Genomic DNA, 42,873 nt, shown 5'->3' on the forward strand with positions numbered 1-42,873 from the left:
CTCGAGGGCCATCGCCGGCGTCGTCGTCCTGGAGGTCGTGCATGGTCATGGTCACCGAAGGTAGTACCTGTTCTCGCCCTGCTCTACCAGCTTGGGGTGTTCATCCTGTTTGTCTCAGTAGAGCCTGACACAGAGGGCCCATCGCCGAACGGGCCGCATCCATCGCCAGCGAGATCATCAGAACCAAAACTCCCGGCATCGTCACCGGCAAGGGCGACCGCGACATGGCCACCGAGGTGGACTACGCCGTGGAGCACGCCGTACGCGAATTCCTAACTCGAGAAACACCCGAGATAGGATTCCTCGGCGAAAAGGAAGGCGTCAGCCGCACCGGTGACGGCCTGGGGTGCTCGACCCGGTAGACGGGACGGCCAACTTCAGCCCTGGACCACCGAGCACCGTAGTGGCAGCAGCTATCTCCTACGGGCCTCGTTCCAGACCCTTGCCAGAACAAGTGGCGACCCGAGGCGCCTACAGCGTCGCTACGCGATGGCGCAAGCGCCACCCTTGACCCGAATCACGGGCACGAGTCGCCGATCCTTTGCAGCTATCGGGAGCGGGGAGAGGCCTGGGCGAGGCGGTCGTTAACCAAGCGCTGCCGTTCCGCCGAAAGACCGCGAGCAGTCATAGCCCTATCCAGAAGATCAGCATCGAACCCCTGCGCCGCCATGTGGTCGAGGAGAGGTTCGTATCGATCGGGCCGATCACGCAAGAGTTCTGTGGCCAACCGCAGTTCCAGACGCACCACAGGAACACGATGCGCGCCACACTTGATCAAGACGTAGTGCTGCCACGGGCCACGGCCAACGCACTCCATCCCATCGGAGTCGGTCTCCTGCTCAACCGTGCTGATCTCTACATGGACCCCGCTCACCTCGTACCTAGCGAAATACTGCGAACTCTCGGGGAGCCAAGATGCCGCATACAGGCACGGGAAGGACGAGAGAGCGGCAGCGAACACGTCCACGTCCTCCCGCCGAGCCACCAAGACGTCAACATCCCCGACAGGAAGATGAACACCTTGCAGCAGAGCGGCACCTGTGCCACCCACGCGGTACATCAGGTCGGCCCCCACAGCCTCCAGGGCAGTGAGAGTCGCCTCTAACGCCGACGTTACGTCCACCAGCCGCAGAGATGCCTCACCAGCTCCCATGACGATCAGCCTACCAATCATGAGCCTCCAAGGTCACGACTCTGGTTGTCGGGCCATTAGCGAGCCATTAACCCCGGTGACGAGGGGTCAATCACGGTCACTCGGGACCGGTCTCCCGCCCAGCTCAGAGCCGCGACGACGGGTGATCGTGGCAGTTCCCAAGCTGACAGCGCGGGTTCGATTCCCGTCACCCGCTCTCAGACTGAAAAGCCAGGTCGTCCGCGCTTCATGTCCGCTGAAGAGGTCATCGTGTGCGGACTAGACAAAACACGTTGGCTTGCGCCTCTGAGTGTTCGCTGCTCCAGTGGCTAACCATGACCTCATTCTGGGCGCATCGACTGTTGTCCGGCGACTCGGAATCCAACTCTGCACGGGTTGCGACGGCCTTCTTAGTGATCTTCCATGCAGCAGTTGCGTCAGCACACGGGACCACCTTGTAGTCCGTGTAGGTGCCGCCGGTAACGCAGTCGTTGACCTTAGCGGTTTGGTAGAAGTCGACTACTGGGGAACTAACGTCGTCGGCTTCCGCATTGGCGTGCTGACTTGCTGCCGCGGTAGCGGCCCATGCTAGGCAGTAGACGGTCGCCTTGGCATTGTCATCCTCTTCTGAGTAGGCGGTAGTCCTCTCGCCCTCGGGGCAGATGTCGCCGCCGTTGGCCATTCTGGCGTTAAAGGCGGCCATGGTCATGTCGGTGAAGACATGTGTGATCCTCTGGATCGCATCTGGGTCTGTACAGGCGACAATCTCGTGCTCTGTGTTCTTGCCAGCCTTTAGGCAGTCGCCGAGTTTGGCGTTCTTGGGTATGCCGGACCGGTCCGGCATCTCAGCCGAGACAACGGTGCGCGTGACTTGGCGAATCACGGCGCTGACGGCGAGCAGAGATCCTGCGACCAGAACGGCAATCCCAACTACGATGAGCATGATCCCTGGAGGGCGAAGCCGTCTACGACGGACGGGATATGTCGTAGGCGCTGTCCAGGTCCCAGGAAATTGCTCGCTGTCACCTCCGCGCAGTACGGGCTCTTCCGGCTGCGACGACTGATCTCCGGGGGGTGTCGACACGCCGGGGCTCCTCTCACGATCACTTATTGCTCAGTCAAACGTTCCGATGACCAACTGAGGTTCCAGCTATACCAGAGGCAATTTCAGGACCGACGATGGGACTGGCGTTGAAGATGCATCGCTGTGCTCCTCGGCGTGTCGGCCGCGTGTCTCTAACAGGAGCGATCTACGCGATCTCACAGGGTCTCGCAATGGAATTTCACACTCTGTCATTTCAGATAAGCCATCAGTCACTTCCGGCGGATGTCGGCCAGTTCTCGAACCGGCAGCGCGCCGTGTAGATCAATCCAGATTCAGCCAGTGTTTTCCCTGGTCAACAAGATAGGCGAACGGTTCAACTCGCCCCTCGTACAGTGGCGCCTTCCTCGGCGACCTCGTGCCCGTTGCGTGCCCGTTCGCAGAGCGATCAGCGGGAACTCAGGGCACTCACGGTCACTCGACCGGCATACGCGCAGGTCAGCGTTTTCCCAGCTCAAGCCGTGTGATCTTGAAAGAGTTCCCAAGCTGACAGCGCGGGTTCGATTCCCGTCACCCGCTCTCAGTGTGAAAGTTTAGGTAGACCGATGGACTCGATACCCGGGCTTTGATCTTGTCGGGGCTTGATTTCACTCGCGTGCCAGATTCGTGCCAGACCAGTTGATCTTACAGGCCATTACGGGCCATTAGCCCACGGGTACGAGCACCTCGGCCGCGCCGTCGTCCCCCTCGTCGTCCTTGGGTTTGATGATCAACCGCCATGATTCCCGGGCATCACCAGCCCGAGTACGCCCAACCACGATCAGCCAGACCCTTGACTTGCGGTTTCAGATTGAAACGAGCCCCATGGCGGTACGAATCTCCTCTGTCTTGCCTGGAGTGGAACTGCCTTTGTGGCAGTTACCGGCCTGGCTATGACGATCATGGCGTCTTCGTTTAGATGTGGTTCTTGACCGCGAAGGGCGGAGCGGGATTCTCGTCCTCAAGCAACTGCCCAGCTTCCTCAGGGGTGCTGAGCCCGGCCTCCAGCAGCAGGTCGAGTGACTGCCGCCAGTGCAGCCGAGCCTCGGTCCGCCGCCCCAGGTCGTGCAGGGTGCGGCCGAGCCACCAGTGCGACAGCGCCGTACCGAAGTCGAGTTCGGCCTCGCCCTGAAGCTCGATGGCCGTCCGGTAGGCGCTTTCCGCCTCGGCGAGCCGGCCTGCGGCCCGGTAGGCGTCGGCGAGCGTGTCGTGGGACGTCGCCGCGCCCGGGCCGGTGGGATCGGGGCACATGTCCAGTGCTGTGCGGGCCTCCTCGATCGCCTCCTCGAAGCGGCCCTGCCGGTAGTAGACATGCACCCGGTTGTTGAGCACGACGGCCTCCTTCTCCCGGAGACCGGTCTGCTGGGAGATGGACTGGCTGGCGGCAAGCGCCGACAGGGCTTCGTCGTAGCGGCCCATCATCGTGTAGGTGATGCCGAGGTCGTTGTACGTCCCCGCCTTCTTCAGCGGCAGGCCGGCCTTGTCCCAGCAGTTGAGCGCACGCTCCAGGTGCTCAACGGACTCGGTGTGGCGGCCCTGCTCCGCGAGGATGTAGCCCAGGTCGGTGAGGAGCCGTGCTTGGCCGGGCAGGTCTCCACGGCGCACGGCGAGCTCCAGCGCGCTCTCGCAGACCTCGGCGAGCTCGCCGAACCAGCCTCTGCGCCAGAACAGCGCGGTAAGGCAGCCGTTGAGGGCCAGCGCGACCTCGGGGTGTTGCGAGTTCACGGCCTGCCGGGCCAGCTGCAGCAAGTTGTCGCGCTCCGCGGAGAGCCAGTCGTTGGCCTCCCTCAGCGTCGCTATAGCTACCTCCGGAAGGTCCATCGACTCCCGGAGCGAGTGCAGGCTCGAGTCGATCAGCAAGCACGCGGCATCCGCGGCGGCCACATAGTGGAGGAGCGCGCGGCGAATGGCCCCGGTTTGCACCGCCTGGTCGATCTGCTCCGCCTGCTCGCGGGCATGGAGGCGGAGCAGATCGTGCATGCGGTGGCGGCCGAGCCCGGCGGGTTCCAGCAGCCGAGCTGCCAGCAGCGCCTCCAGCGCGGTCTCGGCGCGCGGCTCGAACCATCCGGCCAGGGCGCCAGCGCTCGCGGCCGTGTGAATGCTGCTGTCGAGCAGGCCGAGCAGCGGAAAGAGCGCAGCGGGATCGGCAGCCAGGTGGGCCTGTCCGACCGTGATGCTCGCTCGGACCGCCAGGTCGTCGTGTTCGAGCGCGTCGAGGCGGCGGGTGGCGTCGGCGAGCTGGCCGGCCAAGTGCGTGAGCGTCCAATCGGGCCGCGCGGCCAGGCGGGCCGCTGCGATGCGCAGCGCCAGCGGTAAGGCGTCGCACAGCCGTACGATCTGGGCCGCTGCCTCGGGCTCGGCCGCTACCCGGTCGGCGCCCGCGACGCGGCTTAGCAGCTCCATGCCCTCCTGGTGGCGGAGCCCGGTTAGGTGCAGGTGGCTGGCGACGTCCAGCGAGGTCATGGCCTGCCGACTGGTCGTGATCACCACGCAGCCAGGACCCGCGGGTAGCAAGGGTCGCACCTGGCGGGCGTCGAGGGCGTTGTCGAGCACGATGAGCAGGTTGCGGGCCGCGGTGAGCGAGCGGTAGCGGGCAGCCGCCTCCTGAGGATCGGTGGGCACGGCGGTGCCCGCAAGGCCGAGCGAGCGCAGCATCCGCCCGAGCGCCTCTGCCGGCGCCATCGGCTGCCGCCCGGCGGTGGAGCCGAGCAGGTCGACGTAGAGCACCCCGTCGGCGAAGCGACCGGCGACGGCGTGCGCAGCCCGTACGGCGAGCGCGGACTTGCCGATCCCGCCCGGCCCATCGATCGCGGCGACCACCGGCGCACCGCCCTGCCCAGTGAGCAGCCGGTGCAGCCATGCCAGCTCAGCAGTTCTGCCCGTGAAGGCGCGGGTGTCGGCGGGCAACTCGGCCGGGACGACGGCCTGGCCGAGCACCGCACGCCCGACGGGCTCCCCGAGATCAAGGGCCGGGTCATGGGCCAACACAGCCCGATGCAGGCGCTGCAGGGCAGGCCCGGGCTCGATGCCGAGCTCCTCGACCAGGACGCGGCGGGTGTCCTGGTAGACAGCCAGTGCCTCCGGCACCCGGCCGGAGCGATACAGCGCCAGCATCAGCTGGGCACGCGGGCGTTCTCGCAGCGGCGCCGCCGCAATGTGCGCGATGAGCTCCGGTACCGCCATGTGGTGGTCGCCTCCGGCTAGCCGCAGGCCGACGTGGTCCTCCACGGCGCTCAGCCGCTCCTCCTCCAGTCGCGCGGACTCCGACCGGACCCACGCCCCGGCCACGTCAGCCAGGGCCTGGCCCCGCCACAGCGACAGCGCCCGGCGGAAGAAGGCGTCGGCGGCGGCGAGCTCATTCTGGGCCTGCGCGGCCCGCGCACGCTTGACCAGGCTCGCGAACAGGTGCGTATCGACTTGCTCACCAGGCAGCTCCAGGCGGTAGCCGCGGGAGGCGGTGACGATGAGCTCGCTCCCGTGATACGGCGCGAGCAGCTCGCGCAGCTTGGACACTACGATGTGGAGCTGCTTGCCCGCTGTGGCCGTCACGCTGTCACCCCAGACGTCGGCCACCAATTGATCGGCCGTGACCACTAAGCCCGGCTCCATCGCCAGCCGCGCCAGCAAGCTGACGCGCCGCGCCCCGATCACCGGGATGGCTTCGCCGCCGACAGCGATCTCGAACGGGCCAAGACATCTGATTGACAGGACCATCTGGCCGCTCCCATCCGTAATTCGGTGAGATGCGGCAGTGTAGAAGGGCAACCTTAGGGTTCGCATCCGGTTGATCGCCCAACACCGAGTCCGCGTACCAGCTCGGCATTCATCCTCGCCTACTGCACACCATGCCGACGGATGCCGCCACGAGCGATCGGCTGTCGAACGCCCCGGAGCCACCGGGGGCGCTCGATGCAACGTGCCTCACATGCCAGAAAAGATCATTCCCCTCTGACCTGCGAGAAGAGGCCAGCAACCCAAGATAGGTCTGGCCGCACTGACTGATCTCGCCGCGCTCGCCCAACGAGGGAGATAGACGAAGGTCGCGCGCCTTGACGGCTCGGCTAACGATCGTCATTCGCCGGACTGGCAGGCACCTGACTTGTTACGTTCCGGTTCGAGCACCTCGTGAGAATGCGCCAGGTCTTCAGGGCGGCGAAGCCGTGCTCGACGAGTCGCTCGACCTGCTTCGCGAGGCCCGCCTCCTGACCCCCGTCGAGGTGGCGGCCTACCTCGCACGGCCCGTCCCGGACACGCCGGAACCCATCAAGAACCAGCTGTGAGCGCTACTTCCCGCCCAGTGTGACAGCGGCGTAAAACTCCCACGCCACGACCTTGCAGGCGGCTTTCTTCACCGTGAAGAGACCGTCGCACGATCTGAGCATGTCGCTGGAGAACGCCTTGTCGACAGTCCTCTTGTATTGGCTCTTCCACTGCTCGGAGCTCGCGAGCTTCCTGACGTTGTAATAGGCGAAGTCGTGCCGGGCGCAGGGCACGCGGAGACGCTTGATCTCTCCAGACAGCGCGGTGCTCAGTCGGTGATCGCTGGGAAGTACGAGTCGGGCTCCCAGCCGTCCTCGACACCCGAATCCTCAGGGTCACTCCAGTCGTCCCAATCGTCGAGTTCCTGGCGGTCGTTGGTGTTGACTTCGACCCCGGCATCGGCGAACTGGGTGCGGACCCGTTCGGTCATCTCCTCCGACATGTAATGGTGGTGCAGGTCGAGCCGATCCAGGTTGCGGAAGATCGGGGTGTCCAGAAGGACGCGGGCGCCCTTGTCGGTGAGGGTGCCCAAGGACAGGTCGAGGGCGGCCAGCCGGCGCGTGATGGGGGCGTCGGCCAGCGCGGTGACCAGCTCGTCGGTGTCCTGGCCATTGCGCAGACCGAGGTGCTTCAGCGCGGGGAAGACCGAGCCCGACAGCACTGGTGCCAGATCGGCGGGTCTGGCGCCGTCGTTGTCCGCCGAGCCGAGGAAGAGCTCCAGGTGCCCCAGTGCAGGGAGCTCGGAGGCCAGAACGCTGCGTACCACGACCGGATCCAGCCGGTGGGATTGAAACGTCAGGCGGCGCAATCCTTCGTGACGCGGTACGTTCCACGCGAGCCGGAAGGTCTGGATCCCTTGGAACACCATATGGTCGGCCCCCCGGACGGCGAATTCGGTCAACCTGGGGAAGGTCGCCAACAGCGGTGAAACATCGGTCTGTGCGACCCAGGAGATCTTCCTGGTCTCCGTCACGATAACCTCGCCGAAGAACAGCGCGCTCAGCGCGGGAAACTCCGCGAAACGCTCGATCAACAGGTCGCGCACCTCGTCGGGCCTGTCGTTGGCCAGCCCGGGATTCCAGCAGTCGCCGATGATCAGTGAGGTGATGCCCGTGGTGTCGATCTCGCGGACAAAGCGCTCAAGGTAATCCCGGAAGCATTCCTCGTCCCCGCCGCTCTCCAACCGCAACCGCCACGCGTACGCGCTTGGATCGGCTTTCGCCGCGGCGAACCGTTCATCGGGAGGCAGCGAGTCGGGTTTGGGGCGGCCCTCCTTCTCCGCCTCGAACCCAGCATGCAGCAACTTGACGGCAAGCGCCTGCGTGGACGGGAAGTCGATGGTCTCCAGCTCTGCGAATTCAGGCATGTACCCAAGGTTTGGCATGTGCAGCCTTCCGGTCGTTTCGGGGTCAGAAACGACAGAGATGGAAAAGATCAGGGTCTATTGCGGCCCTTGGCGGCAGCCAGGCCGGCATGGGCATTGCCGGTCAACCCTAGGGAGCGGCGGTATGTGTGGGGTATACCGATGATCGATCCACCTTGAAAGCCGGGCGAGGGATGACCGCCCTGGTGGCCCGCTCCCTGGCCCGCTTCCGCTTCGGGCGGGTTGACGGCAGACGCGAGGGTCAGGCGGATGAGGATGCGCGCGGAGCGCGAGAAACCTGAGCTCGTGGGGCCTGATCGTCGTGCAATTAACGTGCAATTAGACAGGGTGACGCGCGGTCAACTACGGTCACCCACGTCCAGCCGTACGCCCAGCTCAGGGTCCCCCACAAGCCTTGATCCTTGCAGTTCCCAAGCCGACAGTGCGGGTTCGATTCCCGTCACCCGCTCTCAATGCGAAAGCCCAGGTAGACCGATGGATTCGGGCCCTGGGATTGATCTTTCCCAGGGCTATTGATCTCTGCGTGCCATTAGGGTCAGTCTGACAAAACGATCAACTGCTCGGTTTCGCCTGGCAGGGAGCTCCGGGGTGGGCAGGAACCCAGGGCGATAACATCACAATCGTGGCGGATTGGGAGCTTCGGCTGGCTTCGGTGGCGGACGTCGAGGCGGTGGCCGAGTTGCGGGCCGTGGTGCTGAGGCCGGATCTCGTGCGGCTCGGGCGGTACGACAAGCAGCGGGTGCGGCAGCGGCTGCGGGACGGGTTCACGCCTGCGCACACCTGGATGATCGAGGTGGGTGGTGCCTTGGTCGGCTGCGTGGCGCTGCGGCCGGCGAAGGACGCCTACTGGCTGGAGCACTTCTACCTGGACCCGGATTTGCAGGGCAGGGGCATCGGTTCTGCCGTGCTGAGCAGGTTGCTGGAACGGTGCGATCGCGAAGACGCCGCGGTCCGGCTGAACGTGCTGCAGGGCAGTTCGGCCCGCCGACTGTACGAGCGGCACGGGTTCACGATCGAGACCGAGGACGACGTGGACGTATTCATGGTGCGCCACCCGTCTTCGCCTGGCGATCGGGATCACTCGGTGGGATCCAGTCCGGGTGGGTCGTCCTCGTCATCGTCGCCTGCCCGCTCTGGCTTGCACCCTCGGCTCCGTTTCGCACCGTGACAGGTCCGGCTTCGGCTTCCTCCGTCTTCCGACACCGGGAAGTCGGGCATTACGGGCAAGGTGCTCAACTGCCCCACAAGGTGAGGTTCGCGTCCAGGCCGAGATAGCGGACAAGCGCGTACTCGACCTGTCCCATGGCTACGGAGTCGAGGTGGTCGTACAGCCCGCCGAGGACATACTGGGTGTCGATGGTGCGGATTTGGTCGGTCAGCGCGCACGTCTCGCGCCCCTGAATGGTCAGCCTGGGCCGGAAGCTGGCCGGTCGGGCACTGGTCGACGTGGGCACGATCGTCACGGTGGACCAGTGGTCCTGCGAGATGCTGACGACGATGCCGAGGCGTCTGCCGCGCTGCTCGTGGCCGCGCTTGGCGTCGCCGAGATCAACTGGATAGACGCCGCCGCGGATCACCGTCCGGCCTCACGGCGAGCGGGCACCACGATGCCGGTGTCGACGATCCGGATGTCGCCGTCCTCGGTGTATTCCCACTCGTCGGGGAGCTGCGACAGGTCCTCGCCCTCATCGGCCAGGCGTGCCATGTCGGCGCGGGCCTGCCGCTCCCACTCCACGTGCTCCAGGGCGCGCAGCCCCCGGCGCAGCACGTCGGAGTTGGACTCGCCTTCGCGGCGAAGTGAGTCGATGATCCGGCTGTCGTCGTCGGTGGGTCGGAAGCCCACCGTGCTTGGAGTGCCCATGACACCAGGGTACAACAAATGTTGAACAAGGTGGGAAGGGTGGTGACTCGCCCTTCAGCAATCGCTACACGCCCCGATCAACCGGATCGACTATCAACACCACCCGATCAGCCTCTACATCGAACCCAAGGTCCTGATGATCAGAGGATCCCTCCGGAGTCATCAGCACGGACTTCCCGAGACGCCGCCCGAACAACCAGAAGAAGTCCAGAGGCGAACGTCCATCCGCTCCTGGCTCTGCAACTCTCTCAGATCAACGTCGAAGTCAACGGGAGGTATCCGCGTCCAGGCTCTCCCTCTGCGCTGAAGCCAGCATGATCCACGTGCCAGATCCGTGCCAGAACGGACGGGCAGCCGAGGTCGTTCACGGATACTCACGGTCACTCGACCCGGCATAACCTGCACCTCCGTTTTCCCAGGCCCGAGGAGCAAGATCAGTAGCAGGTTCCCAAGCTGACAGCGCGGGTTCGATTCCCGTCACCCGCTCCACTCTCATACTGTGGCAGGCCCAGCTCTCATGTGCGCGTGAGGGATGTCACCCTTCCTCTGTAGTCTCTAGAGGACAAGGAAGGGAGCGGGCATGACCGGCCATAGGTGCGTGCCCGCTGCGTGCCCGTTCGCACAGCGATCAGCGGGGCATCACGGGGACTCACGGTCACTCGACCTAATCTGACCTGCGCCCCCGTTTTCCGACCGATGGGCTCAGGGCACGATGAGCGCCTGCCAGGAGGGCGGCATGTTGCGCGCCACCTCGATCCCCGAGAACACCGACGGCTCCTGCGGCCCGTGCTTCTTCGCCCAGGCGGCCATCTGGGCGAGCCCGTCGGTGAGCGGCACCGTGCCCGACTCGACGCCGAGGATCTCGCGAGCCTTCTGATGGGAGGAGTAGGCGTGCACCACCTCGTGGCGTGCCGGTAGGTGTTGAACGCGCAAGGGCGCCCCCATGGCCGTGGCCACCGCTTCCGCCAACTCGTTGACCGTGTACGGCGTGTCGCCGCCGATGTTGAAGGTCTGCCCGTAGGCCTGCGGGTTTCCGATCGATCGGGCGATCGGGAGGGCGACGTCGTCGATGTGGCTGAAGGCCCTGGTCTGCTCGCCGTCGCCGAAAACGGTGCACGGCTCACCGCGCAGGATCTGGTTCATGAAGATGCCGATGACGTTGCGGTAGCGGTCGCCGATGTTCTGCCGCTCGCCGTACACATTGTGCGGGCGGAAGATGATGTACGGCAGGCCGAACATCTCGTGCGTGACCTTCAACTCCTGCTCGACCGCGTGCTTGGCGATGCCGTACGGGTCCACGGGCGCGGGCACGAGATCTTCGGTCATAGGCGGCTCGGCATGGCCGTACACGGCGATGGACGAGGTGAAGACGAAGCACCGCACCGTCTCCGCGTTGACCGCCGCGTTGATGAGGTTGATGCTGCCGATCACGTTGTTGGTGTAGTTGTAGCGTTTGATGAAGTGGCTCAGTCCTTCGGCAGCGTACGCGGCCAGGTGGAACACATAGTCGAACCTCCACTCTTCGAACAGCGCGTCCACCACCTCGGCGTCGCAGATGCTGCCGTGGTGGAAGTGCGCGCCTTCGGGGACGTTGGCCGCGACGCCTCCGGACAGGTCGTCGAGCACCACGACGCGATGGCCGGCCCGGAGCAGGTCGGCAGCCACGTGTGAGCCGATGAAGCCCGCGCCCCCGGAGACCAGCGAGGTATAGGTCATGACACAGATTCCTTTCCATCAGCCATGACGGCTGGGTGCGTTGATGCTGACGGAGGGGACATCAGGCGCTGCGGCCGCAGCCAGCGCAGGACGGCCGCCGCATGGACGAGTTGGCCGACGGCCAGAAGGATCACCGCGCCGAGCGCTCCCGCCCAGGGGACGACGAGGAAGGCCAGCGCACCGACCGTCACCAGCGCCATCGCCGAACCCACCGCGGTGGCGCGCAGCGCCTGGGGTGTGGCGTTCTCCATCACGTAGCTCGCGCTGCCCATCGCGAAGATGATCGGCACGCAGGTCATGTAGAGGATGACGACGCCGATACCGCCGAGCGGACGCAGCAACGGCTGCGCCGTGATGAGGGCGACCGCCACGTAGGGCGTTCCCACGAGCAGCAGCAGGCGCAGGACACGGGACAGCCGGTTGTACGCGGCGGTCAGGTCGCGCTGATGCAGCGCTCGGGAGACCCCGGGTTGCAGGACGCGCAGCAGATAGGCGAACGCGTTGAGGAGCGTTCCCGAGGCTACGGAGGCCATGTAGAGCCCTGTGCTCTCCGCCGGCGCGGCGGTCACCGAGAGCGTCCAGAACAGCAGGCTCATCGACAGGCCGCCGACCACGTCGGGGATCGCCATCAGCACGGACGTCCCAACAGCGACGCGCACCAGGGTACGGCGGCGCAGACCGGCGAAGCCCGGCCGCAACCCGGCCAGCAATAGCACGTTGAGCACGGCCACGGTGGCCAGGCACAGGGCCAGGAAGACCACCGGTGCGGCGTGTGCCGTCGGGGCCGCTTCCGTCCAGCAGGCCAGTCCCGTCCAGCAGGCCAGTCCCGTGGCCAGCACGAGATGGTTGGCCACATCCCAGCCCGGCCGGCCGATCGCCCGGTTCAGACCGACCAGAACCTGGTTGCCGCCCAGGCAGATCGCGTAGAGACCCGCCAGCCCTGCCAGGAGCGCAGGGGCGTGGTGCACGAAGATCAGCACGCCTCCCAGGGCGGCCAGAGCCACCAGCAGCAGCAGCCCGGCGAGCGCCACGAAGATGCCGATCAGCAGCGCGACGGTGTGCTGCACCCGCGGGATCACCTTCAGCGCGCATTTCTCGATGCCGATCGAGGCGAGCGGGGTGAGGAACGCCGCGCCACCCATCGCGAGGGCATATCCGGTGTAGTCCCCGGAATCCCAGGCCGCCAGCAGCGCGAGGTTGGCCAGCAACGTGGTCGCACGGAAGGCCGCGCGCCCGCCAACCAGCGCCGCCAGCTGTCTCGGTGCCGTGAGACCGATTCTCATACCGACGGCGCGGCATAGTCGGAGCTGACGAATTTCCCTTTGCCGCCCGGGGTGATCTGGACGGCCTCGGCGGACACCACCTCCAGCGGGAACTCCCCGCCGGCCAGCGCGAAGAGCTTGGCACGTATGGTCGAGAACACCTCGGCCTCCCCGTGACCGCTGGGGACTACGTGCACACGCACCAGGCCGTCGGCATCCTGGTGCACGAAGCATTCGCTGATGCCCGGGTGCGTGGCGGCCAGGTGCAGGAAGGCGTCGGGGTAGAGCCGTTCGCCCGAAGGCAGCATCACGTAGTCGTTGCTGCGTCCCGTGGTGAGCCGCAGGGTACGGAACCGGCGCCCGCATCGGCAGCGGCCGGGTTCGATGAGGCCGATGTCGCCCAGGCTGTAGCGCAGCAGCGGCATGGCCTGCTCCAGGAAGGCGGTGACGACCACCTGCCCGGGCTCCCCGTCCCGGACCGGATTGCCCTGATCGTCGACGATCTCGCAGTAGACGCGGTCCTCGCCCAGATGGGCGCGGCCGTACCGGCAGTCGTAGGTGACGTTGAGCACCTCGAACGCCGAGTACTCGTCGAAGACGGGGGCTCCGAACCGCTCGGCGAACATCGCCCGGTGTTCGGGAAGCAGCAGCTCCGATTCGGTCATCACGATCTGGAGCGTCTGCTTCAGCCGTCCCAGCTCGGCCTCTGTGAGCTCGCGTAGCAGGGCCCGCAGGTGCACGGGATAGCCGATCAGGACCTTGGGCCGGTTGGCCAGCAGGTCCGCCTTGATCTCGCGCATCGGACGGTGCGAGAGGATCACGTGCCGACGGAAGAGGCCGAAGCGCTCAAACATCCGGGCGGGAGGCGCGAACGGGCGGATGTGGCTGAGCCGATCGGTCGGCAGATACCTGCCGGTCGCCAGGAACCGGCGCACGCAGGCCGCCATGTGGTAGTCGTGGCTGTCGCGGTCGTGCAGGATGCGGACCCGTCGCCCTGTGCTTCCGCTCGTCTGGAAGGACAGGCAGCGCTCCTGGTCGACGCCGTCGGCGAGCAGCCGCTCGAGCGGCTGCTCGCGCAGCACCCGTTTGTCCATGACCGGCAGGTCGGCGAGCTCGGCGAGGTCGCGAAGGGGGCCACGGGCGTAGCGCGGGTCGTCGCGGTAGTACGGCACGCGGGTGCGGGCCAGCTCCAGGACCCGGTTGAGCCCGCGGAGCTGGCGACGGCGCAGCCCCGCCGTACTGCCGTATTGCCGCGCGATGCTGAGCGGGACGTAGGCCGCCTCGCGGATGAGCACCGCTACACCCGCTCCGCCTGGACCGAGCCGGACTGAGGCGCGGCGGACGCCTTCGGCCGGACCTTACGGCCCAGAGCGTCCCACCAGCGCTGCGGGCTCGCGAAGACGCCGAGCGCCAGCAGCACGTGAACGATGATGAACGCGTACGCCTCGTATTTGGTGGGAGGGTGGCCGAGGAAGACCGTCATGTGCGAGGCCCAGTCCCACACCTCGGGGATCGTGGCGTATGCCGGATCGACGTGGTCGTTGACGGTGAGGAACGCCAGATCCTCCAGGCCCGACAGCATCAGCAGCAGCATGCCGTAGCCGAGCCGGCGCACCGTCGCCCCCGAGCCGCCGCCGAGCCGGTATGCCATGGCCAGCGAGACGATGATCAAGGGCGTCAGCGTGAGGATGTGGTAGTAGAGGTTGTAGTAGGCCTCCTTGGTACCGCTGACCTCCGCTCCAAAGAAGAAGATCTTGGGCACGAAGTAGAGGAAGAACAGCAGGAAGGCCGCCGGCATCACCACGACGGGAAGCCTGATCCGCTTGGCCCAGACCACGTCGAGCCGGGCTATGGCCTCGGTCGCGAAGATGAAGGGCAGCAGCTTCACCAGGAAGATCCACAGCGACTTCACCTGGCGGTCGTGCGGCAGGCCGAACCAGATGAGCGCCGCGGTGCCGGTGGCCAGCGCCGCGAAAATCAGGAAGCCGAGGTGCCTTCGGGGGATCATTCTGCACCTTTCACGTCGGGCTCGACCACGAAACGGAGGGTTCGCAGCGCTTCGTCGAGAGCGGTTTCCAGCTGTTCGTGGGTATCGGCGACCATGATCAGATAGCCGAGCTTGTGTCCTGCTTGGGTGTAGGCACGCACGCGCTCACCAACGGTCTTGAAGACCTGGACGTCGACGACCTCGGGCATCCGCTCAAGCGCTTCCAGGCCTTCGATGGCGGTGAGCACACCGTCGACGTCGACGGCCAGGATCCGCAGCGCGGCTGTCCTCCGGCACGAGGTGCTGATGTGCAGCGGCTCGTCCAGGGCGAGCCGGATGGCTGCCTCGACGGTGTTCAACCCGAACGCGTGCTGGACCAGCAGAGGCATGCCGTTGCCGCCCAGCCTGGCGCCCATCTCGATGAAGCAGATGTCGCCGCCGGGGGTGAGCACGAAGTCGAAGTTGACCGGCCCATGCTGATGGCCGACCGCCGCGCAGATCGCGGTGACCGCCTCGCGCAGCCGCGCCTGGACGGAGTCGCCGAGGTCGGCCGGGACGATGTGGGAGAGGCTGATCATCGCCGGTGGACCGGTGATGACGCGGTCGGTGACCGCCATGAAGGCGAGACGGCCGTCGGCGAAGAAGGACTCCACCGCGCAGTGCCGCCCGGCCACCAGCTCTTCGACGATCACCTGCCGGGAGAAGGAGTACTTCCAGGCGTGCTCGATGGCGTCCAGCAGACCGGTGGGACCGTCGAGGACGGTGATCCCCTTACTGCCCGAGGAGTCGGCGGGCTTGACGATCAGTGGATAGCCCATGCTCGTCGCCGCCTTGGTGAGCTCGTCGACGTTGTCGTGCTGGGCATAGCGGTAGGTGGGCAGGCCAAGCCGGCCGACCACGGCACGGAAGAACCCCTTGTCCACCGAGCATCGCAGCGCGTCAGGGGCGGGCTGGTGCGCCGTCCGGTAGATACAGCTCAGCTCGGCGACCGCCTCCTGCGCTGCGTCGCTGGCCGGGGATATGACGGCCGCGACATCGATCGGGCCCAGGGCGAGGGCGATGCCTTCTGGATCCCTGGTGGTCATACAGAGGAAGTGGTCGGCCTCGGCGGCGCCGAGAGCATCCGGGCGCTGATCAACGCCGATCACCCGGTAACCGAGCCTGCGCCCCTCGCGGTAGGCGGGGATCTGGTCCTCGCCGCCGCCCAGCACGATAATGTTCCTCACCTGACGCCCTCCCAGACCTCGGCGATGACATAGGGCGTCTCGTAGCCGTACAGGGCCTCATCCGCGCGAACAGGGATGTTGGCTTCTCGAATCTGGTAGTGGGGCACGCCGATCGCCTGGACGCGCATCATCCGCACCAGATAGCGCGCGACCACCGTGAGCAGGATGAGCGTGACCAGGGCGGTGACCAGGCTGGCCGCGGCCAGCTCGGTCGGGCCGAACCGTCCCGCCAACGCCAGCGACAGGATGGCCGCCCCGGCCGCCACCACGGCGGCGGCGAGTGCGCTCATCCAGGCCAGAGGCCGGAAGGAGAATCCGACGAAGAGTTCGACGGCGTGCGAGACCAGCTTGCGCATGTTCCATTTGCCGCGGCCGCCCACGCGCGGGCGATGCGAGGTGAGCAGGGTCGTGTAGCGGGCGCCGAGGAGGGGCGCGGTGGCGATGAAGTACGGCGTGGAAAGCCGGCTGTCCACCACCTTGCGCGCCACGCTGGTCCTGACGATCCGGAACACCGACGCGCCCTGCGGCAGCTCGATGCCCAGCCAGCGACGGGCGATCGTCTGGTGGCCGCGGGTGCCGAGCCGCCGGTACCAGGGATCCTGCCGGTTCTCGCGGACCGCGAAGACCACGTCGTACCCTTCGAGCGCCTTGTCCACCAGGCGGTGCATCTCCTGCGGAGGAGACTGCAGATCGGCGTCGAACTGCACAGTCCACGGCTTCGACGCGTACTTGAACCCGGCCGAGAAGGCCGCCTCCAGCCCGAAGTTGCGGGCGAAGGAGATGTACTTCACCAGGGGATCCTCGGCCGCGAAGCCTTTGATCGCATCGAGGGTGCCATCCGTGCTCCCGTCGTCGATGAAGAGCAGTTCGACGTCGTCGTAGGCCACGAGCTCGCACTGGATCTCCCGGTACGCCCGCTCGATGCAGGCGATCTCGTTGTAGCACGGGATCATCGCGGTTATGCCGGCCCGCGGCCTGTGGACGTCCTCGACGCGCGAAGGCGCGCCCGTCGTGTTCGTGGACGACATGATCAGTTGAGCGCCGGCAGCGCCGCGAGCGGGGACAGAGCACGTGCCTGTGGAGGGGAATCAGACATCTGCCGCTTTTCCTTCTTCTGTCGGTGCGGGATCCCTGGAGGGATCGAGCACTTTAACGATCTTGATCTTGCCGTTGGGCTCTGGCGCGATCTGCGGCACCTGCAGGACGGTGACCTCCTGGTCCGGCACCCTGCGCAGAACCGCGTCCCGGATGTCGGCCGTCACGTCGGGACGGGCACCATGAACCAGCACCACCCGGATCTCGAGCGTTCCCGGTCGATGCTGGATCACCTGCATCCGGTTCACCTCGGGAAAGCTCTGCACGGGGAAGGTGATGAAGTCGCCGTAGAAGCGCCTGCCGTCGGCGCCGGCGATCCGGTCCTCGCTTCGGCCGATCACCTCTCGCACGATCGGCGTCCGAGCCACCCCGCATGAGCAGTCGTTGGGGCCGATCCGAACCCGGTCGCCGAGCCGATAGCGGATCAGCGGCATCGCCTCGCTGTGCAAGCGGGTGACGAGAATCTCGCCTTCGCCGTCCTCGACCGAGACAGTCCCGTCATCGTGCTCGACCTCCACCACCACATCGGCCGACCGCAGGTGCATCTTGCCCTCCGGGCAGGTGCGGGCGATGGTGAAGACCTCGACAGAGGCGTACACCTCCCGGTGGGTCGCTCTGAAGTAGTCAAGGATGTGGGCCCGTGCCGTCGGAGTCAGCCTTTCCCCGCCGAACAGCACCGTCCGGACGCTGGGATACTCGATGCCGCGCCGCTGCAGTTCGTCGACGACGCTGCGGATGACATTGGGGAACCCGATCAGGAAGGTGGGCCGGGCCGCAAGGAACGCCGCCACCTGCTCATCCAGCGACTGGCCGGTCGGGACGTGGAAGTTGCGCAGCACCCCGAGCCGCTCCAGCGGGTGGCGTAGGAACGGATTCACCCGGAAGTAGGCGATCCGGTCGGTGGGGCGGAGCCCGTTGGCGAGCATGTCCTGGAGGTAGCTCGCGCGAAGGTAACCCAGATCCCGTTCCGAGTTGCGGATGGTGATCGGGATGCCCGAGGAACCGCTGGTCGTGCCCGCACGGGTGTTCTCCGAGGTGAAAGCGGTCGCCAGCAACTCGCCGCCGGCCGCCGCCTCGTGCAGATCCATACGGTCCAGCACGGGCATGCCGGCCAGGTCCCGGGCACTGCGTAACCGCTCCACCAGGGCCGGGTCCAAGAGCCGCCGGTAGTAGGGCACGTTCTCGTAGGCGTGCCGTACCAGTGCGCGTAGCAACCGGGCCTGGACCTGTAGCTGCTCGGCGTGGCCGAGGTGCTCCCGCCGCCGGATCCTGGCCAGATGGTAGGCCACCGGCGCGAGGTTGATCGTGGATCGCAGCCTGTTCAGAGAGCCACCTCCGCCGCGGTCAGGACCGGGGTCTCACGCAGCGGGCCACTTGCCCGGCCTTGAGCGCTCCACACCTGCGGGTGCCGCTGGAACCAGGCGATGGTGTGCCGCAGCCCGTCCTCGATCGACGTCCGCGGCTCCCAGCCCAGCCGGGTCCTGGCCAGGGTGATGTCGGGGCAGCGCACACTGGGGTCGTCCTGGGGCCGCGGCACGAACTCCATCTCCGACGAGGAGCCGGTGAGCCGCTTGATCCACTCGGCCAGCGCGAGAACGGAGAGCTCATATGGATTGCCGATGTTGATCGGGCCCTCCAGGTCTGAGTTGCACAGCCGGACGATGCCCTCGATCAGATCGTCCACGTAGCAGATGGACCTGGTCTGGCTGCCGTCTCCGGCCACCGTGATCGGCTCCCCGACCAGCGCCTGGCGGACGAACGTCGGTATCGCGCGCCCATCGAAAGGCCGCATCCGAGGGCCGAACGTATTGAAGATCCGCAGAATCGCCGTATCGACGCCGTGGGCGCGGCGGTAGGCCATGGTCATGGCTTCGGCGAACCGTTTGGCCTCGTCGTAGACGCCGCGAGGCCCGACCGGGTTGACGTTGCCCCAGTAGCTCTCAGGCTGGGGGTGGACCAGCGGATCGCCGTAGGTCTCCGAGGTCGAGGCGAGGACGAACCGGGCCCGCTTTTCCCTGGCCAGTTCGAGCGCGTTGAACGTGCCACTGGAACCTACACGCAGGGTGTCGATCGGCAGCCGGAGGTAGTCCGTCGGCGACGCCGGAGAGGCGAAATGCAGGACGGCATCCAAGGCGCCGGGAACGACGAGGTGCTGCGAAACGTCGGCACGGATCAGCCGGAAACGGTCCTCGGCCATAAGATGTTCGACGTTGGCAAGCGATCCGGTAAGGAAATTGTCCACGCAGATGACGTGATAACCCTCGGCCAGAAACCGTTCGCAGAGATGTGAGCCGAGAAAACCGGCGCCCCCGGTAATGGCCACCGCGGGTCGACTCATGCGCGCTGCTCGCGAAAATGCGCGGCCAGGCAGCCTGCACAAGACAAGGGAATTCCTCCAGTTCAATCACTCGATGAGCAGACCACCACGCATTGCGGGTCGAGATGGTGTTATATCGAGTCTTCAATGTCAAGTCATCGTTTACGTTTAGGGCCGATACGCCAGATGTGATGCCTTGACCTGGCCACGTAGCTGTGGCGCGGCCACGCCGACCCTCTGCCGCAGCGGACCGCATGGCAAATCCGGGCGTGGCCAGTGTTCTTGGAAGATGTCGTCTCAGGCGCAGTTCCTTTCAAGCTGGTGCCGCGTGCGCCGGCGCGGCGGTGAACGAGGTCAGAGCCGACACGGGGGTACCGTAATTGCGGTCAGTGATCTTTGTCAATCGTTGCGGATTGGCCTTGCTGTACACCGCATGACCTCTTGCGTGACTTGACGGGTGCCGAGAGTTTCCGCCTGTTTTCTGGGTGACCGTCGCCCCAGGTCAGAGGCGCGGCACGATGTCCTCGAAGATCCGGCAGAAAGTTGCCAAGACTGGCAGCTTCCTGACGCCGGAAGCGCTCCGTGAACCACCGTGTGCACAGCGCCTTCAGTCCCAGGGTGTTGGGCCGTCTCCCGGCCACCGTCCATGACGAGGAGGTGCCCAGCGTCATCGAGGTCCCGAGGACGGCGCCGCCCCCTGGTGGCGTGGCGTCCGACCGCCGCGTTCCATGCTCCGGCGGGGCCTGGGGCCGCGGACACAGAGCCCGCGGTCTTCGTCGAAGATAAACTCGGGTCTCGTCGATACTGACGTAGGGGCGTTCATGAAAAAGGCGCTGCCTCCGGGATTGTTTATCGCCTGGCAACCGCACGAAGCCGCATGTCAGTCCGTGGGGAGCTGGTCGGCGGAACATCCAGAGGAGAACGTCCATGAGCCTCAGCAGCATCGGGCTGACCGAATTCGAGGGATACACCTGCCGGCCCCTTCTGAATGACCCCGACGGAGAGGTCCACGGAGATCCGGACGTCGTGGAAGTGGCGCTCGCGCGACTGATGCAGCTGGAACTCATCCATCGCGACGAGGACGGCCGGGTGGTGACTGTCGACCCTGAAGTGGGCATCGCCCGGCTGATCAGGCGGCGCTTTTCCGAGGCCAACGCCGAGTTACGCCGTATCTCCAGGGCTTGGGAGGCGCTGCACACGTTGACCGATGGCGGCGGAGCCGGCTCCGCCGACGGCGTGGAGAGGATCGACGGCGGCGGGCGGGTCAACGAACGGATCTAGTCGCTCGCACTCGACGCGCGCGAGGTGCTCGCGATGCACCCCCATCGGCGGCACACCCGTCCGCAGATGGTGCCGCAATACCTCAAACGGCTCGGGAGGGGGTGGAGTGGCGCACCATCATCCCGCGCAGCCTGAAGAACCCTGAGCTGGTCGAGTGGTATCTCAATCTGAGCCGGGCGGGAGGCAGGCACCGCGTCACCGACGACCGCGTCCAGCAGATGATCATCCTTGACCGCACTACGGGCTTCGTGCCCGCCGTACCGAACAGGCCCGGCTCCGGGGCCCTGGTGATACACCAGCCCGGCGCGGTGGTCACCCTGGAGGACCGGCGAGTGCAGACTCCGCGGAACATGCAGCCGCGCAAGGCGTACTCGCCAGGGCGCTCGGGTGAGCTGACCGGGACCGCGGTCGGGCAAGACGCAGCCGACCGAGATGTCGGGCGGCACGATCACGATCATCAACCGGGGCGAGCCGGCGATCCTGGCGCTCGTCCAGATCAAGGACTTGCCGTGGGTCGTCGACGGCCGGCTCGCCGTACGGAAGGTGACCACGCTGGCGTTTCGTTCGATCATCGGATCATCCACAGCGAGCGCGGTTCGCTGTTCCTCCGCCATGTGGGCGCGATGCTCGCGGATCCGCTGCGCATGCTCGTTTGGAGCTGAGAAGACCCCGGAGGGCCCGCATCGCGTTGATCCGGGCCCTCCGTCGTTCGGTGTCGCGTGTCAGCCAGTGACCGGGATGTCGGTCTTCACCGGCGTCGGGGTGGGGGCGGGCTTGGGCTCGTCCTGCGTCTGCGGGACGTTCTCGTCCCACTCGATCCAGTCGTGGGTCACCGTCCCGTGATCACCATGATCGGGGTGGGTGGGGGTCGGCGTGTTGCTCGGCGTCGGCGTCGAGGTGGGCGTCCGCGTGGGAGTGGGGGTCACCGTGGGCGTCGCAGTGGGTGTGGAAGTCGGAGTCACCGTCACCGTCGGCGTCGGCGTCGGCGTCGGCGTCGGCGTCGGCGTCGGCGTCGGCGTCTGGGAAGGCGTCACCGTCGGCGTGGGCGTCGGGGTGGACGTGGGCCCACACTTGACCCAGAACACCTTGTCCTTGGGCGCGCCATGCTTCCCCGCGAAGGTCCAGAACAGCTTGTAGTGCCCGTTCGGCAGGGTCATGTCGACGGTACGACCATGCCCGAACTTGTCGAGCACGAGGGTGCCGCTCTTCACCGTGGTCTTGTTGCCCGTGGGCGGCCAGGACTTGATCTCCCAGCTCACCTGCTCGGCCTTGTCGAAGTTGAACCCGACCAGATAGAACACGCAGACGCGCGGCTCGTTGCGCTGGTCGTTCTCCGGCGTCGTCCACTTGTGGATCTTGACGTCGCCGTTGTCGCCGGGCGGCGTCCCCTGGACCGCTCCAGCTGAGGCCGTATTGGAGATGGCGAACACCGCGAGCGTTGCCACTGCGAGCATGAGTGCCGCTGTGATCCAGCGACGGACTAAAGAGAGTCTGGGGGCTGTCACGACCGCACCTCGGGTGTATGAGAGAGCTGGAGCCTCACAGGGCTCATCTGTGCAAAACTGTCACATCCACTGGCCTAGCATCTTCAAACGTTCCAAACCGTTATCTAGCAGGCCAGATGGTTACGCGTTCGTGTCGTATGTGCCATAGAACCTCAGGAGCCGATCGTGCCGCTCGATGCCCCCTGCCGACTCATCGGCGCCGCGCTCGTCGCCATGAGCCTCGTCGCCTCGACCCCCGCCAGCGTCGCCGCGTCGCCCGTCACCCTCGCCGCCGGCGCCTCGGTCATGGCGACCGCACTCCCCCAGGCCACCACGTTCACGGAGTTGAGCGGCCTGCCGCAGGACACCGACATGTACGGCAAGCTGAGCGGCTTCGTGGTTCACCCCGCACGCACGGTGGCCGTCTACGCCCTGCCCGGCGGCAAGCCCGCGGCCACCCTCCCGGCCAAGCAGCTCGGCAGCCAGACCTGGGTGCCGGTGGTGGAGGCGCGCAAGGGCTGGTACCGCGTGCTCCTGCCCAGCAAGCCCAACCACGTGACCGGCTGGATCAAGGCCAAGGGCCTGAAGAAGGCGCGCAGCCGCTACCGCGCCATCGTGAAGCTGGGCACCAGGCAGCTGACCGTGATGAACGCGAGCAAGAAGCTCGGCACCTGGACGGTGGCCATCGGCGGCCCTGAGACGCCCACCCCGGTGGGCAGGACCTTCCTGCTGGCCCTGATGTCGCCGAAGAAGAAGACCTACAGCCCGCTGATCCTGCCGCTCGGCACGCACTCGCCGACGCTCGACACCTTCGGCGGCGGTCCCGGCACGGTCGCCTTCCACGGCTGGCCGGACCGGAAGGTGTTCGGCAAGGCGGTCACGCACGGCTGCATCAGGGTGCCTGCTCGCGCGCTCAAGGTGCTGGCAGGACTGCCTCTGGGGACTCCGGTTCTGATCGCTCCCTGAGGATGTTGAAGTGGGGCTTCCATGGACCGGCCGGCGGCAGGGCAGGCCGGTGGCGACGGCGGAGGCGGGAAGCTGAAGGAGTCGGCGGAGGAGGAGCTGGCGCGGCTGCGGAGGGAGAAGGCCGGTGCCCCCTGATCGCCTCGGTGGTGGACGAAGAGATGCCGAGGATCATCGCTTTCGTCAGTCGTCCACGCCGGACACGTCCTGGCGGACGAACAAGTTCAGGTGCCGTTCCGCCCACAGCTCCTCCTCCAGATGGTGGTCTCGCCATTGCTCTGGGGGGTCGGCCAGCCAGTCGTGGCCGAAGATCGCGTACGGATGGTCCGCGCGCACGCGCTCCAACTCGTACTGGCCCAGATAATCCATCAACGGCCGCCACAACTGCCCGTTCGCCGCGACCAGGTACGAGGCCACCAACCCCGGTTCGTGCAGCCAGCCGCGCATCATCCACGCCTGGAACACGTCCGTGATGGGAGACGGCTTGGCTTCGAAGTCGGGGCAGATCAGATGCCGCGTGATCGCGATGTGCGCCCCGGGGGGCACAGTCATGCGCCGGCTCACGTCGTGCCAGATCTCCCCCACGACAGGGTCGGCCTCCAGTTCTTCCCTCTCCGGCGTCCGCAGGGTCAGCCAGCTCATGAAAGCACGCAAACGGTTGCTCTTGCGGCACCGGAGCAGGGAGAACGCCTCCGGCTGACGGCCCAGCCAGAACCGGACGGACGCGGCCGTGAACTCGCCGTGGCTCTCGCGCGCCATAGTGACGAGTTCATCGTGGTCGGCAGGGGTCGCCCCAGACGCCCGCACATCCTCCTCACCCACCCTCGAGACGTACCGGCACACGACCCCGCCGCGCCGGCGCAGACAACTGATGGTCCGCATGACCGCCACGCACGCGTGCGGGTCGCGGGCGTCGCGCAGCAGCTCGTCCATGACGTAATGGCGAATCCGCCGGTGCATCCGCTCATAGCCGACGGGGTCCCGCCACCGCAGGTGATAGTCGAGGGCTTCGCGCAGCACACCGTTGACGTCCAGGCCGTGGGCGGCGGTTTCGACATACGGTTGCGCTCGGAGCCAGTCGAACAGTTCCACCGCCTGTCCGCCCGGCACCACAGCGCTGAGGAGATCTTCGGTGGTGTGGCGAGCGTGCGCGCACACGTACAGCGCCCATCTGTGCATATCCGTCGGCACGCTACCGGCTAGGAGCTCGAGCACGTTGTCGACCACGTACCGTACGGCGTCACGGCGCGACGGCTGTCCCGTGGCCGACATGTTCCTGCCGACCTCTGCGGCGAGCGACAGGGCAAAGGGGTTGCCTGCGGCGAAGTCCATGATGGACTTCCGGAGGCCGGGGTCGACGCCGCGGGCTTCGACCAGCGCGGTGGACTCCTGGACGGTGAGGGCTTCGAGGTGCCGGATCACGATCGTCCCGGCCCAGGCCGGATCGGTGAGCCAGGCGGCACTCGGCCCGGTCCGGCCCGCCACCACGATGATCGTGTTGCCGGGCAGCTTGCGGAGGTATTCGTCGCGCAGCCACGGTTCGAGGTCTCCCAGCTCCTCGAAGGAGTCGATGAGGAGAACCGGGCCGGAGACACCGGAGAGCTCTTCCGCGAATCGCTCGAGGCATTCGCGCGCTTCCGCTGTCGCCGAGCCGTGGAGGTGCCATACCTGCCGGCCCGCGGCGGTCGCGTCGTCGGCGAGTTTACGCAGCAGCGTCGACTTGCCGATGCCGGCGGGTCCGCGGACGAAGAGAAGACCCAGACGTTCGCCACCGCACTTCTTCAGCAGGTCCTGGAAGGCGGCGCGTTCCGTGCCCCTGCCGACGAACTGCCCACCGGGAGGCCGCTCCGGCTTCGTGCCCACTGGCAAAACGGACTCCCGTGGGGAGCATGCGGCGGGCCGCTCGGTCCATGGGGCGGGGGCGAATTCGTCGTCGTGGTCTGCGTCGGTCCGGAGGATCTTGTCGTGGATCGCCCGTAGCCGCGGTCCCGGGCCGACGCCCAGTTCCTTGCCCAGCAGGTCGTAGACCGTCCGGTAGATCTCGAGCGCCTCTGCCCGCCTGCCGCTGCGGCACAGGGCGAGGAGATAGATCTCGTACAACGGCTCTTCGAGTCGGTTCTGCTCGATGAGGAGCGGGACCTCGGCCACCACCTCGGTGTGCTCGCCCAGTTCCAGGCGGAGCTGCAGCAACTCCTGGGTGGCGATCAGCTTCAGTCGTTCCAGCCGGAACCGCTCACGTTCGGCGGCCTCGCCCGGGACCCCTGCCAGCGCCGTGCCCGTCCAGAGACCGAGCGCCTGCTCGATACGATTCGCGGCCACCGAGATCTGCCCACTCGCGCGCTCCTGCCTGGCGGTTTCGAGCAGATCGGCGAACTCCGTGGCGTCCAGCGCGAACAGCGACGGGTCGAGCATGTAGCCCCCGGACTGGGAGCTGATCGCCGAGCCCAGTCCGTGCTCGGCCAGCAGCCGCCGGATACGGGAGATGTAGGTCCGTATGACGGCTTCTCCGGTGGCCGGTGCCCGCTCGCCCCACAGGCCGTCGACCAGCTCACCGATCCGCACCAAGCTGCCGCTGTTGGCCAGTAGCAACATCAGGACGGCCTGTTGTTGCGGTGCGCCGAGATCCAGTCGGGTCTCACCGCAATGGAGACCGGGCGGTCCTAGAACGGTGAACCTGCAGGGGGCCGAGACGACGTTCGGCTGTCCAATCACGATCGGGGGCGCTTTCCTTGCGGGAGTGCACGGCGGCCGACCCTCGTACGGGCCTGCGGTAGGACATCCCTAGAAGGTAGGTTCGCCTGGACCGCCTTCGCGAGCGTCACGTGACGCTGTGCGTGTACGTCATTCCGGGCGAGCATGGCCGGCGTCCCAGGACAGACATGCCGGAAAACGCACAGACCACCGATAAGCCCGACAATGCGTCAACAGTCCCGACGCAGCGTCAGTAGGGTCGGTCAGAGACACCCGGGCACTGCTTCGGGGGCATCGGTGACGGTTCGCGGCGCAACGCGAGAGGGTGGGGAACCTCGATGGCCGGGGTGAGCTTTGGGTTGTTGGGTCCGATCAGGGTCTGGAGCGGTGGGGAAGATCTGGAGGTCGGGTCTCCGCAACAGCGGGGAGTGCTGGCCCTGCTGCTCCTGAGCGAGGGGCGTCAGGTCACGCTCGACGAGATCGTGAGCGCGTTGTGGGGCCGGGAGGCGCCGCGCAGCGCCGTCGTGAGCACTCGCACCTACGTCTCCCGTCTGCGCCGGGTGCTGACCGTCAGCGGTGCCGCCGGACTGGGCACCGAGGCGGAGATCAGGTCGGCGGGCGGCGGCTACCAGCTGGTCGTGGACCCCGGCGCGGTCGACGTGACGGTGTTCCGGCAGACCACCGCCGCCGCGCGGGAGGCCCGCGAGCGGGGGGAGGTCGCAGAGGCCTCCCAGCTGCTGCGCGGCGCGCTGGCGCTGTGGCGCGGACCGGCGTTCGAGGGGCTGAGCGGAGCCTTCTTCACGGCCCGCCGCGCCTGGCTGGAGCAGCTGCGCGCGTCAGCCATGGAGGAGCGCTGGGCGCTCGACGTCGCGCAGGGCGACTGTGGCGAGGCGATCGCCGAACTCATGCTTGCGACGGCGGCGGAGCCTTATCGCGAGCGGTTGTGGGAGTTGCTGATGTGGGCCCTCGACCGCGACGGCCGCCGCGTGGAGGCCCTGTCGGCCTATCACCGGATCGCCCGGTTGCTGGACGATGATCTGGGACTGGAGCCCGGTCCTGGCCTGCGGAGGATGTACGCCCGGATCAGGACGGCGGCCGACGCCTCAGTCGTCTGAGCCACTCCACGGGCCCCACCCGTCCGCCAAGGACACCGCTAGGCAGGATCAGGACCTCGGTCTGGCGGCGTGATCGCCAACAGACAGCCCTTATCGGGACGACCTTTCTTCGAGGGTCTTGAGCATCCGGGCGAGATCGGCCCGAGAGCTCACCCCGAGTTTGGGGAAGACCCGGTGCAGGTGAGTGCTGACGGTCCGGGGAGAAAGGTACAGCCGTTGTCCGATCTCCCGGTTCGTCAGCCCCTCGGCGGCCAACTGCGCGATGTTCAGCTCTTGCGGGGTGAGCTTCTCGCGCGCGTCGGGGTCCCGGTTCGGGCTCGACTCCCCCGCGCTGCGCAGCTCCCGTCGTGCGCGCTCGCCCCATGCGGCCATGCCGAGCGCGTCGAAGGTCTCCCTGGCCGTGCGCAGGTGCGTCCGGGATTCCGCGGCCCGGCGCCGCCGCCGCAACCATTCGCCGAACGCCAGATGGAGGCGTCCGCGTTCGGCGGGCCACCCGGTCAGGTCCGCCCGCAGCGCGGCCGTGAACAGCTCCTCCGCCTCCCCGTTCGGGGCGAGCACGGCGCGCGCGTAGCGCAACCCGATGTGCAACGCCGGTGACGGCGTCGATGCGGCCAGCGGCTCGACGTCGCGCAGAATGTCCCGCATGGTGTCGATCCGCCCGGCACGCACGGCGGCCTCGGTGAGCTCTGCGAGGCAGTAAGCGTGCAGGGCCAGGTGGTAGGCGGGGTCCGAGGGATCGAGCATCCGGCTCAGGGCGGCGAACGCGTCGCCGAAGCGCTCCTCGCTCAAGGCCGCGAGCCCGCGCGTGAGCTGGACGGTGGCCAGAACGGGCCGGGCACCGGCGGGAAGTGCGACGCGTTCGGCCTCATCGGCGAGTGTTCTGGCCAGCCCGTGGTCGCCCCTCAGCGCGGCGATCTCGGCCTGGACGGCCGTGGCCAGCCCGTACATGAACGGCTGCCCGGTCTCCTGGGCGAGCTTGGCGGCCTCCGCCGCAACCGGCACGGCCGTGGCCAGGTCGCCGAGCCGGACCCGGCTCCACGCCTGAACGGCCAGCGCCCGGGGCAGCAGCCCGAGCCGGCCCTGGGCGCGCAGACCGGGCGCGGCCGCCGCGGAGAAGCGGGCAGCCAGGTCGAACGCCCCGACCTGCAGGGCCGCGCTGCCCAGGTAGCGATCGATCTCCGGGGCGGCGCCGGCCGTGCCGGCCCGTTTGCGCAGCAGGTCGAGCGCGATGCCGCCCCGCTCGAACGGCGCGACGTACGCGGCGACCGCGATCATGCGCGGGTCGTCAGCAGGAACGGGCAGCCGGTCGGCCACGCCCAGCAGCGAGCGGCGCGCGGCCGGACCCGGTTCGGACCAGAAGCAGCGCATGGCGGCGCCCCACAGGATCCGGGCAGCCGGCTCCACCTCCCCGTCGGCGGCCACCGACGCGGCCAGCTCGGCCAGCTCTGACACGCGGGAGACGTCCTCGCGCACCCCGTCCTCGAAGCCGCTGAGCAGCCAGGCGGCAGTGGCGCGCCGGCGCGGCGAGAGTTCGAGGGCCTGTGCGTCGCGCACCAGACGCTCGGCCTTGGCGCGCCTGCCGGATTCGACCGCGAGCTCGGCCGCTCTCAGCAACCTGAGCGCCTTCCGGGCCTGCCCCTCACTCAGCCGGGCCGCCTGCTCCAGCGCCGCGATCGCGGCGGCGACCCCGCCCCGGTGCCGGGCCCGGTCGGCCGCGCAGTCCAGCTCGGCCGCCACACCCTCGTCGGCTCCGGCCGTCGCGGCGGCCCGGTGCCAGGCCCGCCGGTCCGGCTGTTCGTGCAGCGTCTCTGCGAGAGCCAGGTGGGCCTGCCGACGCTCGGCGAGCGTCGAAGCCGCCGCGATGGCCGACCGCATCACGGGGTGTCGGAACGTCACCGTGCCGATGGCGAGCTCGATCAACCGGACCTCGGCGGCCGGTGCGAGGATTTCCGGCTCGGCCGTCGATCCCAGGATCAGGCCCGTGGCCGCGAGCGTTTCGGAGACCGAATCGCTCTGGTTGAGCGCCGCGACCAGCAGGGCGGTGCGGGCCGGAGTCGGCAGGGCCGCTACCCGGGCCGTGAACGCGCGCTCAAGACGCTCGCTCAGCGGCAGCACCGGACCCAGCCCGCCCAGGCGATCGCTCAGCGACAGCACCGGGCCTGGGCCGCCGTGGTGTCCCATGGCCGCCGACAGCTCGGTCAGCGCCAACGGGTTCCCGGCGGACTCCTCCAGCAGCCGCACCCGGACCGCTGGGGTGAGGCCGGGGGCGATCGAGTCCAGGAGCTCAGCGGCGGCCTCGTCGGAGAGCCGGTCAACGGGCATCGGGGACAGGCCGGCGTCCTGCACGTGCGAGCGATCGCCATCCCGGAGCGTCGCGACCATGGCGATGGGCTCGGACTCGATCCGGCGCGCCACGAAGGCGAGGACGTCGGCGCTGGCGCGATCGAGCCAGTGCACGTCCTCGGCGACGACCAGCAACGGCCGGACGGCGGCCGCCTCGGCCAGCAGGGTCAGCGTGGCCAGGCCGACGAGGTAGACGCTGGGTTCGGCCGCTTCGGCGAGGCCCAACGCGCTGCGCAGGGTGTCACGCTGCGGGGCCGGCAGCGCGTCCACGCCTGCCCGGACCGGGTACAGCAGTTGGTGCAACCCGGCGTAAACGAGGTTCTGCTCGGCCTCCACGCCGGTCGTCGTCAGCACGCGCAGGCCCGCGGCCGACGCCGCGGAGACGGCCTCCGCCACGAGCGCCGACTTCCCGATGCCGGCCTCCCCCCGAATGAGAACGCCGCTGCGGTCTCCGGGGTCGTCGACGAGCTCGGCCAGGGCCTTCAGCTCGGCTTCCCGTCCGAAAAGCGGCATGGTGCGGCACTCCTACCTCGGTGTCCTTGGCTGTCTCCCCCAGCCGCGCGCGATTCCAGCCGCGACCCTACCGAAAGTGCCCCGGATACGACGTTTCACCAGCGTGTGCGGGACTCATATCAGGGCTCGTCAATGCGATCGTGCGACGCCGTCGGGCAAGCGGACGTATACGTTGGAGATAGACGCCTGCCTCGGACGCCAACCGTTCGTCAACGAAACCTCCTCCCGCTGGTCCTACGCTCCCCGGCATGTCGACCAACACTGAGGCCGTGGCCCTCACTGAGACCCGCCTCATTCACGCATTCCACCGGCGCGCCACGACGTTGTTGTCCGAGGCCGCCCTCCGGCCTTCCGTCCCTCTCTCGGCCCTGGCCGAGCTGCGCGATTTCCTCGTCAAGAACCTGCGCCACCATCACGAGACCGAGGACCACCAGCTGTGGCCGATGATCGCGGCGGTGGCGCCGGAGGTGGCGGCACAGCTGGCCGTCCTGAGTCAGGAGCACGACCAGCTCGACGCCGCACTCGACGGCCTCGAGGCCGCGCCGAGCCGCGAGGACGGTGACCGCCCGGGGCTGCAGCGGGCAGCCGAAGCGGTCCGGGCCCTGGTTCACCGGCATCTCCAGCATGAAGAGCCGCTGCTGCTCCCGGCGTTGCGCGAGCACATCTCGCCGGACGAGTGGACCGCGTTCTCTCGCGAGGTTGTCGAGAGTTCGCCGACCGAGGCGGCACACCTGATCGTGGGCTTCCTCGACCAGGTCGGCACGCCGGAGGAGGTCGAGCTCGTCCTGTCCGGCCTGCCGGAGCCCGCGCAGCAGTTCGTGCCCGCGATGCGCGCCCAGGCGCACGCCGCGCTCGCGGTCCTGTCCGGCGGCACGGAAGGCTGAGCGCACGTGACACTCGGACTCGCTGTGCCCTTCGTCGATCCTGCCGCGCTGGTCTCGTGGGCGCGGCGCGCGGACGCCGGTCCGTACGCCAGGATCGGCGTGCCGGACCGGATCGTGTACGACAATCCCGAGACCATGGTCATGCTGGGCGCGATGACGGCGGTGACCGAGCGGATCCGGGTGCAGTCGGAGGTAGTGCTCGCGCCCCTGCGCGATCCGGTGCTGCTGGCCAAGCAGAGCGCGACACTCGACCGGTTGTCCGGTGGCCGGTTCACCCTGGGTCTCGGGGTCGGCGCGCGGGAGGACGACTTCCAGGCCGTGAGCGCCGATCACGCCTCTCGAGGGCGGCGGATGGACGAGCAGCTGGCGACCATGCGCCGGGTCTGGGCCGGCGAACCGGTCGCCCCGAGCCTCGGACCAGTCGGTCCGTCCCCGGTGAAGGCGGGCGGTCCCGAGCTCCTCTTCGGCGGCTTCGCGCCGCCGGCGCTGGCCCGGGTCGCTCGCTGGGGCGCCGGTTACATATGCCCGGCTCCGCCGGGATACGCGGGGGCGTTGTTCGAGCTCGTCAGACGGCAGTGGAAGGACGCGGGCCGGCCGGGTGAGCCGCTGCTCGTCGCCCAGATCAACGTCGCGCTGGGCCCTGAGTCCACCGTGGCGGAGGCGCGGGCGTCACTGCTGCGCTATTACGCGTTCGCACCGGAGCTCGCCGCGCAGTCCCTGCAGGAGATGGCGACGACCGCCACGGAGATCCGGGAAACCGTCGCCGCCCATCGGGACATCGGAGCGCACGAGGTGATGCTCAGCTGCTGGTCCGACGACATCGAGCAGATCGACCGGCTGGCGGACCTACTGGCGTGACCTTCTCAGTCAGGGGGCGGCTGCTCCTGTTCGCCGCTCGCCGATGAGCGCCCCGCTTGATGCGCACTCCAGTTAGCATGGACTGGCAGGTCCAGTCTGGAGGTGGGAATGCGCTCGCTGACCCGCAAGGGGGCCGCGACACGGCAGCGCATTCTTGAGGGCGCGGCGACGCACATCCGCGAGCACGGCGTGGCCGACATGACGCTCGACGACGTGCTGGCCAGGACGGCGACGAGCAAGAGCCAGCTCTTCCACTACTTCCCGGACGGACGGGAGGAGCTGCTGCTGGCCGTGGCCCGCTTCGAGGCCGACCGGGTGCTGGAGGACCAGCGGCCCCAGCTGGATGACCTCACCTCTTGGCCCGCCTGGCAATCGTGGCGCGACAAGGTCGTCGACCGTTACCGGCGGCAGGGCCGCCTATGCCCGCTCAACTCCGTCACGTCACAGTTGGGCAGCCGCACGCCCGGCGCCCAGGCCGTGATCACCGAGCTGATGCACCGCTGGCAGGCCGAGATCGCCACCGGCGTGCGGCACATGCAGGACACCGGTGAGATCGACCCGGGCCTGGACCCCGACCGGGCGGCGGCCGCCCTGCTCGCCGGCATCCAGGGCGGCGTACTGATCCAGATGTCCACAGGCCAGACCGACCATCTGGAAGCCGCCCTCGACATGGGTATCGCCCATCTGCGCGCCAGCAAGCTTGTGTCACCTTGACGGAGAGCTCACCCTCCGGGAGCGGCGCACACCCAGCTTCCTAAGGTCATTTTTGGACTTGACAGTCCATTTTTGGATGCGCAAGCTGACGAGTGTTCGTCTCAACCTCCTCGAATCTGCTTGCGAACGGAGTGACACCCTCATGTCCCTGGACCACTACTACCTGCTCGGACGTTCCGGGCTGCGCGTCAGCCGGCTGGCACTGGGCACGATGAATTTCGGCACCGGCGGTTTCCATGCCGCGTACGGCAAGACCGAGGAGGAGGCCCGCCCGATCTTCCGCCGCTATCTCGAAGCGGGCGGGAACTTCATCGACACCGCGGATTTCTACACCGCCGGCGAGAGCGAGACCATCCTCGGCAACCTCATCGCGGAAGCCAAGGTGCGCGACAGGGTGGTGCTCACCACCAAGTTCACCAACAGCGTCGCCCCCGGAGATCCGAACGCGGGGGGCAACGGCCGCAAGCACATGATCAGAGCGGTCGAGGCGTCACTGCGCCGCCTGCGCACCGACTACATCGACCTGTTCCTGCTGCACACCTGGGACCGGATCACTCCCGTCGAGGAGGTCATGCGGACCTTCGACGACCTCACCAGGGCCGGAAAGATCCGCTACGCGGGCCTGTCCGACGTGCCCAGCTGGTACGCGGCGCGGGCCCAGACCCTCGCCGAGGCCCACTCCCTCGTACCGGTGGTCAGCCTGCAACTGCCCTACTCCCTCATCGACCGGGCCATCGAACTGGAGCATGTCGCCATGGGGCAGAGCCTGGGGCTCGGCATCACCGCATGGAGCCCGCTCGGCGGCGGCTTCCTCACCGGCAAGTACCGGAGTGCCGACCAGGGCTTGGCCGGAGACGGCCGGCTCAGCGGCGCAGGCTCCTCCGGGCGCTCGTGGACGGAGCGGGACTGGCGGCTGCTGGCGGCGGTCGAGAGCGTCGCCGACAAGCTCGGCGTGACGATGGCCCAGGTCGCGCTCAACTGGGTCGCCACCCAGCCCGGTGTCGCCTCGGCGATCGTCGGGGCGAGCAGCGCCGACCAGCTCGACGCCAACATGGCGGCCCTCGACTTCGAGCTGCCTGCCGAGCTGCGCGCCGAGCTCGACGAGGCGAGTTCCGTGCCGCCCCTGTCGGTCTACCAGATGTTCACGCCGGACTATCAGAGCTGGCTGGTCAGTCCTGGCGTCAAGGTCGGGGCCAAGCCGGCCGGGTACGCCCCCGCCGTACGGAACTGGGCACCCGAACGCAGCGCTTGACGGACTTCGCATGTTGTGGGTGCGGCGGCCTTGCCGCGCCGGCGCGTGCCTGGCCACGGCGTATACGCGTCGTCAACGTTTCGCATGCAGGCGGCGCCTATGGTCGTACGCCATGTCGAGTCACCCGATATCCCTCGAACCGCCGGAGACACCGGCACTTCCGGATGACCACACCCCCGTGACACGGGAGGATGGTGGCGGTGTCCTGGAACTGCTCGAACGCATCGGATCCGTCGTCGTGCCGATCGCGGTGGCGCTCTACGCGGTCCTCTACATAGGCATCGAGCAGATGTACGCCGTCTTCGGCGTCAACCCGCAGCAGGTGGGCGTCGATCAGGCGGTTCTGCTCGGCCGTATGACGAGCACTCTGGTCCTGCTCCTGCTGGTCGCCGTCCCACTGCTCGGCGTCGTCGTCGGCCTGGGCTGGCTGGCCGACAGGATGACCCGGGGCGCGGCGGGCAGGCTCGTCCGGAGGACCAGGGAGCGGCCGTGGATCGCCGCAGCGCTGGCGGCACTGTGGTGCGGGGCTACGTACTGGGGCCTCTTCAACCTCTTCGGCGATTTGGACCTGTTCATCATGGTCGTCATCGCAGTGGGGCTCGGCGTGCTGGCCTTCCTGATCCCGTTCCGGCTGTTGCGTCGCAAGCCGGTCGGGCGCGCAGGGACGAAGGTGCTCGTCGGCGGCCTGACCGGAGTCGGCCTGGGCTTCCTGCTCATCCTGGGGCTCGTCGAGGGCGCGATCGACGTCCAGGAGAGCGGCCAGTCCAACGAACTGCTGAACGCCGTGGGCTTCCAGGATCAGTGGGCGGTGATCAAGAGCGCCGAGGACGACAAGCCGCTCTACGACGGCCGCTGGATGATGCTGCTGGGCGAGAGCGACGGCACGTACGTCCTGTACGACTGCGACAAGCTGGAGACCCTCCGAAGGCCGATGGAGACCACCAACCTCGGTCAGATCGAGCTCGATCCCGAGCGTGAGGCGGGCTTCGCCTGCGGCGGACTGGCGCAGCAGAACACCCCATGACAGGCATCCAAGGGAGAGCCGAACCCTCAACATGGTCCGGTCATCGCACCGTACGCAAGGGAGACACATGAACACCGCCGTCACGACCGCCTGTCGCGGGCCCTGCACGCCCACCACCGCGCAGGGTCAGCGCGCCCGCGGGGTGCCGATCGCGTGCTCCGTAGACGGCGGCCATGAGGTCTTCGCGGGAGGCGAAGCGGCGGTAGACGGTGCGGCGGTCCACCCCTGCCGCAGCGGCGATGGTCGCCGAGGGGTCGTCGGCGCTTCGCGGCCAAGAGCTCTGGCCTGATCGGCCATACCTGAAGGAGTGAGGGAAGCGTGGAGTCGCTCGTCTCGACAATGGTGGGCCGGGATGACGTCCAAGGGGACCTGTCCGCGTTCATGACGGCCACCGGGGGGCAAGCCCTCATCCTCAGGGGCGAGACCGGGGTCGGCAAGAGCGCCCTGCTCGACCATGTGGCCGGCCTCGCGGCCTCGGAGAACCACCGGGTGATCCGCGCCGCCGGGGTCGAGGCTGAGGCGCAGCTGCCCTTCGCCGGCCTGCACCAGCTGCTGTACTCGCTGCTGCCCCGTTCGGCCGAGCTCGACGAAGGCCACCGTGCCGTCCTCGACGTCGTCTTCGGGCTGCGCGAGGGCAAGGCTCCGTCGGTCATGTCCCTCGGCATCGCCGTCCTCGACCTGCTGTCTTCAGCGGCCTCAGAGAAACCGCTGCTGCTGTTGCTCGACGACGGTCAGTGGATGGACGCCTCCAGCGCCGAGGTGTGCGGGTTCGTGGGGCGCCGGCTCACCGGCAGCTCCGTGAGGATGCTCATCGCCGTACGGTCCGACGTCGGCTCGCGGTTCGACACGGCCGCGCTTCCCGAGCTCCCGGTGGCGGCCCTGTCGGAGAAGGCCGCCGAGCAACTGCTGGACCTGCGCCATCCGCAGCTCGACAGGCAGACCCGGCGCATCGTCATGGAGCACGCCATAGGCAACCCCTTGGCGCTCTTGGAGCTGCCCGCCTACCTGAACGGCGGCCACACCGGCCGCACGGCCGAGGAACTCCTCGGATTCGGCAACATCCCGCTGTCCCGCCGGCTGCAGCATGTCTACGGCATCCGCATCGAACGCCTGGCCGGTCCCGTACGCGAGGAACTGCTGCGCGGCGCCCTCGACGGTGTCGGGGCAGGACCTGGCGGCAACCGCGCCGCCGGCGCCCGCTACCGCATGCGCGAGGCCGACGAAGCGGTCGCGGCCGGCCTCCTGGACACCGACCCCGCCACCGGCGACCTCGTCTTCCGGCACCCGCTGATCCGCACCACCGTCGTTCAGCTGGCGACTCCCAACCAGCGCCGCGCGGCACACGCCGAGCTCGCGCGGGTGCACCGCGACGACGTCGAGCGGCGCGCCCGCCACTTGGCGGCCTCGATCGTGGATCCCGATGAGGAGGTGGCAGCCGCGCTGGAGGCCGCGGCCGACTCGGCGACCCGGCGCGGCGGCGCAGTCGCGGCCGTGGCCTGGCTGACCCGCGCGGCGGAGCTGAGCGAGACCTCCGCCGACCGCTCCAGGCGGCTCGGCGACGCCGCCTTCATCGCCGGACATGCCGCGCTCCTGGACCAGGCGCAGAAACTCGTCCGCTCGGACCTGCTGCCGGGCGCGAGCGAGTCCCCCGCCACGGTCGTCACCTCCGCCTACGTGGCCCTGTACGAAGACGGCGACGTACGCTCCGCGCATCGCCACGTCGCGGCGGCGATCGAGAGCCTGCGAAAAGACAGCGCGCACGAGCCCGCCGAAGTACTCACCCGGCTGGTGAACGTGCTGCTGGCCATCAGCCAGTACGCCGGCGACGCCACGCTGTGGGACCGCACCGAGCGGCTCATGGACTCTCTGGGGCACCGAGTCGACACACGCTCGGCGATCTACCGCGACGCGTGGAGCGACGTCGTCCGTCACGGCGCGGGCGTGCACGAGCGCGTCGAGCGCGCCTTCGCCGGCGTCTCGGAGCTCGAACCGTGGGACGTCTCGCGCCTGGCCGTCGCCGCCTACCACGTCGACACGCTGAGCCAGTACCGCCCCTACCTGCGGCGGGCCGTCGACCGTGAGGTGGAGACCGGCGCCGTGGCCACCGGCATGACCATGCTGCACCTGATCATGCTCGACCAGCTGGCCGCCGGCGAGTGGGACGACGCCGAACGTACGGGACAACGCGCGCTGGAGCTGACCACGTCCCATGGAAACGGGCTGTTCACCCACCACACCCGCGCCTACCTGGGGCTCCTGGCCGCCATGCGCGGCCAGGTCGAACGGGCCAGGGAGTTGCAGGCCGTCCTGGACGCCTGGGCCCGCCCGCGCGGCGTGGGATTCCTGACCCAGATCGCCGACGCCATCGGCACGGCGGCGGCCCTGAGCGAGGGTGACTACGAAGCCGCCTACCTGTACGCCATCGGCATCACGCCGCCGGGATCGTTCGAACGCTGCGCCCACCAGGCCTCACGCACGCTGCTCGACCTGGTCGAGGCCGCCGTGCACACCGGGCGCCTGGAGCAGGCCCGCCGGCACGCGCAGGCCGCCTCCGACGCCGGCCTGCCCGGCGTCTCCCCCCGGCTGGCCCTCATCACGTACGGTGCCCTGGCGATGACGGCCGCCGACGAGAAAGAGGCCGAGGACATGTACGCCCGGGCCGAGGCCCACCCGGCCGGAGCCGGCTTCCCGTTCGAGCTGGCGCGCATCCGCCTGGCCCACGGCGTCCGGCTCAGGCACACCCAGGGGCCCAAGGCCGCACGGCCTGTCCTGGTCCGCGCCGCCGAGTCCTTCGAACGGCTCGGCGCCCAAGGCTGGGCCGAACGTGCCCAGGCCGAGCTGCGCGCCTCAGGGGCGCCCGCCCGCGCCTCGCTGTCGTACCTGACCGCGCTGACCTGGCAGGAACGCCGCATCGCCGAGCTGGCCGCAAGCGGGCTGACGAACAAGGAGATCGGCGAACGCATGCGCCTGTCCCCGCGCACCGTCAGCTCCCATCTCTACCGGGTCTTCCCGAAACTCGGCATCACCTCGCGTGCCGCGCTGCGCGACGCTCTGGGCAAGACCGGCGCCGGTGGCGACGCGTGAGCCTCCTTCACCACTTCGACGGGTCGGCGCGCACCCCTCGCTCGGCGAGCCAGACCAGCACATAGTCGGCGACCGCCCGCCAGCCGCTGTCGACGACCAGCGAATGGGCCCGGTCCGGAAACTGCTTGAGGCTGCTGGTGGCCGTCGAGTCGCCGTACAACTTGTACACGGCCCGGGTGACGTGGTCGGGCACCAGCCGGTCCTCCTGCCCCGAGATCAGCAGCAGCGGGCCGCGGCCGGTGTTGCCGTGGTCCACGACCGCCCGCGGGTGCCGTACGGCGCCGCCGTGTCCCAGCTCGGCCAGCAGCCGGCGCGACCCGGGCACGACGTGGCGCTCGAACAGCTCGGCCGACTCCTGCTCGGTGACCGCGTTGGCGAACAGCCGCCGGAACCTCCCGGCGTCCATCGACACCGGCCACGGCTCCCCGGGCGCCGGGGAGATCGCGTGGTCGACAGGGGCGGGGGCGATGGCGACCGCGGCACGGCCCGCGTTCGTGCCGAGGAGGTGCTGCGCGATGAGCCCGCCCACCGAGTGGCCGACGATCACGGGCGGGGTGGCGAAGGAACGGACGATGCGCGCGTAGTGATCCGTGAGCGCGTCGAGCCCCAGCTCGTGGAGCGTCTCGGGATGCCGGCGAGCCTCGCCCACCGTGGCGGGCTCTCCCGGCCAGCCCGGCGCGCAGACGGCGAAACCGAAACTGGAGAAGCGCTCGTTCCATGACTCCCACGACGACGCGTGGAGCCACGCGCCATGGATGAAGACGACGGGAGTGGGGTTCACGGATCCTCCGAGAGGCTCAGGACCAGGTCTGATCAAGGATTGTCCGGATGCGCCTGGGCGGGAACAGTCGAATGACTGAATGTTCCCGTCCGCCTTGCGTCGCTGGTCCGGCGCGGTCTGCCGGGACGCCGTGCTCCGGGGGAGGGTTTCGCGTGGGCGGCACGGCTGCCGTTCGCCGTGTCTCACCGTCATCTGACTGATGTGTCGGATTTCCCTGCCCGAAATAGTAAGAAATGCCGCATTTCCTGTGGCACGACACGGAGGACTCCACATGATCAACAGGCGCACCTTCGGCAAGGCCGTCGGTTTGGCCACCGGCGCGACCGTCGCCTCGCTGGCGGGCTTGCAGGCCTTCCCTGCCGCCTCCGCCACCCCGCGCGGGGCGACCCCGGCGTTGCCGGCGGTCACGCCCGGCACGCACACGTCCTTCGCCTCCCTGAAGCAGGTCAAGGCCGGGCTGCTGGACATCGGTTACGCCGAGGCGGGGCCGGCCCGCGGGCCCGTGGTCATCTGCCTGCACGGCTGGCCGTACGACATCCACAGCTTCGTCGACGTCGCTCCGCTGCTGGCCGCGCAGGGCTACCGGGTGATCGTTCCCTACCTGCGCGGTCACGGCACGACGCGGTTCCTGTCCGCGAAGACGTTCCGCAACGCCCAGCAGTCGGCGATCGCGCTCGACATCATCGCCCTGATGGACGCCCTCAAGATCGACAAGGCCGTTCTCGCCGGCTTCGACTGGGGGTCGAGGACCGCCGACATCATCGCGGCCCTGTGGCCGCAGCGGTGCAAGGCCCTGGTGTCGGTGAGCGGCTACCTCATCACGAACCTCGAGGCCAACCTCGAGCCGCTCCCGCCGAAGGCCGAATACGCCTGGTGGTACCAGTACTACTTCGCCACCGAGCGGGGCCGGAAGGCCATGGAGAACAAGGACAAGCGCCACGACCTGACCCGGCTCATCTGGGACACCGTCTCCCCGACGTGGGACTTCGACGACGCCACCTTCGAGCGCACGGCCGCGGCCTTCGACAATCCCGACTACGCCGCCATCGTGATCCACAACTACCGGTGGCGGCTGAGCCTGGCCGACGGGGAGCGCCGTTACGACGGTCTGGAGAAGCAGCTCGCCGCACGGCCGGCCATCAAGGTGCCGACCATCACCCTGGACGCCGAGCGCGACCCCTTCACGGCGCCGCCGGGCGACGGCTCGGCGTACCGCAACATGTTCACCGGCCCCTACGAACACCGCACGCTGGAGGGCATCGGCCACAACCTGCCGCAGGAAGCGCCCACGGCCTTCGCCCAGGCCGTCGCCGACGTGGACCACTTCTGACGAACGCGACGGCCAGCCCACCACCTGCGACACCAAGACAGCCTGCCGGATGCGATCCGGCAGGCTGTCGGTGCGTTCGTGGCCGATTGCCGTCAGACGGTCTGCGTCCGCGGCCGGCGGGTACGCCAGGCCAGCAGCCCGGCCTGGATGATGAAGAACACGCCGCCGCCGGTGGCATAGACCGACAGCACGTCGAGCGAGGCGTCGTCCCCGAGGGCCTGGATGTTGTAGAAGATGCCCACGAGGAACGACAGACCGCCGGCGATCAGTATCGGCCACTGCCGGCCCAGCTCCGGGCCGCGCCGCAGCAGCCCGACCAGCACCTGCGCCGCACCGGAGACGACGGCCCAGGCACCGAACACGTGCAGCACCGCGGACACCCCGCCCGCCCCCGCCAGGCCGACGCCGACAGCGGCCAAGGCACTGAGCAGCCCGTTGAACAGTGTCAGGCGACCCTCCGATCCGTCCGGGACCGCACGCAGCTCGATCAGCGACGACACCGCGTCGATCAGCGGATAGACGACCAGCAAGGTGATCGCGAGGGCGTCGATGGGGTCGTGCGCGAAGGCGAACGCCGCGGCCCACCCCACAGCCAGGACTCCGCGGCCCAGGTACAGCTTCAGCAGGAATGACATTCCCGATGACGGAGTGTTCGTGCTCATGATGGGTGGCCTTTCCGACGAGTGGGCGGTTGTCAGTGCCGGACGGGGGCGCAGTAGTAGCTGCCGGCGTCGGCCGGGTCGCCGTGGCCGGTGTAGCGGGAGACGGACGGGTACAGGCACAACTCGCGCGTCACCGTCTTGCCGGAGGAGTCCGTGATGGCGGCGCTCAGCGTCTGCGGGGCCTTGCCCTGTTCGACCCAGGCCGTCAGGGCGCCGAGGGCGTCGGTGGGCGCGGGGCCGGTGCTCGTGGGGCCGGCGCAGTGGGCGACGCCCGGCGCCAGGAACAGCCGGTGGAAGTCGTCGACCCGGCGCGCACCACCCATGGCCAATTCCACCCGCTCGCGGTAGTCCACGGTGCCCTGGGCGGGAATCAGCTGGTCGGCCTGGCCGTGCCAGGTGAGGAGCTTGCCGCCGGAGCTGCGGAACGCCGACAGGTTGGGGTCGTCGGTGCCGATGATCGTGTCGTACTCGGCCTGGGACTGCTCGAACAGCTTGGCGAACTCGGCGTAGGTGATCGTCGAGAGATCGTAGGAGGGCTGCCGCTTCAGGAACGTCGCGACCCAGCTGGCGGGTACGGGGAACGGCGCGCCCACGCGGTTGCCGTCCGCGTCGATGCGGGTGCCGGCGAGGTCGAAGCCGGCTCCGATCGGGATGCCGGACCACAATTTCTTGCCTGACGGGGTGCGGGGGCCGTCCCAGATCTTGCCTACGACGGCCGCGTCGGCCGCGGTGATGGTCTCCTGCTCGCCGTCGCATTCGACGCTCTTGCCGATGAGTTTCCGCGGATCGAAGGTGCACGTGGCGGGGTCGCCGATCAGCCCGTCGGGAGCGCCGTCGAGCGGGTCGCAGGCCTTGACGGCGGCCTCGTTGAAGGCGTTGAGCTCACAAGGAGAGGGGAAGGTGTTCTCCTCGTTCATCACGACCTGCGGCCACAGGGTCGCGACCTCGAACTCGTCCCAGTTGATGGCGGGAGCGGTGGCGAGGATGCCGTCGAAGTCGCCGGGGTGGCGCTGGGCCTCCATGTAGCCCTGGCGGCCGCCGGTCGAGCAGCCGTTCCAGTACGAGTAGGAGACGGGCCTGCCGTAGACCTCGTTGACGACCTGCTTGCCCACGACCGCCATCTCGTGCTGGGACCGGTCGGCGAAGTTCTTCAGCAGCGCCGTGTTGACCTCGCCGTCGCTGTTCAGGGCCCAGCCGGTGTCCAGGTACGTGCCGACGCCGGCGTCGGTGGTCGCGGCGGCGTAGCCGCTCTTGATCGCGCCGGCCAGGCCCGCGCCGTAGTCGCCGGCGGCGAAGGCGGTGCCGCCCACTGCCTGGAAACGGCCGGTCCAGTCCGTCTCGGGCAGCCAGATCCGCACCTTGGCGTGATCGCCGACTCCTGGGTGGGTGAGCGTGACCGTGACATCGCAGTAGGCCGGCACGTCCGGGATCTCGACCACGTCGGTGAACGGCGGCACCGGAGGGATGGTCAGGGTGCCCTCCTCCCGGCTCACCGCCGTCACGGACTCCACCGCGGTGCCTGCCGGGGCGTTCACGGAGATGGACGAGCACGTGAACGGGACGGCGGCGGAGCTCGCGGCGCCGGCCGAAGCCGCGGCCGGCAGGCACACCGCCGCCAGCGGCACTGCGGCCGCGAAGATGATCAGAAGGCGTTTCATGACGTTCCTCTCGCTGAAGTACTGGCTCGTCAGCTGCTGGGGTGCGTCTCACTGTCGTTCGCGGCCGGCACCCGGCACATCAGTCAGTTGACGGTCAGCATCGGCGAGCCGCTCCGGGCGCACGTCACACACGCTGCGGCGCAGGTCAGCGGGCCGCATACGGGGACATGTGCGCCGCTCGCGGCCCACGGCCGGGCACTGCCGCCCGTGCTCACGTCACAGACTGATGAGTTGAATGGCTTAACGCGCTGAGGTGCGCACACGACCGCCACGCAAGGCCAGGTAGCCCGCCGACCAGCCCCGTCGTGCTGCCGAACGACGGTCCGGCCGGCTCCTCGTGACTGACCGTCAAGTGACCGATGTGGCCGCGGTCCTTCCCGGACGACAGTGATGACGCCAGATTCACCACCTTCGTCTGAAGCCTTTTGAAAGGGGAATTTCGTGGTCAGCAGCAAGGGTGTACGCATCCGGGGGCTCATGGGCGCCCTGTCGACGGTCGCGATCGGTCTCCTCGCCACCGCCGCCACGCCCGCCCTCGCGGCGGACAAGCCCGCCAAGCCGACCATCGTGCTGGAGCACGGCGCCTTCGCCGACGCCTCCAGCTGGAACGCGGTGATCGAAGAGCTGCGCGCGGACGGCTACCCCGTCGTCGCCGCGGCCAACCCGCTGCGCGGACCGGCCAACGACGCGGCCGCACTCCGCAGCGTCCTCGACCACGTCGCCGGACCCAAGATCCTCGTCGGGCACTCCTACGGTGGCTCGGTCATCAGCGTCGCCGGCGCGAACGACCCCCAGGTCAAGGCCCTCGTGTACGTCGCCGCCTTCCTGCCCGCCCCCGGCGAGAACGCCCTGGAGCTGACGAACAAGTACCCCGGCTCCACCCTCCCCGCCACCCTCGACCTGGCTCTTATAGAC

Annotated in this window: 34 protein-coding genes; 12 read left to right on the plus strand and 22 right to left on the minus strand. The window is 68.3% G+C overall.

From position 1 onward, the window contains the following. Positions 1-1,397 precede the first annotated feature (1,397 nt). From EJK15_RS38400 to EJK15_RS38415, 4 genes are all read right to left on the minus strand, one after another. On the minus strand, positions 1,398-2,075 hold the full coding sequence (locus EJK15_RS38400; RefSeq protein ID WP_138715388.1) for an LppU/SCO3897 family protein: 678 nt from the start codon (positions 2,073-2,075) through the stop codon (positions 1,398-1,400). Positions 2,076-3,128: 1,053 nt separating this feature from the next. Beyond that, positions 3,129-5,927: an AfsR/SARP family transcriptional regulator gene (locus EJK15_RS38405; protein WP_171074766.1), complete on the minus strand. Its 2,799-nt coding sequence runs from the start codon at positions 5,925-5,927 to the stop codon at positions 3,129-3,131. Between the two features lie 569 nt (positions 5,928-6,496). Beyond that, positions 6,497-6,706, minus strand: coding sequence for a phospholipase A2 (locus EJK15_RS38410; protein ID WP_171074767.1), 210 nt, complete (start codon positions 6,704-6,706; stop codon positions 6,497-6,499). A gap of 35 nt (positions 6,707-6,741) precedes the next feature. Beyond that, positions 6,742-7,839, minus strand: coding sequence for an STM4015 family protein (locus EJK15_RS38415; RefSeq protein WP_138715391.1), 1,098 nt, complete (start codon positions 7,837-7,839; stop codon positions 6,742-6,744). Between the two features lie 640 nt (positions 7,840-8,479). Here EJK15_RS38415 and EJK15_RS38420 point away from each other — a divergent pair. Continuing rightward, on the plus strand, positions 8,480-9,025 hold the full coding sequence (locus EJK15_RS38420) for a GNAT family N-acetyltransferase (protein WP_138715392.1): 546 nt from the start codon (positions 8,480-8,482) through the stop codon (positions 9,023-9,025). A gap of 64 nt (positions 9,026-9,089) precedes the next feature. On the opposite strand, the gene EJK15_RS38425 is transcribed toward EJK15_RS38420, so the two are convergent. The 10 genes from EJK15_RS38425 to EJK15_RS38475 form a co-directional block, all read right to left on the minus strand. After that, the gene (locus tag EJK15_RS38425; RefSeq protein WP_138715393.1) at positions 9,090-9,434 is read right to left on the minus strand and encodes a type II toxin-antitoxin system PemK/MazF family toxin; all 345 of its coding nucleotides are present in this window, start codon (positions 9,432-9,434) and stop codon (positions 9,090-9,092) included. Beyond that, complete coding sequence (locus EJK15_RS38430) at positions 9,431-9,718, minus strand: hypothetical protein (protein WP_138715394.1); 288 nt, start codon at positions 9,716-9,718, stop codon at positions 9,431-9,433. Before EJK15_RS38430 ends, EJK15_RS38425 begins: the two co-directional genes overlap by 4 nt. Positions 9,719-10,420: 702 nt before the next feature. Then, on the minus strand, positions 10,421-11,434 hold the full coding sequence (locus tag EJK15_RS38440) for an NAD-dependent epimerase/dehydratase family protein (RefSeq protein WP_138715395.1): 1,014 nt from the start codon (positions 11,432-11,434) through the stop codon (positions 10,421-10,423). Continuing rightward, complete coding sequence (locus tag EJK15_RS38445; protein ID WP_138715396.1) at positions 11,431-12,717, minus strand: hypothetical protein; 1,287 nt, start codon at positions 12,715-12,717, stop codon at positions 11,431-11,433. Before EJK15_RS38445 ends, EJK15_RS38440 begins: the two co-directional genes overlap by 4 nt. Further along, positions 12,714-13,991, minus strand: a complete 1,278-nt coding sequence (locus EJK15_RS38450) for a phenylacetate--CoA ligase family protein (protein ID WP_138715397.1) — start codon at positions 13,989-13,991, stop codon at positions 12,714-12,716. The genes EJK15_RS38445 and EJK15_RS38450 overlap by 4 nt, the downstream gene beginning before the upstream one ends. 2 nt (positions 13,992-13,993) lie before the next feature. Continuing rightward, positions 13,994-14,704 (minus strand): hypothetical protein, encoded by a 711-nt coding sequence (locus tag EJK15_RS38455; protein WP_138715398.1) that lies wholly within the window; start codon positions 14,702-14,704, stop codon positions 13,994-13,996. Continuing rightward, positions 14,701-15,909: an ATP-grasp domain-containing protein gene (locus tag EJK15_RS38460; RefSeq protein WP_138715399.1), complete on the minus strand. Its 1,209-nt coding sequence runs from the start codon at positions 15,907-15,909 to the stop codon at positions 14,701-14,703. The genes EJK15_RS38455 and EJK15_RS38460 overlap by 4 nt, the downstream gene beginning before the upstream one ends. Then, on the minus strand, positions 15,906-16,862 hold the full coding sequence (locus tag EJK15_RS38465; protein ID WP_138715400.1) for a glycosyltransferase family 2 protein: 957 nt from the start codon (positions 16,860-16,862) through the stop codon (positions 15,906-15,908). Before EJK15_RS38465 ends, EJK15_RS38460 begins: the two co-directional genes overlap by 4 nt. Positions 16,863-16,997: 135 nt before the next feature. Next, positions 16,998-18,293, minus strand: a complete 1,296-nt coding sequence (locus tag EJK15_RS38470) for a phenylacetate--CoA ligase family protein (RefSeq protein ID WP_138715401.1) — start codon at positions 18,291-18,293, stop codon at positions 16,998-17,000. A 32-nt stretch (positions 18,294-18,325) separates the two neighbouring features. Then, positions 18,326-19,342 (minus strand): UDP-glucuronic acid decarboxylase family protein, encoded by a 1,017-nt coding sequence (locus tag EJK15_RS38475; protein ID WP_138715402.1) that lies wholly within the window; start codon positions 19,340-19,342, stop codon positions 18,326-18,328. Positions 19,343-20,248: 906 nt separating this feature from the next. On the opposite strand from EJK15_RS38475, the gene EJK15_RS38480 reads away from it, so the two are divergent. Next, positions 20,249-20,602: a hypothetical protein gene (locus tag EJK15_RS38480; RefSeq protein WP_138715403.1), complete on the plus strand. Its 354-nt coding sequence runs from the start codon at positions 20,249-20,251 to the stop codon at positions 20,600-20,602. Here the strand turns inward: EJK15_RS38480 and EJK15_RS77835 are convergent. Together EJK15_RS77835 and EJK15_RS73185 are read right to left on the minus strand one after the other, a co-directional pair. Next, complete coding sequence (locus EJK15_RS77835) at positions 20,599-21,216, minus strand: hypothetical protein (RefSeq protein WP_138715404.1); 618 nt, start codon at positions 21,214-21,216, stop codon at positions 20,599-20,601. The two genes, EJK15_RS38480 and EJK15_RS77835, sit on opposite strands and share 4 nt — an antisense overlap. A 108-nt stretch (positions 21,217-21,324) precedes the next feature. Beyond that, complete coding sequence (locus EJK15_RS73185; RefSeq protein WP_206061363.1) at positions 21,325-22,056, minus strand: hypothetical protein; 732 nt, start codon at positions 22,054-22,056, stop codon at positions 21,325-21,327. 216 nt (positions 22,057-22,272) lie between these two features. On the opposite strand from EJK15_RS73185, the gene EJK15_RS38495 reads away from it, so the two are divergent. After that, positions 22,273-23,052, plus strand: coding sequence for a L,D-transpeptidase (locus tag EJK15_RS38495; protein WP_240777476.1), 780 nt, complete (start codon positions 22,273-22,275; stop codon positions 23,050-23,052). Between the two features lie 180 nt (positions 23,053-23,232). Here the strand turns inward: EJK15_RS38495 and EJK15_RS38500 are convergent, their stop codons facing one another. After that, positions 23,233-25,761, minus strand: coding sequence for an AfsR/SARP family transcriptional regulator (locus EJK15_RS38500; protein WP_276615474.1), 2,529 nt, complete (start codon positions 25,759-25,761; stop codon positions 23,233-23,235). A 341-nt stretch (positions 25,762-26,102) separates the two neighbouring features. Here EJK15_RS38500 and EJK15_RS38505 point away from each other — a divergent pair, with 341 nt between their 5' ends. Next, positions 26,103-26,855, plus strand: a complete 753-nt coding sequence (locus EJK15_RS38505) for an AfsR/SARP family transcriptional regulator (RefSeq protein ID WP_206061364.1) — start codon at positions 26,103-26,105, stop codon at positions 26,853-26,855. A 90-nt stretch (positions 26,856-26,945) separates the two neighbouring features. Here EJK15_RS38505 and EJK15_RS38510 read toward each other — a convergent pair whose 3' ends face one another. Next, the gene (locus tag EJK15_RS38510) at positions 26,946-29,711 is read right to left on the minus strand and encodes an ATP-binding protein (RefSeq protein WP_138715407.1); all 2,766 of its coding nucleotides are present in this window, start codon (positions 29,709-29,711) and stop codon (positions 26,946-26,948) included. Between the two features lie 248 nt (positions 29,712-29,959). Between EJK15_RS38510 and EJK15_RS38515 the strand changes: the two genes are divergently transcribed. The 5 genes from EJK15_RS38515 (at position 29,960) to EJK15_RS38535 (ending at position 34,443) form a co-directional block, all read left to right on the plus strand. Further along, positions 29,960-30,595, plus strand: coding sequence for a hemerythrin domain-containing protein (locus tag EJK15_RS38515; protein WP_138715408.1), 636 nt, complete (start codon positions 29,960-29,962; stop codon positions 30,593-30,595). A 6-nt stretch (positions 30,596-30,601) separates the two neighbouring features. Next, positions 30,602-31,453 carry an LLM class flavin-dependent oxidoreductase gene (locus EJK15_RS38520; RefSeq protein WP_138715409.1) on the plus strand — a complete coding sequence of 284 codons (852 nt, stop codon included), beginning with the start codon at positions 30,602-30,604 and terminating at the stop codon, positions 31,451-31,453. 108 nt (positions 31,454-31,561) lie between these two features. Further along, on the plus strand, positions 31,562-32,167 hold the full coding sequence (locus tag EJK15_RS38525; protein WP_138715410.1) for a TetR/AcrR family transcriptional regulator: 606 nt from the start codon (positions 31,562-31,564) through the stop codon (positions 32,165-32,167). Between the two features lie 142 nt (positions 32,168-32,309). Then, positions 32,310-33,419, plus strand: coding sequence for an aldo/keto reductase (locus EJK15_RS38530; RefSeq protein ID WP_138715411.1), 1,110 nt, complete (start codon positions 32,310-32,312; stop codon positions 33,417-33,419). 178 nt (positions 33,420-33,597) lie between these two features. Further along, positions 33,598-34,443, plus strand: coding sequence for a hypothetical protein (locus tag EJK15_RS38535; protein ID WP_206061365.1), 846 nt, complete (start codon positions 33,598-33,600; stop codon positions 34,441-34,443). A 40-nt stretch (positions 34,444-34,483) separates the two neighbouring features. Here the strand turns inward: EJK15_RS38535 and EJK15_RS77840 are convergent, their stop codons facing one another. Then, the gene (locus EJK15_RS77840; RefSeq protein WP_420847124.1) at positions 34,484-34,783 is read right to left on the minus strand and encodes a helix-turn-helix domain-containing protein; all 300 of its coding nucleotides are present in this window, start codon (positions 34,781-34,783) and stop codon (positions 34,484-34,486) included. On the opposite strand from EJK15_RS77840, the gene EJK15_RS38545 reads away from it, so the two are divergent. Then, the gene (locus tag EJK15_RS38545) at positions 34,762-37,527 is read left to right on the plus strand and encodes a helix-turn-helix transcriptional regulator (protein ID WP_138715412.1); all 2,766 of its coding nucleotides are present in this window, start codon (positions 34,762-34,764) and stop codon (positions 37,525-37,527) included. The two genes, EJK15_RS77840 and EJK15_RS38545, sit on opposite strands and share 22 nt — an antisense overlap. Positions 37,528-37,534: 7 nt before the next feature. Here EJK15_RS38545 and EJK15_RS38550 read toward each other — a convergent pair whose 3' ends face one another. Then, complete coding sequence (locus tag EJK15_RS38550) at positions 37,535-38,308, minus strand: alpha/beta hydrolase (RefSeq protein ID WP_138715413.1); 774 nt, start codon at positions 38,306-38,308, stop codon at positions 37,535-37,537. Positions 38,309-38,579: 271 nt separating this feature from the next. Between EJK15_RS38550 and EJK15_RS38555 the strand changes: the two genes are divergently transcribed. Continuing rightward, positions 38,580-39,638 (plus strand): alpha/beta fold hydrolase, encoded by a 1,059-nt coding sequence (locus EJK15_RS38555; protein ID WP_138715414.1) that lies wholly within the window; start codon positions 38,580-38,582, stop codon positions 39,636-39,638. A gap of 92 nt (positions 39,639-39,730) precedes the next feature. On the opposite strand, the gene EJK15_RS38560 is transcribed toward EJK15_RS38555, so the two are convergent. Both EJK15_RS38560 and EJK15_RS38565 read right to left on the minus strand, forming a co-directional pair. After that, on the minus strand, positions 39,731-40,300 hold the full coding sequence (locus tag EJK15_RS38560) for a DUF308 domain-containing protein (protein WP_138715415.1): 570 nt from the start codon (positions 40,298-40,300) through the stop codon (positions 39,731-39,733). A gap of 32 nt (positions 40,301-40,332) precedes the next feature. Beyond that, on the minus strand, positions 40,333-41,958 hold the full coding sequence (locus EJK15_RS38565; protein WP_138715416.1) for a DUF6351 family protein: 1,626 nt from the start codon (positions 41,956-41,958) through the stop codon (positions 40,333-40,335). Positions 41,959-42,399: 441 nt separating this feature from the next. Between EJK15_RS38565 and EJK15_RS38570 the strand changes: the two genes are divergently transcribed. Then, positions 42,400-42,873 (plus strand): alpha/beta fold hydrolase (locus EJK15_RS38570; protein WP_240777477.1); only part of this gene is annotated, 474 nt, incomplete at its 3' end.

The sequence above is a fragment of the Nonomuraea basaltis genome, assembly GCF_005893125.1.
Classification (GTDB): domain Bacteria; phylum Actinomycetota; class Actinomycetes; order Streptosporangiales; family Streptosporangiaceae; genus Nonomuraea; species Nonomuraea basaltis.

Excerpts from the sequence above, each read along its gene's own strand:
- EJK15_RS38400 (WP_138715388.1), bottom strand. The coding sequence starts at position 2,075 with ATGCTCATCGTAGTTGGGATTGCCGTTCTGGTCGCAGGATCTCTGCTC.
- EJK15_RS38405 (WP_171074766.1), bottom strand. The coding sequence starts at position 5,927 with ATGGTCCTGTCAATCAGATGTCTTGGCCCGTTCGAGATCGCTGTCGGC.
- EJK15_RS38415 (WP_138715391.1), bottom strand. The coding sequence starts at position 7,839 with ATGCCTGAATTCGCAGAGCTGGAGACCATCGACTTCCCGTCCACGCAG.
- EJK15_RS38430 (WP_138715394.1), bottom strand. The coding sequence starts at position 9,718 with ATGGGCACTCCAAGCACGGTGGGCTTCCGACCCACCGACGACGACAGC.
- EJK15_RS38440 (WP_138715395.1), bottom strand. The coding sequence starts at position 11,434 with ATGACCTATACCTCGCTGGTCTCCGGGGGCGCGGGCTTCATCGGCTCA.
- EJK15_RS38445 (WP_138715396.1), bottom strand. The coding sequence starts at position 12,717 with ATGAGAATCGGTCTCACGGCACCGAGACAGCTGGCGGCGCTGGTTGGC.
- EJK15_RS38455 (WP_138715398.1), bottom strand. The coding sequence starts at position 14,704 with ATGATCCCCCGAAGGCACCTCGGCTTCCTGATTTTCGCGGCGCTGGCC.
- EJK15_RS38465 (WP_138715400.1), bottom strand. The coding sequence starts at position 16,862 with ATGATCCCGTGCTACAACGAGATCGCCTGCATCGAGCGGGCGTACCGG.
- EJK15_RS38475 (WP_138715402.1), bottom strand. The coding sequence starts at position 19,342 with ATGAGTCGACCCGCGGTGGCCATTACCGGGGGCGCCGGTTTTCTCGGC.
- EJK15_RS38480 (WP_138715403.1), top strand. The coding sequence starts at position 20,249 with ATGAGCCTCAGCAGCATCGGGCTGACCGAATTCGAGGGATACACCTGC.
- EJK15_RS77835 (WP_138715404.1), bottom strand. The coding sequence starts at position 21,216 with ATGGCGGAGGAACAGCGAACCGCGCTCGCTGTGGATGATCCGATGATC.
- EJK15_RS73185 (WP_206061363.1), bottom strand. The coding sequence starts at position 22,056 with ATGCTCGCAGTGGCAACGCTCGCGGTGTTCGCCATCTCCAATACGGCC.
- EJK15_RS38510 (WP_138715407.1), bottom strand. The coding sequence starts at position 29,711 with ATGCCGCTTTTCGGACGGGAAGCCGAGCTGAAGGCCCTGGCCGAGCTC.
- EJK15_RS38515 (WP_138715408.1), top strand. The coding sequence starts at position 29,960 with ATGTCGACCAACACTGAGGCCGTGGCCCTCACTGAGACCCGCCTCATT.
- EJK15_RS38525 (WP_138715410.1), top strand. The coding sequence starts at position 31,562 with ATGCGCTCGCTGACCCGCAAGGGGGCCGCGACACGGCAGCGCATTCTT.
- EJK15_RS38530 (WP_138715411.1), top strand. The coding sequence starts at position 32,310 with ATGTCCCTGGACCACTACTACCTGCTCGGACGTTCCGGGCTGCGCGTC.
- EJK15_RS38555 (WP_138715414.1), top strand. The coding sequence starts at position 38,580 with ATGATCAACAGGCGCACCTTCGGCAAGGCCGTCGGTTTGGCCACCGGC.
- EJK15_RS38560 (WP_138715415.1), bottom strand. The coding sequence starts at position 40,300 with ATGAGCACGAACACTCCGTCATCGGGAATGTCATTCCTGCTGAAGCTG.
- EJK15_RS38565 (WP_138715416.1), bottom strand. The coding sequence starts at position 41,958 with ATGAAACGCCTTCTGATCATCTTCGCGGCCGCAGTGCCGCTGGCGGCG.